This window comes from Acinetobacter sp. ANC_7655, assembly GCF_056784015.1.
The window spans coordinates 1-46,856 of record NZ_JBWYJB010000018.1 but is presented as its reverse complement, the minus strand read 5'-3'; the positions used below and the strand labels follow the sequence as shown (position 1 = coordinate 46,856).

44 protein-coding genes and 1 pseudogene are annotated in these 46,856 nt (G+C 38.0%); 19 read left to right on the top strand and 26 right to left on the bottom strand.

Annotated features, from left to right (window positions below; translation table 11 throughout):
* Window positions 1-159: 159 nt before the first annotated feature.
* Window positions 160-726: a peptidylprolyl isomerase gene (locus tag AC1M9N_RS14080; protein ID WP_481589581.1), complete on the bottom strand. Its 567-nt coding sequence runs from the start codon at window positions 724-726 to the stop codon at window positions 160-162.
* A gap of 165 nt (window positions 727-891) precedes the next feature.
* Window positions 892-1,962 carry an alpha/beta hydrolase gene (locus tag AC1M9N_RS14075; RefSeq protein ID WP_035269477.1) on the bottom strand — a complete coding sequence of 357 codons (1,071 nt, stop codon included), beginning with the start codon at window positions 1,960-1,962 and terminating at the stop codon, window positions 892-894.
* A gap of 199 nt (window positions 1,963-2,161) precedes the next feature.
* On the opposite strand from AC1M9N_RS14075, the gene AC1M9N_RS14070 reads away from it, so the two are divergent.
* On the top strand, window positions 2,162-2,614 hold the full coding sequence (locus AC1M9N_RS14070; protein ID WP_481954941.1) for a hypothetical protein: 453 nt from the start codon (window positions 2,162-2,164) through the stop codon (window positions 2,612-2,614).
* Window positions 2,615-2,808: 194 nt separating this feature from the next.
* On the opposite strand, the gene AC1M9N_RS14065 is transcribed toward AC1M9N_RS14070, so the two are convergent.
* A complete protein-coding gene (locus AC1M9N_RS14065; RefSeq protein WP_481954940.1) occupies window positions 2,809-3,069 on the bottom strand; it encodes a molybdenum ABC transporter substrate-binding protein in 261 nt (86 codons plus the stop codon).
* 707 nt (window positions 3,070-3,776) lie between these two features.
* On the opposite strand from AC1M9N_RS14065, the gene grpE reads away from it, so the two are divergent.
* Window positions 3,777-4,349 carry a nucleotide exchange factor GrpE gene (gene grpE / locus AC1M9N_RS14060; RefSeq protein WP_257219952.1) on the top strand — a complete coding sequence of 191 codons (573 nt, stop codon included), beginning with the start codon at window positions 3,777-3,779 and terminating at the stop codon, window positions 4,347-4,349.
* A gap of 118 nt (window positions 4,350-4,467) precedes the next feature.
* Complete coding sequence (dnaK, locus tag AC1M9N_RS14055; RefSeq protein WP_481954939.1) at window positions 4,468-6,414, top strand: molecular chaperone DnaK; 1,947 nt, start codon at window positions 4,468-4,470, stop codon at window positions 6,412-6,414.
* 41 nt (window positions 6,415-6,455) lie between these two features.
* Here dnaK and AC1M9N_RS14050 read toward each other — a convergent pair whose 3' ends face one another.
* The 3 genes from AC1M9N_RS14050 to tyrS form a co-directional block, all read right to left on the bottom strand.
* Window positions 6,456-7,367 (bottom strand): DUF6236 family protein, encoded by a 912-nt coding sequence (locus AC1M9N_RS14050; RefSeq protein ID WP_481954938.1) that lies wholly within the window; start codon window positions 7,365-7,367, stop codon window positions 6,456-6,458.
* 122 nt (window positions 7,368-7,489) lie between these two features.
* Window positions 7,490-9,427 carry an ATP-binding cassette domain-containing protein gene (locus tag AC1M9N_RS14045; protein WP_035269460.1) on the bottom strand — a complete coding sequence of 646 codons (1,938 nt, stop codon included), beginning with the start codon at window positions 9,425-9,427 and terminating at the stop codon, window positions 7,490-7,492.
* A gap of 151 nt (window positions 9,428-9,578) precedes the next feature.
* Entirely contained in the window at window positions 9,579-10,811 is a 1,233-nt protein-coding gene (gene tyrS / locus AC1M9N_RS14040; RefSeq protein WP_171076798.1) for a tyrosine--tRNA ligase, read from the bottom strand.
* Between the two features lie 63 nt (window positions 10,812-10,874).
* Here tyrS and AC1M9N_RS14035 point away from each other — a divergent pair, with 63 nt between their 5' ends.
* Window positions 10,875-12,002 (top strand): anhydro-N-acetylmuramic acid kinase, encoded by a 1,128-nt coding sequence (locus tag AC1M9N_RS14035; RefSeq protein ID WP_035269457.1) that lies wholly within the window; start codon window positions 10,875-10,877, stop codon window positions 12,000-12,002.
* Window positions 12,003-12,049: 47 nt separating this feature from the next.
* Here the strand turns inward: AC1M9N_RS14035 and AC1M9N_RS14030 are convergent, their stop codons facing one another.
* Both AC1M9N_RS14030 and AC1M9N_RS14025 read right to left on the bottom strand, forming a co-directional pair.
* Entirely contained in the window at window positions 12,050-12,352 is a 303-nt protein-coding gene (locus AC1M9N_RS14030; RefSeq protein ID WP_035269455.1) for a monooxygenase, read from the bottom strand.
* 11 nt (window positions 12,353-12,363) lie between these two features.
* Window positions 12,364-13,098, bottom strand: coding sequence for a DsbA family protein (locus tag AC1M9N_RS14025; RefSeq protein ID WP_481954937.1), 735 nt, complete (start codon window positions 13,096-13,098; stop codon window positions 12,364-12,366).
* Window positions 13,099-13,215: 117 nt separating this feature from the next.
* Here AC1M9N_RS14025 and AC1M9N_RS14020 point away from each other — a divergent pair, with 117 nt between their 5' ends.
* Both AC1M9N_RS14020 and AC1M9N_RS14015 read left to right on the top strand, forming a co-directional pair.
* Complete coding sequence (locus AC1M9N_RS14020; protein ID WP_051586619.1) at window positions 13,216-14,130, top strand: LysR family transcriptional regulator; 915 nt, start codon at window positions 13,216-13,218, stop codon at window positions 14,128-14,130.
* 107 nt (window positions 14,131-14,237) lie between these two features.
* A complete protein-coding gene (locus AC1M9N_RS14015; protein ID WP_481589589.1) occupies window positions 14,238-15,083 on the top strand; it encodes an alpha/beta fold hydrolase in 846 nt (281 codons plus the stop codon).
* Window positions 15,084-15,119: 36 nt separating this feature from the next.
* Here the strand turns inward: AC1M9N_RS14015 and erpA are convergent, their stop codons facing one another.
* The 7 genes from erpA to dnaA form a co-directional block, all read right to left on the bottom strand.
* Entirely contained in the window at window positions 15,120-15,455 is a 336-nt protein-coding gene (gene erpA / locus AC1M9N_RS14010; protein WP_035268624.1) for an iron-sulfur cluster insertion protein ErpA, read from the bottom strand.
* A 143-nt stretch (window positions 15,456-15,598) separates the two neighbouring features.
* Window positions 15,599-16,603 carry a putative solute-binding protein gene (locus tag AC1M9N_RS14005; protein ID WP_035268621.1) on the bottom strand — a complete coding sequence of 335 codons (1,005 nt, stop codon included), beginning with the start codon at window positions 16,601-16,603 and terminating at the stop codon, window positions 15,599-15,601.
* A gap of 287 nt (window positions 16,604-16,890) precedes the next feature.
* Window positions 16,891-17,898: a putative solute-binding protein gene (locus tag AC1M9N_RS14000; protein WP_481589590.1), complete on the bottom strand. Its 1,008-nt coding sequence runs from the start codon at window positions 17,896-17,898 to the stop codon at window positions 16,891-16,893.
* A 307-nt stretch (window positions 17,899-18,205) separates the two neighbouring features.
* Window positions 18,206-20,674, bottom strand: a complete 2,469-nt coding sequence (gene gyrB / locus AC1M9N_RS13995) for a DNA topoisomerase (ATP-hydrolyzing) subunit B (protein WP_481954936.1) — start codon at window positions 20,672-20,674, stop codon at window positions 18,206-18,208.
* Window positions 20,675-20,729: 55 nt separating this feature from the next.
* Window positions 20,730-21,812: a DNA replication/repair protein RecF gene (gene recF / locus AC1M9N_RS13990; protein WP_481954935.1), complete on the bottom strand. Its 1,083-nt coding sequence runs from the start codon at window positions 21,810-21,812 to the stop codon at window positions 20,730-20,732.
* A gap of 29 nt (window positions 21,813-21,841) precedes the next feature.
* The gene (gene dnaN, locus AC1M9N_RS13985) at window positions 21,842-22,990 is read right to left on the bottom strand and encodes a DNA polymerase III subunit beta (protein WP_481954934.1); all 1,149 of its coding nucleotides are present in this window, start codon (window positions 22,988-22,990) and stop codon (window positions 21,842-21,844) included.
* A gap of 106 nt (window positions 22,991-23,096) precedes the next feature.
* Window positions 23,097-24,482 (bottom strand): chromosomal replication initiator protein DnaA, encoded by a 1,386-nt coding sequence (dnaA, locus tag AC1M9N_RS13980; protein ID WP_035268607.1) that lies wholly within the window; start codon window positions 24,480-24,482, stop codon window positions 23,097-23,099.
* Between the two features lie 643 nt (window positions 24,483-25,125).
* On the opposite strand from dnaA, the gene rpmH reads away from it, so the two are divergent.
* The 5 genes and pseudogenes from rpmH (at window position 25,126) to mnmE (ending at window position 29,221) form a co-directional block, all read left to right on the top strand.
* Window positions 25,126-25,260: a 50S ribosomal protein L34 gene (rpmH, locus tag AC1M9N_RS13975; RefSeq protein ID WP_000831329.1), complete on the top strand. Its 135-nt coding sequence runs from the start codon at window positions 25,126-25,128 to the stop codon at window positions 25,258-25,260.
* Between the two features lie 32 nt (window positions 25,261-25,292).
* The gene (gene rnpA, locus AC1M9N_RS13970) at window positions 25,293-25,685 is read left to right on the top strand and encodes a ribonuclease P protein component (RefSeq protein ID WP_035268604.1); all 393 of its coding nucleotides are present in this window, start codon (window positions 25,293-25,295) and stop codon (window positions 25,683-25,685) included.
* A gap of 9 nt (window positions 25,686-25,694) precedes the next feature.
* Window positions 25,695-26,016 (top strand): annotated as a pseudogene (gene yidD / locus AC1M9N_RS13965) (membrane protein insertion efficiency factor YidD).
* A gap of 5 nt (window positions 26,017-26,021) precedes the next feature.
* Entirely contained in the window at window positions 26,022-27,776 is a 1,755-nt protein-coding gene (gene yidC, locus AC1M9N_RS13960; RefSeq protein WP_035268599.1) for a membrane protein insertase YidC, read from the top strand.
* A gap of 80 nt (window positions 27,777-27,856) precedes the next feature.
* Window positions 27,857-29,221, top strand: a complete 1,365-nt coding sequence (mnmE, locus tag AC1M9N_RS13955; RefSeq protein WP_481590912.1) for a tRNA uridine-5-carboxymethylaminomethyl(34) synthesis GTPase MnmE — start codon at window positions 27,857-27,859, stop codon at window positions 29,219-29,221.
* A gap of 47 nt (window positions 29,222-29,268) precedes the next feature.
* Here mnmE and AC1M9N_RS13950 read toward each other — a convergent pair whose 3' ends face one another.
* Entirely contained in the window at window positions 29,269-30,462 is a 1,194-nt protein-coding gene (locus AC1M9N_RS13950; RefSeq protein ID WP_481589596.1) for an MFS transporter, read from the bottom strand.
* Window positions 30,463-30,679: 217 nt separating this feature from the next.
* Between AC1M9N_RS13950 and AC1M9N_RS13945 the strand changes: the two genes are divergently transcribed.
* Window positions 30,680-31,381, top strand: a complete 702-nt coding sequence (locus AC1M9N_RS13945) for a DsbC family protein (RefSeq protein WP_481954933.1) — start codon at window positions 30,680-30,682, stop codon at window positions 31,379-31,381.
* 50 nt (window positions 31,382-31,431) lie between these two features.
* Here the strand turns inward: AC1M9N_RS13945 and AC1M9N_RS13940 are convergent, their stop codons facing one another.
* The 5 genes from AC1M9N_RS13940 to AC1M9N_RS13920 form a co-directional block, all read right to left on the bottom strand.
* Complete coding sequence (locus tag AC1M9N_RS13940; protein ID WP_035268591.1) at window positions 31,432-31,683, bottom strand: GlsB/YeaQ/YmgE family stress response membrane protein; 252 nt, start codon at window positions 31,681-31,683, stop codon at window positions 31,432-31,434.
* A gap of 150 nt (window positions 31,684-31,833) precedes the next feature.
* Window positions 31,834-32,361, bottom strand: a complete 528-nt coding sequence (hpt, locus tag AC1M9N_RS13935) for a hypoxanthine phosphoribosyltransferase (protein ID WP_035268589.1) — start codon at window positions 32,359-32,361, stop codon at window positions 31,834-31,836.
* Between the two features lie 136 nt (window positions 32,362-32,497).
* Window positions 32,498-32,629 (bottom strand): hypothetical protein, encoded by a 132-nt coding sequence (locus tag AC1M9N_RS13930; RefSeq protein ID WP_257219949.1) that lies wholly within the window; start codon window positions 32,627-32,629, stop codon window positions 32,498-32,500.
* A complete protein-coding gene (guaD, locus tag AC1M9N_RS13925) occupies window positions 32,595-33,926 on the bottom strand; it encodes a guanine deaminase (RefSeq protein ID WP_481593978.1) in 1,332 nt (443 codons plus the stop codon). Before guaD ends, AC1M9N_RS13930 begins: the two co-directional genes overlap by 35 nt.
* 52 nt (window positions 33,927-33,978) lie before the next feature.
* Entirely contained in the window at window positions 33,979-35,034 is a 1,056-nt protein-coding gene (locus AC1M9N_RS13920) for a Rieske 2Fe-2S domain-containing protein (RefSeq protein WP_481611132.1), read from the bottom strand.
* Between the two features lie 163 nt (window positions 35,035-35,197).
* On the opposite strand from AC1M9N_RS13920, the gene AC1M9N_RS13915 reads away from it, so the two are divergent.
* Window positions 35,198-35,761: a nucleotidyltransferase family protein gene (locus AC1M9N_RS13915; protein ID WP_180028803.1), complete on the top strand. Its 564-nt coding sequence runs from the start codon at window positions 35,198-35,200 to the stop codon at window positions 35,759-35,761.
* A gap of 68 nt (window positions 35,762-35,829) precedes the next feature.
* Here the strand turns inward: AC1M9N_RS13915 and AC1M9N_RS13910 are convergent, their stop codons facing one another.
* On the bottom strand, window positions 35,830-36,792 hold the full coding sequence (locus AC1M9N_RS13910) for a TerC family protein (protein WP_481588063.1): 963 nt from the start codon (window positions 36,790-36,792) through the stop codon (window positions 35,830-35,832).
* Between the two features lie 636 nt (window positions 36,793-37,428).
* On the opposite strand from AC1M9N_RS13910, the gene AC1M9N_RS13905 reads away from it, so the two are divergent.
* Complete coding sequence (locus tag AC1M9N_RS13905) at window positions 37,429-37,716, top strand: GNAT family N-acetyltransferase (protein ID WP_035268578.1); 288 nt, start codon at window positions 37,429-37,431, stop codon at window positions 37,714-37,716.
* 21 nt (window positions 37,717-37,737) lie between these two features.
* Entirely contained in the window at window positions 37,738-38,025 is a 288-nt protein-coding gene (locus AC1M9N_RS13900; protein ID WP_035268576.1) for a GNAT family N-acetyltransferase, read from the top strand.
* 33 nt (window positions 38,026-38,058) lie between these two features.
* On the opposite strand, the gene mpl is transcribed toward AC1M9N_RS13900, so the two are convergent.
* A complete protein-coding gene (gene mpl, locus AC1M9N_RS13895) occupies window positions 38,059-39,429 on the bottom strand; it encodes a UDP-N-acetylmuramate:L-alanyl-gamma-D-glutamyl-meso-diaminopimelate ligase (RefSeq protein WP_481954932.1) in 1,371 nt (456 codons plus the stop codon).
* A 252-nt stretch (window positions 39,430-39,681) separates the two neighbouring features.
* Between mpl and AC1M9N_RS13890 the strand changes: the two genes are divergently transcribed.
* Complete coding sequence (locus tag AC1M9N_RS13890; RefSeq protein WP_035270328.1) at window positions 39,682-40,026, top strand: DMT family protein; 345 nt, start codon at window positions 39,682-39,684, stop codon at window positions 40,024-40,026.
* Window positions 40,027-40,042: 16 nt separating this feature from the next.
* Here AC1M9N_RS13890 and AC1M9N_RS13885 read toward each other — a convergent pair whose 3' ends face one another.
* A complete protein-coding gene (locus AC1M9N_RS13885; RefSeq protein ID WP_481954931.1) occupies window positions 40,043-41,305 on the bottom strand; it encodes a DUF2254 domain-containing protein in 1,263 nt (420 codons plus the stop codon).
* 286 nt (window positions 41,306-41,591) lie between these two features.
* Between AC1M9N_RS13885 and purE the strand changes: the two genes are divergently transcribed.
* From purE to AC1M9N_RS13870, 3 genes are all read left to right on the top strand, one after another.
* A complete protein-coding gene (gene purE / locus AC1M9N_RS13880; RefSeq protein WP_035270333.1) occupies window positions 41,592-42,104 on the top strand; it encodes a 5-(carboxyamino)imidazole ribonucleotide mutase in 513 nt (170 codons plus the stop codon).
* A gap of 15 nt (window positions 42,105-42,119) precedes the next feature.
* Window positions 42,120-43,241 (top strand): 5-(carboxyamino)imidazole ribonucleotide synthase, encoded by a 1,122-nt coding sequence (locus AC1M9N_RS13875; protein WP_481954930.1) that lies wholly within the window; start codon window positions 42,120-42,122, stop codon window positions 43,239-43,241.
* Window positions 43,242-43,902: 661 nt separating this feature from the next.
* Complete coding sequence (locus AC1M9N_RS13870; RefSeq protein ID WP_481609322.1) at window positions 43,903-45,183, top strand: lytic murein transglycosylase; 1,281 nt, start codon at window positions 43,903-43,905, stop codon at window positions 45,181-45,183.
* 60 nt (window positions 45,184-45,243) lie between these two features.
* Here AC1M9N_RS13870 and AC1M9N_RS13865 read toward each other — a convergent pair whose 3' ends face one another.
* Window positions 45,244-45,618 carry a hypothetical protein gene (locus AC1M9N_RS13865; protein ID WP_035270344.1) on the bottom strand — a complete coding sequence of 125 codons (375 nt, stop codon included), beginning with the start codon at window positions 45,616-45,618 and terminating at the stop codon, window positions 45,244-45,246.
* Between the two features lie 100 nt (window positions 45,619-45,718).
* Entirely contained in the window at window positions 45,719-46,636 is a 918-nt protein-coding gene (locus tag AC1M9N_RS13860; RefSeq protein ID WP_481954929.1) for a matrixin family metalloprotease, read from the bottom strand.
* Window positions 46,637-46,856: the final 220 nt, after the last annotated feature.

The following is a 46,856-nucleotide window of genomic DNA, read 5'->3' as shown; positions in this document are numbered from 1 at the left end:
GAGCATTTCGAAATCATTGCAAGTGCTTTTAACCCCATGTTTTAATGAGTGTTCTATTTTTATGCACCATTATGATTCATTAATAATCACATTTACACTTAACCCTATAATATTTAAGCAAAAATATTAATTTAATATTTCTGCTTCTTTTTTTAATCACTATTTCGCTTTTGAAGGTTTTATATTCACACTTAAAATTTTAATAGGATTTTTTGGCACATCTTGATGCATACCAAATCTACCAGTAGGCACTTTTGCAATTTTATCGACAACATCCATGCCTTTAGTTACCTGACCAAACACAGCATAACCAGGATTCATTGGCGCTTTATTTAGAAAATCATTATCCGCAATATTGATAAAAAATTGGCTTGTTGCTGAATCAGGCTGGTTTGTACGTGCCATGGCTAAAGTGCCACGGTTATTCTTTAAGCCATTATAAGACTCGTTCTTGATTGGAGGTCGATTCGCTTTTTCTTTCATCGATACATCTAATCCTCCACCTTGGATCATGAACCCTGGAATAACCCGATGGAAGATTGTGCCGTTATAAAAATTAGCTTTCGCATAAGTTTCAAAGTTCTTTACTGAAATCGGAGCTTTATCATTAAACAACTCGATTTCGATATCTCCTGCTGATGTTTTGATTTGCATATGCGTATTTGCTGCCAAAGACAAAGTACTCATTGCCGCAACAGAAGCACCTAACATCATTTTTTTTAACATACGCTATCCTCTTATTGATGTTTTATCTTATCTATTATTCACGAATCAATCGCCAGAAAAGATTCAATTTTTTGTTAAGCATCAAAGTATTTTTATTCGATTACTGTATATAAAGAAAAAATCCTGAGTTTCGTTTAAATCTCAGGATTTGAAAGTAAGCATCTATTAACTATTTTTATCCCAAAATCTTCTAAACTCTTTACTCATTTCAATCAACAATTTTTTAGAACGCCCTGAGACTAGCGTTAGATTAATAAATCCGTGTGTTTGGTCTTCAAAATCTTGATACAACACTTTAGTGCCATTTTGACGTAATTTGTGGGCGTAAATTTTGCCTTCATCATGCAATACATCATGTCCCGCTGTAACAACATAGGCTGGTGCCAATTTTTTTAGATTACCGTATGTTGGGGAGATTAGTGGATTATCCAAAGCAACTTTATGTCTTGTCGCGTAGTATTCTGTCACATAGTCAATATCGCTGTTGGTTAATACTAAACCATCTTTATACGCAAAGAATGATGGATGACGACTTTTGAAATCTACCGCAGGATATATTAAAAATTGAGCTTGAGGCGCATAACTGGCATTTAATGCACGTTGAGCAACGACAGCACTAATATTACCGCCAGCACTATCTCCTGCTACAGCAATACGGTTTTTTAAGATTTTAAAGTGACGGCGATTTTGATATACCCATGCCAATGCATCTTCACATGATTGAATCAATGATTGTGGAGAAACTTCTGGTGCTAAAGGATAATCAATACTGATTACTTGTGCTTTTGCATAATTCGCAATGATTCGGCACGCTTCATCATGTGTATTCACACTTCCGACAACAAACCCACCACCATGATAAAATACAATCATTGGTAGTTTTTTATTCGGAGCAGGATGATAATGTCTGGCAAATACAGTACCACTTTGTAAAGGAAGACGAATATCTTCTACATATTGAACATGAGATGATTTATGTGTGATGGATTGGATTTGATTTTCAAATTCTTTTCTTGATTTATCAATATCAGCGCCAATAAAGCCTGATTTTCCTTGTTTCAACTGTGCAGCCATCAAGCATTTTGTAAAGCTATCGAGTTGAGGATAGTCATAGGGATAGCCAAGTAACTTCACTAGAGATTCTTGAACGATCTTTGGGAGTCGATCTAATGCACGTCCTGCAGAACCCTGACCATTTTCAAGTAATTGTTGTATTTTTTGATTCACGATTCCGATCCTTTTAAAAATCCGTATTCTTCATATTTTCTACACGATCAGCCATTTCATGACTATTTTGTTAACTAAGTCTACTGATCAATATACAAACTTCAATCCCATTTACGCTAATCTGACTATAGCAGTCTTGTCATTGACTATTTAATCCAACATCAGGAATTTTTTGGTTGTCCTGATTCAACATATAAAGGTGAAAGCTATGGCAATAAAAGTAATGATAATGTCATTGGCCACAGCAGTTCTTGCAGTCGGTTGTGTGGCCTTCCCTGACGATGGCCCTTATTATAATGGTAATTATGACCATCGTTATGATCGTGATTATGATCGCAACTATGACCGTCAACGTTGGGAGAGAGAACGCGCACAACGTTTACATCAACAGCGCCTTGAACAAGAAAAGCGCAAACGTGAATATGAACGTCAACGCCAACAACGTGAATTAGCAGATCGACGTAATAAAGAACGTGCTGAGCATGATCGTCGTAAACAGATTGAACAACGTCAAAAGGAAATTCTAAAACAACGTCAAGCTGAACGTAATCGTTGGAATCAAGATAATCGTAAAAAAGCGATTGAAGAAAAACGTAAGCGCTTAGAACAGGATCGCAAGAAGCGAGAACAGGAACGTCAACATGATCGCCGAGATCGTTAAGCTTTCTTGGACTCAAGACAATTGATTTAAAGTTACCTCACAAACCTAACATTCACATTTGAATGTTAGGTTTTTTTAAGTGCTGTGATTCTAAAAATAGACAGTAAAGGCATCCTATTTACTCTCTATTCTCTGCTTTTTCATAAAATTTAATCCATTATAAGCAGTTTAAATGAATTAAATTTCATTGCATTTTACTCAACAACTTGAGGGGCTTCTGCACCTTCAGCTGGGACAGCTTGAATCGGTTCAACAGACTCTACACTTGGGTCAGCTTGTACAGCCACACCATTTTGGGTATCCATTTCAGTAGTTGCCGCTTGCGCTATTGAAGCATCTGTTTGTGTGGTCGGTTGAGTCGCTTGAGCAGTTTCAGCAGATTGGTTTGAAGTACAACCTACAGTAGCAAAACCAATAACTGCAAATGCCAGGGAAATGAGACCTAATTTTTTCATTGTTTAATTCCTTACTTGAAACATTCAAAGTCAGAGTTAACTTTGAAGGCTTATCATTCCTGACTTTTTTATTTCATGCGTCAGTTCTTGGTTCAAGTTTCGATGACTTCAGGTTGAACTTATGAAAAAAGTGTAAAGAAAATGCAATTCAACTTTTATAGTTGAATATATGTCCTAAGCCATTTATTTAATTTATTTTTTAGTGAATATGTGGTGCGATATAAACCCTTTTTGAAGGTGACTGAATCACAGTGTGGCTACACGGTATATCGGTTGCTTAACATTGTTACTCAGATCTCGACAAGCAAAAAAAAACTCATCCAAGGAGGTTGGATGAGCTATTAAAAAGCAAAAACAAAATAAATAGAAACTACAGCGTTAGTATCTGGTTAAAGATAATACAGTTTTGATTCTTTAAAAGGAAAGACTTGTTTTATCTGAATCTATATTTTTTATATATAAAATATACACTAAATCATATTTTTATAATCTTTCTTCAGCTCATCTCCTCTTCTTATTCTAGACTTTAGATTTCTCTAAATGGATCGAAAAATTTTCATTCCTTGTTGTAAAGATGAATTTAGTAGAAATAAACATCGTTTAAGCTTGAATTATTTATAGTCGCCCACATTACCTTTGTATTGATGAATTACACACGCATGGCAGTTCAGATTAACGCAGTTAACACTGATGCCAAAGGACTGTACATGTTTAAAAACCCATTTAAGCGGAGATCTTCCATGGCAAATGAGCAAAACGAACAAACTCAGGACGTTCAAACGGAACAAACTGAACAGCAAGTTGAAAATCAACAAGCTGAAGTTGAAGTTTCTGTAGAAGACCTTCAAGCGCAAATCGCAACGCTGACTGAAAACTTAAAATATGAAAAAGCAGTTGCTGCAAATGCGAAGTATGAAGCAGAAAAAACCAAAGAACGTTTAGAGCGTGAAGCGGATACTGCGAAAAAATTTGCTTTAGAGAAATTTGCAAAAGAATTATTGGATTCAGTTGACAACCTTGAACGTGCAATTGCTGCTGCAGGTGATGAAAAAACTCCTTTATCAGAAGGTGTAGAACTCACACTGAAGTCATTATTAGCAACATTAGAAAAATTTGGTGTTGTGGCAGTTGACACTGAAAATGGTTTTAATGCTGATTTGCATCAAGCAGTAGGTATTGCTCCAGATGCAAAAGCGGGTGAGATTGGTACGGTACTTCAAAAAGGTTACACCCTTTCTGGCCGTTTACTTCGTCCTGCAATGGTCATGGTAGGCCAATAAGTCAAGAAATACGGGAGTTTGTAAAAATTTTTTAAGTTTTTAACTTGAAAAATAATGAATGGCTCTCATATCGGATAACAAGTGAAAGATCACAACAAAATTTTCGAGGAACACATCAATGGCTAAAATTATTGGTATTGACTTAGGTACTACAAACTCATGTGTTGCAGTACTTGAAGGCGATAAAGTTAAAGTAATCGACAACGCTGAAGGCGCTCGTACAACTCCGTCTATTATTGCGTATAAAGATGGCGAGATCCTTGTTGGTCAATCAGCTAAACGTCAAGCGGTAACAAACCCGAAAAATACATTATTTGCGATCAAACGTTTGATCGGTCGTCGTTACGAAGATCAAGCAGTTCAAAAAGATATTGGTCTTGTACCTTACAAAATCATCAAAGCTGACAATGGCGATGCTTGGGTTGATGTAAACGACAAGAAACTAGCACCACAACAAATCTCTGCAGAAGTTCTTAAGAAAATGAAGAAAACTGCGGAAGATTACTTAGGTGAAACAGTTACTGAAGCGGTAGTTACTGTTCCTGCATACTTCAACGATGCTCAACGTCAAGCAACGAAAGATGCTGGTAAAATTGCTGGTTTAGATGTTAAACGTATCATCAACGAACCAACAGCTGCAGCGCTTGCGTTCGGTATGGACAAGAAAGAAGGCGACCGTAAAATCGCGGTTTACGACTTAGGTGGTGGTACTTTCGACGTATCAATCATTGAAATCGCTGACCTTGATGGCGACCAACAAATCGAAGTGTTGTCTACTAATGGTGACACATTCCTTGGTGGTGAAGACTTTGATAACGCGTTAATCGACTTCTTGGTTGAAGAGTTCAAGAAAGAACAAAACGTAAACTTGAAGAACGATCCTCTTGCACTTCAACGTTTAAAAGAAGCTGCTGAGAAAGCGAAGATTGAATTGTCTTCTTCTAATGCAACTGAAATTAACCTTCCATATATCACGGCTGATGCGACTGGTCCTAAACACTTAGTGATCAACGTAACACGTGCGAAATTAGAAGGTCTTGTTGCTGACTTAGTTGCTCGTACAATCGAGCCATGTAAGATTGCACTTAAAGATGCAGGTCTATCAACTTCTGATATCTCTGACGTGATCTTGGTTGGTGGTCAGTCTCGTATGCCACTTGTACAACAAAAAGTACAAGAGTTCTTCGGTAAAGAGCCACGTAAAGACGTGAACCCTGACGAAGCTGTAGCAATGGGTGCTGCGATCCAAGGTGCTGTACTTTCAGGTGATAAGAACGACGTTCTATTACTTGACGTAACACCTTTGACACTTGGTATTGAAACAATGGGTGGCGTGTTAACTCCAATCATCGAGAAAAACACAACAATCCCTGCGAAAAAATCACAAGTGTTCTCTACAGCTGCTGATAACCAGCCTGCAGTAGACATTTCGGTTTACCAAGGTGAACGTAAAATGGCTCAACAAAACAAATTGTTGGGTAACTTCCAATTGGGCGATATCCCACCTGCTCCACGTGGTGTGCCGCAAATTGAAGTATCGTTCGACATCAACGCTGATGGTATCTTGAAAGTATCTGCGAAAGACAAGAGTACTGGTAAAGAGCAATCAATTCAAATTAAAGCAAACTCAGGTTTGAGCGATGCTGAAATTGAAGCGATGATCAAAGATGCTGAAGCGAATGCGGAAGAAGACCGTAAGTTTGAAGAATTAGCAAAAGCGCGTAACGAAGCTGATGCATTAGTTTCTTCTGCTCAAAAAGCAGTAAAAGACCTTGGCGAACAAGTAACTGCTGATGAAAAAACTGCGGTTGAAACTGCTGTTTCAGAACTTGAAGCTGCAACAAAAGAAAATGATGTTGATGCGATCAAAGCGAAAACTGAAGCACTTCAAAACATCATCATGCCGATCACTCAACGTGCTTATGAAGCTGCGCAGGGTGCTCAAGGTGGTGCGCAAGGTTTTGATCCAAATGCATTCCAAGGTGATACTGCTGGTCAACAACAAAAAGCGGACGACGGTGTTGTAGATGCTGAGTTCACTGAAGTTAAAGATGACAAAAAATAATTTGTCACTTTAAATAAAAGACCGCGCGAAAGCGCGGTTTTTTAATTTTGGTTATTAAACTTTTGCAGAATTATTCCATTACTTATTGCTGAGGATATGAATTGAAATTCAGGGGAATTCTGCTTTGCTTCATGAATTTTTTGTTTAGAACTAAATAAATTAAAAAATGTTTTTCCAAAATTATATGTTCCTGAAAGATTAAATCCACCAAGAACTAAATCACCTGCAGCTAAACCAACTTCTAAAAGTTCTGACTTATTATGCCGAATATCACTAATTAAAGATTTCATAGAGTAATATCTAAACCTACATGAAAAGGCGTGCTCATAATCTCGAATCGCTCTTTCAAATTCTTCCAGCTCATAACATTTTGCTAAATCTCTACGTGCTAAATTCTCATGAGAACTAATCTTTTCAAATAATTTATATTTAGCAAAATGTAATCTATCTAATTCATCCAAATAATCTTCTCTAAATTTTCTTAATGTATCAATCGGAACATACGTACTTGGATAAGGTAAACATTTTGAAATTTCAACTCGAATAGAATCCTGTTCAATTAAACTTTCAGATTCAATACTATTAAATTCCTCAGCAACATTATTATAAATTATCCAATCTGCATCTTTATTTTGTCTTCTTACACTTTGACATGCTAATAATGATTCTAATGCCATTCTTTGCATTTCTGATGAATGCATTGACTGTGGGGGTGCATTAGAATAAAACTCAATGACACCATTACTTCTAAATTCTTCAATTACATCATTAGTAAAATGAAACATTGGAATTTGTGTGACTATTATATTATCCCAATAAAGCCCATAAAACATTAAATCTGCATGTGTTAAATCTTTAGCAACAAGTCCATTTTCATTCGAAACACCACCCATTCCTGAAATTATTAAACCTTTAGTAATTCTTTTCTTTTTAAATTGAATTATGTCACCCATTATAAAACTCAAAAAATTATTAATATTTTCAATATTTAATCACATAAATAAAATTATATAACTCAATATTTTATAAAAAAAGCCCAATTTTCATTGGGCTTTTTTTATTTAGAAATTATTCATTAATCTTCGAATGAACTTTCTAACTCTTCAAGTTCCATCATCAGTTCAAGCATTTTTTCTTCTGCTTGTGCTAATTTTCCTTTAAGCTCAGTTTGTTCATTCATCAATTTTAAAAGATCATCTTTCCGAGACGCATCATAAAGTGAAGCATCCCCTAAAGCATCCTCAATCTGACCTAGACGTGGTTGGATTTTCGCAATCTCAGCTTCCAGTTTTTCAATATTTTTACGAATTGGGCGGCTCATTTCACGGCGACGCGCAGCTTCTTTACGCTGTGCTTCTTTATCTACTTTAGAAACTACAGGCTTATCGATCACTTGAGATTTTACTGGCTCAGGTGCTTGCTGCCCTTGCTTCATCAACTCTGCACGTGCTTGACGTAACCAGTCTGCATAAGCGACCAGATCACCTTCAAACTCACGACATTTACCGTTATGCACTAGGAGTAACTCATCACAGACACTTGCAATTAATTGGCGTTCATGTGAGACCAACACCACTGCCCCTTCAAAGTCTTGTAGTGCCATAGTTAATGCATGACGCATATCCAAGTCTAAATGGTTGGTCGGTTCATCTAAAATTAAAACATTTGGACGCTGCCAGACAATCAAAGCCAATGCTAAACGTGCACGCTCACCCCCAGAGAAGCTTTCACACGGCGTATCCATACGCTCACCAGAGAAACCAAAACTCCCTAAGAAGGCACGTAAAGTCGCTTCACTAATCTTTTTATCTGCAATACGAGATAACTGCAACATTGGACTCGCATTACCATCTAATGCATCCATTTGATGTTGGGCGAAATAACCAATATTAAGTAATTCGGATGCTTTGCGTTGACCTTGAATTAAAGGTAAATCACCCACCAATGATTTAATTAATGTGGACTTACCTGCACCATTCATTCCCAGTAAACCGATACGGCTGGTTGGCGTGATTTGTAGTTTCACATTGGTCACAATCAGTTTGTTACCATAACCAATATCAGCACTATCCAGTTGTAACAACGGAGAACTCATTTTGGTCGGTTCACGGAAGCTAAAGGTAAAAGGCGTATCGACATGCGCAGCAGAAAGCTCTTGCATTCGTTCAAGCTGTTTAATACGACTTTGTGCCTGTTTCGCTTTGGTTGCCTTAGCTTTAAAACGATCAATATATTTTTGCAGATGTGCACGTAGCTCAAGCTGTTTCTCATACGCCTGTTGTTGCTGAGCTAAACGTTCACTTCGGGTACGTTCAAATGTTGAATAGTTACCGGTATAAAGCGTTAGTTCTTGGTTTTCGATATGCAAAATATGATCGGTAATGGCATCCAAGAAATCACGGTCATGCGAAATCAGTACCAATGTGCCTTCATATGCTTTCAACCAGTCTTCTAACCATAAAATAGCGTCTAAATCTAAATGGTTCGTCGGTTCATCAAGTAAGAGTAAATCTGAACGACTCATCAAAGTACGCGCAAGATTTAAACGCATACGCCATCCACCAGAGAAACTTTTTACGCTAAGTTCTGACTGATGTTCAAAGAAACCTAAACCAGCCATCAGTTGTGATGCTTTAGACGGCGCTGAGTAGCCACTAATTTCATCAAAACGACCATATAAATTTGCTAAATCTTGATCAGACAATCCGTCAGGATGCTCAAGTTTGTGTTGGATATCCCAATACTCTTCATCACCTGATAGAACGAAATCAATCGCTTTCATATCCAGCGCTTTAATCTCTTGCGCCATATGCGCCACTGTCCAAACCGATGGTCGTGTCAATGAGCCACCATCTGATTCCATGCCCCCAAGTAATGCTGAAAACAACGTCGATTTTCCTGCACCATTGACACCTGTTAAACCAATCTTCCAACCAGGGTGAAGTTGCATAGACGCTTTTTCGAATAAAATGCGACCGCCGCGGCGAATGGTAAGTTGGTCTAACTGAATCATAGATATTCAAACAAATAAGTATTGGATGGCGCATTTTAATGGATTTCAACCAGAACAACCAAAAATTAATCCATCTTTCATCTTCATTTCATTCTTGGCATAAAAAAGCCATCACTTAGGATGGCTTTTTAATCATGCAAAACTTAATGATTTAGTCAGTAAAAGTTACTTTAGCAATGGCCTTTTTACCTGCTTGAACAATCACTGTTTTGTTTTCGTTAATTGAGAATGATGCATCCACCACCTCCCAATCAACTTTTACGGCTCCACGTGAAACAGCATCTTTGGCTTGTGCTGCATTTTTAGTTAACCCTGCTGCACGAACAATAGAAGCAATAAACATTTCACCACCGAATTCACCACGTGAAATCGTCACTTCTGGCGTTCCTTCAGGAAGCTCACCCTCTGTGATGATATTCCCTGCACCTTTATGTGCATTCGCAGCAGCTTCGCTTCCATGGAAACGCTCCACTAACTCGAGTGCTAAAATACGTTTAATTTCTTGAGGGTTACGACCTTCAGCCATTTCTTTCAATAAGCCTTCGATCTCTTCCATTGACTTGAAGCTAAGAAGTTCGAAATATCGCTCAATTAAGCTGTCTGGCATTGAAAGTACTTTTTGGTACATCGCACCAGGTGCATCAAATACACCAATGTAGTTACCTAAAGATTTAGACATTTTGTTGACGCCATCTAAACCTTCAAGAATTGGTACAGTGATACACACTTGTGGCTCTTGATTATAACGACCTTGTAAAGTACGCCCCATCAGCAAGTTAAAGGTTTGATCTGTACCACCTAACTCAACATCTGCCTCAAGCGCGATAGAGTCATAGCCTTGCACCAATGGATACAAAAACTCGTGAATCGCAATCGGCTGTTGGTTGTTATAGCGTTTAGTAAAGTCATCACGTTCAAGCATACGTGCAACCGTTTGCTGTGAAGCCAATTGGATCAGATCAGCAGCAGTTTTTTGAGCAAACCATTCTGAGTTAAACACCACCTTAGTTTTATTTGGATCAAGAATTTTGAACACTTGTTCCTGATAGGTTTTCGCGTTTTCTAAGACTTGCTCACGTGACAATGGTGGACGAGTTGCACTTTTACCTGTTGGGTCACCAATCATCGCAGTGTAATCACCAATCAAGAAGAATACTTCATGACCTAAGTCTTGGAACACTTTAAGCTTGTTAATTAATACCGTATGACCTAAGTGTAAGTCTGGTGCTGTAGGATCAAAACCCGCCTTAATTTTCAAAGGACGATTCAATTTTAATTTCTTCAGAAGATCTTCTTCTGAAATAATTTCATGTGTGCCTCGTTGAATGAGGGCAAGTTGTTCTTCAGCAGGCAGGAAATTTGACATCACAAAACCCAAATACATCTGTTGTTCAATTTGTGCGATATACTAACACTTTTTCAGCACAATGCAGGCTTAAGAATAATCATGACCACAATCTACATTGGTGTAATGACTGGCACGAGTATGGACGGCGTCGATTTTGTAGCCGCTTCTTTTGATCCATTACAGATCCATGCAACGCTGACATTAGCCTTTGATCCAGATTTACGTGATGAACTGATGGCACTTACTTTGCCAGACGATAATGAAATTGACCGCATGGGTAAAGCTGATGTCGCTTTAGCACAGATGATCGGTCATGGAATCAATCAACTTATACAAGAAAATAATCTCGATAGAACTCAAATAAAAGCTATTGGATCTCATGGTCAAACGATTCGTCATCGTCCCGAACATGGATTTACCCTGCAAATTGGTGATCCCAATATTATTACTGAAATCACTCAAATTCCTGTGGTATCAGATTTTAGACGCCGTGATATGGCTGCTGGTGGTCAAGGTGCACCTCTAGTGCCAGCATTCCATCAAGCCTTATTTCAGCATCCGACGATACACCGTGTGATCTTAAATCTCGGTGGAATTGCCAATGTCAGTATGTTACCTGCGGGTGATCCTAAAGGCGTATATGGCTTCGATACTGGACCAGCCAATATTTTGATGGATGCTTGGTGTGAACGTTACACAGGGCAGCCTTATGATGAAAATGGCAATTGGGCTGCTTATGGTACGCCTATTCGTGCTTTGCTTGATCGTTTGCAATCACATGACTTTTTCTCGAAAGAGCCGCCAAAAAGTACTGGTCGTGAAGACTTTAATTTGGAATGGTTGGATGAACAAATTGCGGATTGGCGTAGCGATGTTGAATACGATGAACTTGAAGATACGCCTGAAAATGTTCAAGCAACGCTGATGAAACTCACGACACGTGCCATTAAGAAAGCCATTTATCGCTCCCCTATGGACACAGGTGAAGTTTATGTCTGTGGGGGTGGTGCATACAACTCACAATTATTAGAACAATTACGTTGGCGTTTACGTAAACATGAGTGGAGTGTTCAAACCACAGCAGATTTGGGATTAGCACCGACTTGGGTGGAGGCGACCGCTTTTGCGTGGTTGGCTATGCGATTTGTAAACCAACTTGCTGGTAATTTACCTGAAGTGACAGGAGCTCAAGGAGATCGAGTTTTAGGAACGATCACTGCTGTTTAAATGAAGAATCGATGTATCCACTATCCTGAGTTGATACATCGATTTACCTAAACAGGTGCAAAATTCAATTTTGAAAGTGGCGAGTTTACAGCAAAAATTCGATGTCTACATTCAGTAAAGCCATTTTCCCTTAAACGCTGAAGATGCATATTTAGATAATCCTCTGCATCTGATTGGCTTTCAAATAAGTAAATTCCACCTGCTTCTTTGGACGCTTCATTTTCAGTCCAAATTTTCCAAATCAAGCCTTTCTCATTTGCTATTGAATCCGCGAGTGTTTTGAAACTTTCAAACATTTCATGACCCCAAGGTCCATCATAGGGAAAATCAATTTGTAGAATAATTGCCATTCAACTTTTCCTTATATACGCGCATCTTTGATTAAGTCATCAATAGCTTGTGTTAATTTTTCCAATGTCACATAACCAGAGCCTATGATTTTGACATTGTCTCCATGACGTATCACAAAACTTGGGAACCCTTTTATGCCCCAACTTCGGTTAAGCTTGAACTCTTCATAGGTCGCTGTTTGGGTCTCAGGTAATTCAAACAACGTTGAGAATACGTCAAAATCTAGCTCAAATGTTTCACATATACTTCGATAATATTCAAGCTCGTTCGGATCTTCACCATCCACATAAAATTTATATTGGATTGCTGAAAAAAATGCCAAAAGTTTTTCATCATGATGATCATGGTCTTGCCAAAGTTGTCGAGCAACGTAAATAGCACGTGCTGAAGGCTCAGTATCATAATTAAAATGTGCTCTTTCTAACAATTTTTCAGTGAAAGGTTGTTGAGTCAGTCTCTGAATATTTTTCCATTCGGTGCGTAAAAAATTCTTGAAAGTATCAGTCCAAGCATCACCTCCACCAGGTCTTAAACCACCGCTAATCACTTGAAAGCCAACACCATGCTGAATTGCATATTCACGCGCTTGTTTAATGATATTTGAACTTCCCCAACACCATGAGCACATTGGGTCACCCACATAAATCAGGCTGAGGTCAGATGCTACATTGACCACTGCATTTTGGCCTTTTTCCAATTCGGCTACTGAACAAGTACCAGTTTCTAAATCACAATTCATTGTCATTGCTATGTCCTCAATTTGCTAAATCAGATCATTTGCTACATCTGATCAATTGACTTAACTTAGCGGTTCTATAATGATGTGAATAGACAATAAAAATGAAAGGTGGTGTTCGATTTTATGAACAGCTTACCCTACTCAATCGATGACCTATATTGGTTCGTACTGATTGCAGATGCTGGAAGTTTATCCGCGGCAGCAAGACGTTATGATATTGCTAAATCCACGTTATCTAATCGACTTTCAAGACTTGAAGAATCCTTAAATATTAGATTATTAAATCGAAATACCAATTCAAGCTCACTAACTGATGCTGGTAAGATTTTCTTAAAAGAAATCTCCCCCCTATTTCATCAGATTGAATCGCTGACGAACGACCTCACACAATTAGAAATACAACCCAAAGGTCGAATTCGAATAGCTGCTTCGGGAACTTTTGGAAAATTGGTGGTATTGCCTTTAATCTCTCAATTTTTAATTGAATATCCACACATTGATATTGAAATTGATTTGAATGACACTAAAGTTGATTTGATTTCTGGAGGATATGACTTAGCCATCAGACTTGGTGATTTAGCAGACTCTACACTCCATGCTCAAAAGGTTGGACAAGTTCGAAGAATTTTATGCGCCAGTCCAACCTATCAAATGCGTTGTGGCATTCCTGAACACCCAGAGCAACTGTGTGATCATCATTTTATCTCACATAACCGCGAGCTGTCCAAAATCAAACTTTTCAAAAACGGTACGATAAAAAAATTTAAAATTTATACACATCTGATGGTGACACCATCCGAACATGCTCTTGCTGCTGTAGAAGCACATTTAGGTATTGCCGCCGTTGCAGAAATCCAAGTGGCCCATCAATTAGTCAACTCAACGTTGATTCATATTTTACCTGAATGGTCTCTAATCCCTGAAGATGTCCACTTGGTTACTCCGAGCTTAAGCTATCGGACCTTAGCTTTGAGACTTTGCTTAACGTTCTTACAAAAACAAATCCCAATACAAATACACCGTTTAATCAACCCATAATATTGTCAGACAATGAACGACCTTCTTTCACCTAGAACTGACCCGTTCAGCCCTAGTTCTATCATCCAAATTTGATAAAGATATGTAAAGGAAAGAGGATATTGATTATGGAAAAACAACAACGAATCACTGAGTTTCAAAAAGGTAATCTTATTTTTGATGTAATAGATAGCGGTCCAATCGATGGCACTCCAATTGTGCTATTACATGGTTTTCCTGAAACATCAAAAATTTGGCAGCATAGTGCCGAAATACTAAACCAACATGGTTTTCGCACCTATGCGTTAAACCAACGTGGATATAGCTTAAGGGCTCAACCAAAGAAACGTGCAGATTATGCCATTCAACATTTAGCAGATGATGTAAATGTTTTACTCGACTTAATTGGAGAGCCTTCATATATCGTAGGACACGACTGGGGCGCAGTCGTTGCTTGGGAAGTTGCTCTACGTTATCCTAATAAAATTAAACATTTGACCGCGATCTCCGTCCCTCACAAAGCAGCATTTATGCGGGCTTTTTACAGCAGTACACAACTTTTTAAATCCTATTATATGGGACTATTTCAGCTTCCATGGATACCTGAGTTGCTCTTTAATAAAACACCTCAAATTGGCGAGGCTTTATTAAAAAATTCTGGAATGACAGTTGAACAATTAAATGACTTTAAACAAGAAATGATTATAGAAAAACGGCTCAGCCCATCACTCAATTGGTATCGAGGTTTACCTTTTAGCTCTAATAAAACGCTATTCAATAAAGTCAAAGTTCCCACTTTATTTATTTGGGGCAAAGATGACGTTGCAATTGATGCTAAAGGTGTTCAGTTCAATCAAAATTATGTTGAAGGTCCATATACGGAAATTCATTTAGAGGCGAATCATTGGATTCCAGTTCAAAATTATCATGAGCTGACTGATTTAATTCTGAAAGAACAGCAAAAATTATCATAAAAAAAGCCCGCTTAGCGGGCTTTTTTTTGCTGCATATTAAATTGAGAATGAAGATCCACAACCACATGTCGTTGTCGCATTAGGATTTTGCACGATAAAGCGAGATCCTTCCAAGCCTTCGACATAATCAACAACTGAACCAACGAGATATTGATAACTCAGTGAGTCAACAAGCATCTTCACATCACCATTCACAAATTCAGCATCGTCTTCATTTTGAGATTCAGCAAAATTGAATCCGTAAGAAAAACCAGAGCAACCACCACCTGTCACATATACACGTAACATCAAATCTTGATTTCCTTCGCTCTCACGAAGTTGACGAACTTTATTCGCAGCATTGTCAGTCAGCTCAAGTGCTTGGGCAGTCATGATGGATTCCTCAAAAAATTAAATAGGCTTTGAAATTAAAAGACCATATATCAAGTATAACATACTCAATATATGGTCATAACTCGAACTTTAAAGTTTATTCAGAGTAAATTTATCGGATTTAAATGTAACGTCCTATGAACTTATTTGTAGTTCTCATCCTGCAAGCTACATTCAAAGTTTGTCGGTTCATTCTTACAACGGAACTGCCAAAGTAGTTTCATCATTTGTTTGTTGTAAACACCTTGTTTAGTAAGTGCAATACGAGATTCACGCATCAATTTTTGATAACCAGGTTTATCTCCAGCTGGAACATTCATCCAATATTTAGCCGGAATATCCGCTTTCATTTTGCCTAAAATTTGATTCGCACGTGGTAATTGTGTTTTCACCCAATCACGCGATTTCTGTCCGAAACCTTCAGGGAATTTATCATGACGAATGATGATGTTACCGGTCACTTGAAGAATTGGATAATTCACAATTGCACCTTTCGTTCCTAGCCCTTTATGAAGTTCTAAAGGACGGAATACCGCTGCTGGTGCACCAATAATATCAACTTGGCCGTTATTGAATTTACTACCAAAATTAGTGACATCAGAACTCACTGCCTGCGCACCAATTTGCTGTACCATAATTTTTTGTGCCTGATCATAATCAAGTACGGCGATCTTTTTACCCGCAGCTTTAGCAACCGTATTAATACTACGATCACGCACCATTAAATAAGCATCACCAACAGGAATCACACCTGCAACTTCATAGTTGCCATTTTTCATATGCTTTGCAAAAGTTGGACTTGCTAAACCTTGCATAACTTTGACAGCTAAATTGAGATTAGTAATCGCACCAATGGCATCTAAAGAGCCAGTGAAATTATTAAACTGACGACCGCGCATCCCTGTGATACTGACACCGTCACATTTACCTGCTTTGAAATCTTCAGCAATTACGCCTTCATTTTGTCCGACTTTAAGCTCAATATCAGCTCCCCACTGCTTAGCAGCAAGTTGATAGTCTTTCATTAACGCATAGACATCGCCGTTTTTCCCGACGAGATCAAACACGCAGACGACTTGCTTTGCTTGTGAAGCCGTTGCAGCAGTCATTAAACCTGCTGATAGTAATAATGTTTTGGTTAAATTCATTTTATTGTTTCCTATTCCTTCTTTCTTATAGTCTCGAATATCCCATATCGAACACCTTAAACTTCAGTGTCAGTGTGTTGAACTAAAATGAGATTACACGATCCAATTGTGTAGATACTGATCCTGAGATGCTGTATGTATATGGTTTTTAGATACAGATCATTTAAATACTACTTATTGTGATTAAAGCATACTTTTTTCTTATAAATGTGCATTGGCGAAAATGACATAAAATGAATAAAAAAAATCCTAGACCAGGTCTAGGATTTTTTCTTTAGAAATCAGAATTATTCACCACCAAGTGAACATTCGAAGTTGGATTTATCGACAGAGCAACGTGCTTTCTTAAGAACAGACATCATCTCTTTGTCATAAATACCTTGTTTAGTGAGATCCATACGACCATCACGAAGTAGTTTTTGATATTTCAGCTTTTCTTCAGCTGAGAATTGCATTTTGTACTTAGCAGGAATTTCACCCTCTAAACGCTTGATCATTGCGTAGCTTTTCGGCAAGTTTTTCACAAACCAATCACGTGATTTTTGACCAAACCCTTCAGGGAATTTTTCAGGCTTCATCACAAAGTTTGCTGTAATGTGTACCACAGGGAAATCAAACATTGCCCCTGTACTACCTAAACCTTTATAAATTTCAAGAGGCTTATAGGCATATGCTGGTGCACCCACCATATCCACCTGACCATTATTGAACTTCGCAACAAAGTTTGAAACATCAGATCCGACTGCTTGAGCACCGACACGTTGCACCATAATTTTTTGTGCGGGGTCATAGCTTAATACTGCGAATTTCTTACCTGCAGCTTTTTCGATTGAATCAATTTTTTTATCACGCACGAAAATATATGCTGCCCCTAGTGGTGCAATACCAGCCACTTCATATTTTTTCCCACCGAGATTTGTGACCATCTTTGCAGCATTACGTTTGTCTAAAGCAAAAGTAATCGCACGTTGTGCAATTGCATTTGATGGTGCGCCACCTAAAGAGTCAATCGAACCCACAAACTTGTTATATTGACGAGCACGCATCGCTGTTAAGAAAACAGCATCACACTTACCTGCTTTAAAATCATTATCGGCTACAGCCTCATCTTGACGTGGAATCAGATTGATATCTGCACCCCAGCCCTTTGCTGCCAATGCCCATTCTTGAGCCATTTGAAACGATTCACCAGACTTACCGAGTAAATCAAATACACACACATCAACCTTTGCTTGAGCAGTTGAAACCATACCCATGGTTGAAGCCGCCAATAAAGCCAGAGTTGTTTTTTTCATTCTTAGTTCCTTTTAAGCATTTAAATGGATTCTTTTCCATGACAAAAATTTTAATCACTCTCTATTTAAAAAAATAGAGCTATTGCTCTATTTTTTATTATCTAATTATAAATTATTGAATTTTATAGTTTTAATTATTTATTAATTTCGTAAATGCTTATTTAATTATCTTTATATTTCATATAATAAATAAAATATGTGACTTCAAGCACATCATTTTATTGAAATTAATTCCAAAAAAATGACTTAAGATTTTAGATTGATACAAAAAAAGCACTCCTAAGAGTGCTTTTTTTAACTTATAGCATTAAGCATCAATATCTGCATTCAATGCATTCTCTTCAATAAATGCACGACGTGGTTCAACATCATCACCCATGAGACAAGAGAACATGCGATCTGCTTCAATTGCATCATCAATCGTCACTTGAAGCATATTACGATTTTCAGGATCCATCGTGGTCTCCCAAAGCTGCTCTGCATTCATCTCGCCCAAGCCTTTATAGCGTTGGATCATCATGCCACGGCGTGAATCTGCCAATACTTGTTGCCATACTTGATGGAAGTTAGCAACATTGACTTTACGCTCACCTTTTTGCAAATAAGCCCCGTCTTCAAGTAACGTAAACCAACTCTTTGAGTTTTGAAGTAAACGTTTATATTCACCTGAACCTAATAAACCAGCATCTAATAAATAGTGATGAGGAAGGTTGTGTACATACACTGTTAAACGTGGCCAGTAATGTGTTTCACGTGAACCATCTGCGAGTTCTTTTTCGAATGCTTCGAGCGTGAATTCAGGTCTTAAGCTTGGCTGTTGTGTTTCAATTGCTTGACGCAATTGCTCTGCCCAAGACGTCACATAAGCTTCATCCTGATTTTGATCTAATTTAAAAGCATCTAAACCAAGTAAAGCATCTAACAAAGTTGCAGGATAACGAATCGTTAATCGCTGTAAGCTTTTTTGTGATGTCTGATAATCAGCAATGACTTTTGCAAGCGCTTCACCACGAATCGCAGGTGCGTCAGCACTGATATGTAATGCCAACTCATCAATTGCATTCGAAATTAAATATGTTTCAAGCGCATCATTATCTTTAATATACTGCTCTTGCTTACCTTTCTTTAATTTATAAAGTGGTGGCTGAGCAATATAAATATGACCACGTTCCACTAATTCCGGCATTTGACGGAAGAAGAACGTTAATAACAGCGTACGAATATGTGAACCATCCACGTCCGCATCGGTCATAATAATAATTTTGTGGTAACGTAATTTGTCTGGATTATATTCTTCACGACCGATACCACAACCTAATGCTGTAATCAGTGTTCCGACTTCAGCAGAAGAAATCATCTTGTCAAAACGAGCACGTTCCACGTTTAAGATTTTACCTTTGAGCGGTAAAATCGCTTGCATTTTACGGTTACGACCTTGTTTCGCTGAACCACCTGCTGAATCACCCTCGACAAGATATAGTTCAGATAAAGCTGGATCTTTTTCTTGACAGTCCGCCAATTTACCTGGAAGACCTGCTATATCAAGCGCACTCTTACGGCGAGTCATTTCACGTGCTTTACGCGCCGCATCGCGTGCACGTGCGGCATCAATAATTTTACCCGCAATTGATTTAGCTGCAGCTGGATTTTCAAGAAGATACTCTGAAAAAGCTTTATTCATTGCTTGTTCAACAGCAGGTTTTACCTCGCTCGATACCAATTTTTCTTTGGTTTGAGAAGAGAATTTTGGATCAGGAACTTTCACTGAAACAATTGCTGTTAAACCTTCACGTGCATCATCACCAGAAACTGCAACCTTCTCTTTTTTGAGTAAGTTTTCGTTTTCCATGTAGTTATTAAGGCCACGAGTTAAAGCAGCTCGGAAACCAGCTAAGTGAGTACCACCATCTTTTTGAGGAATGTTATTGGTAAAGCAACGTACGTTTTCTTGGTACGTATCATTCCATTGCAATGCAACTTCAACACCAATGCCATTATCAGCTTGCGTGGTAAAGTGAAAAATATCGTTAAGATGCGTTTTTCCTTCGTTAATGTATTTAACGAATTCTGATAAACCACCCTCATAATCAAATACATGTTCTAAACCAACACGTTCGTCACGTAGAACAATTCGGACGCCCGCATTTAAAAATGACAGTTCACGTAAACGACGAGCTAAAATATCGACATTGAAAATGGTCTGACTGAATGTTTCAGCACTTGGATAAAAACGTACACGAGTACCTGAACGATCTGTATCGCCCACCACCTTTAAAGGGTATTGAGGGTCACCATGGCGGTATTCTTGTTCATAAATTTTACCAGCACGATGAATTGTGAGTTCCAGTTTACTAGACAAAGCGTTTACAACTGAAACACCTACACCGTGTAAGCCACCAGAAACCTTATAGCTGTTGTCATCAAACTTACCACCCGCATGAAGAATCGTTAAGATGACTTCAGCAGCAGATACACCTTCTTCAGGGTGAATATCTGTGGGAATACCACGACCGTTATCTGCGACAGAAACAGATTCGTCTTCGTGAATGGTAACCAGAATTTCATCACAGTGACCAGCAAGGGCTTCATCAATCGAGTTGTCCACCACTTCAAACACCATATGGTGTAAACCAGTACCATCATCCGTATCACCAATATACATGCCTGGACGCTTACGTACTGCGTCTAAACCACGTAATACCTTGATGCTAGAGGAATCATAAGCCTTTTCAATGGTTTGTTCTATTTGAGAAGCAGCTTGATCTTCTGAACTCATGGTTACTCCCTAGTGAAAAAAAGGTCTATCCAAAGATGGAGAAAACTTCAAAAAATTATTGCACAACAACTTGAACAGAACCGTTTTCAACATTGAATAATTGATAGGAAATAGACAAATCATGTAAATGTTTTTGTACAGATTCATGATCTAAAGTGGTAATGAAAACTTGACTACCAAGTTGGCTCAATCGCTCAATTAAACGTTGTTGTGCGGTTATATCTAATTCTGCTGTCACATCATCTAATAATACCACAGTTTCCTTATTAGACGCATGCAACATTGCGATCTGTGACAATTTTAAAGCCATGATTAATAATTTTTTTTGCCCCCGTGACAGTACGGCATCTGCATCTCCTGTTGGGGTTTTTAACTTTAAATCTGCACGGTGTGGACCATATTCTGTATAGCGTCTTTCGCAGTCTTTTTGATGATACAAAATCAAGTCTTCAGCCAAGCCATGTTCCACATGAAAGCCTGCTGCATACTCCATATGGATCTCGATATCTGGTAATAGTGTTTTAAGATCTTGCTGAAAAAATATCTGCCACTGTTCAACAATAGCCTGACGTTGTAAATGTAATATTTCACCGTACTCACTAAGCATTTTGTTCCATGCTTCTAAATCTTGCACCGTCAGATTACGTTTTGATTTTAATAAGCTATTTCGTTGTTTTAATGCTCTAGAATAAAATTGCCATGCATAGTAAAAATCTGGTTCCACGTGAAACATTAACCAATCAAGCAATTGTCGTCTTGGTTTAGCTCCGTGATCAATAATATCTGTACTCAGAGGGTCAATAAGCTGTAATGGTAAAATTTTGGCTAGCTGTCCTTGCGTGGCAATACTATCCCCATTCACTTTAATATTTTGCTCACCTGTAATGAGCTTTTGCATACCAATCTTTTCAGTAGCAGACTGTGCAAATACAATCGCATCCTGCATTTGATTTTGAATGTAATGTTTAGGAATATGTGTACGAAAAGATCGACCAGTGGCCAATAAGTGAATTGCTTCTAATATAGACGTTTTTCCTGAACCATTTTGTCCATAAAAAACATTAAACGGTTGCAACTCGTGGAGTGCAACCGCTTTTAAATTTCTCACACGCTGGATATTTAAACGCGTAATGAACATGACCAGATTAAACTAAATCAAAAACAACATTAAACACGCATCGGCATGACGACATAAGTTTGATCTTGATGAGCAGGATCTTGAACCAATACAGATTGGTTTGCCTCAGTCATTGTCATTAATACATCATCACCATCCAACACATTCAATACATCCAAAATGTATTGTGCGTTGAATGACATTTCCATAGGTGCATTATTGTATTGAATCGCAAGATCTTCAACTGCCTCATCTTGCTCAGGGTTATTGGCACGAAGTTGCAGTGAATCTGGATTGAAGTTTAAAAATACACCACGTAATTTTTCGTTACTCAGAATAGCAACTCGCTGTAATGATTGTTTGAAAATATCATGTGCAATCGTAACTGTTTTATCACCGCCACGAGGAATAACACGTCGATAATCAGGGAATTTACCATCAATTAATTTTGTAGTAATACGAACAGTAATATCACCCTGCTCTTTATCACGGCTTGGAATTGTCAAAGTAACATTCAGCAGTTCACGACCAATTAACAACGAGAGTTGATTATCTTCGATACTCAATAGACGCTGTAATTCACCAACCGCTTTACGAGGCACAATTGCTTGCACTAACTGCGAAGCATTCGAACTGGCCAATGTTTCACAAAGAGCAAGACGATGTCCATCTGTCGTCACTGCACGAAGCTGATTTTCATCAATTTCAAGTAAAGTACCTGTAAGATAAAAACGGACATCCTGAACAGCCATCGCAAAAGAGGTTTTTTCAAATAAACGTTTTAGTTCACGTTCAGTGACCTGAACTTGAGTCCCTTGACTATTTTCAGTCGTTAATAAAGGGTAATCCTCAGCAGATAATGTTCCTAATACAAAGCGGCTATTACCAGATTTCAAAATACAACGCTGGTCTTCTGTGATTTGTAAATCAATCAGTGCTGCTGTCGGTAAAGATTTACAGATATCCATCAATTTACGTGCGGGTACTGTGGTTTGACCTGCTTGTAAACATGCTCCCTCTATAAGCGTTGTACTCGCAACAAGTTCAACTTCAAGATCGGAACCTGTAATCGTCAGTGCATCTTGAGTAACCTGAACTTTGACGTTTGAAAGAATATTTAACGTATGGCGACGTTCTACAGCACCTACAACATGAGACAAAACATTGAGTAAGCTTTCTTTCGCGATCTTCAAACGCACGATGGATTTCCTCTAAAAACAGTATATCGACGACAGACTAAAACACTTTTAATCATGTACTATGCGGCAGAATATGCCGCATTGCAAGAATAGAATTTAAACAGGTTTAGCTTTGTAATAAGCGCATTAAATTTTTGTAATCTTCATTAAAGATGGGATCTTCAGCACACAAACTCTGCACTTTTTCACAGGCATGCATGACTGTACTGTGATCACGACCACCAAATGCCATGCCAATTTCAGGAAAACTGTCGCCCGTTAATTCTCTCGCAAGCCCCATTGCTAATTGACGTGGTCGAGCATAAATACGAGTTCGTTTAGGTCCAACCAACTCTTTCAATGGGATACGAAAATATTCACTGACTACACGCTGAATATTTTCGGTGCTAATAGTACGAGCACGAATCGCAAGAACATCTTTCAGTGATTCTCGCACCACATCTAAGTCGATTGGTGTCCCTTTAAAACGAGAAATCGCGACGACTTTATTTAATGCACCCTCAAGTTCACGTACGTTTGCCACAACTTGCTGTGCAATAAAGAGCGCACAGTTACGAGGCAAATCGATACCATTACTTTCAGCTTTTTTAAGTAAAATCTCAATTCGAGTTTCAATATCAGGCGGTTCTACCCCTACCGATAATCCCCATGAAAAGCGAGATACCAAACGAGGATCTAACTCGGTCAACTCTTTAGGATAGCGATCTGAGGTCAAAATAATTTGTTTAGATTCATCTAATAAGGCATTAAACGTGTAAAAAAACTCAACTAAGCTGGCTTCTTTACCTGCAAGTAAATGGATATCATCCACTAAAAGTAAGTCCAATGAACGACAATTTTTTTTAAATTCTTCGACTTTACCTTGTTGAAGTGAACTCACAAAATCCTGAACAAAACTTTCAGCAGTCATGTACATCACACGAGCATTTGGTTTAGCTTGTAATAAAGCATTACCCACTGCTTGCATCAAGTGGGTCTTACCTAAACCAGTCGGACCGTATAAAAATAACGGGTTATGTTGAGGTTCGCCTAACTGAGTTAACACTTTACGGCAGGTTTCTGCCGCCATCTGATTTGAACGCCCTTCGACGAACAATGCAAAATTAAACAGCGGATTTAATAATCGTTTTTTTGATGTTTTTGTATTTTGCTGCTCATTGCTTTCTTTTTTTGCTCTGACTACAGGTGCTGCTGCTGAAGACTCAAGCGCTGCAGTTGTTGTCGCAGGTTGCTCTGAAGCAGATAAAATCGCGCCTGGTCGTGAGTCGACTAAAATTTCAACTTTACAAACACGTCCTTCAGACATTTGTTCTGCAAGAATGCTAATTAATTCTAAATGATGTTCTTGAATATAGCGTGTCCAGTAAGGATTAGGTGCATAAAGCTTTAAAACACCATCTACCTCTTCGGCAACCAATGGACGTATCCACATTGCAAAGACATTATCTGAGAGCTCTTGTCGCAAGCGATTTAAGCAGTCTGTCCACAGCATGTGAAACCCCTCATTCCATTTAAATTTAAAAACAACCCCATGAGATTGGGGAGGCAATCATACCCAAGTTATCCACATATGTCATGAGTAATTTTGAACTTTAAACACAAATAATCAAATTTAAAAGTCTAAATTTAAATTTAAAACAGGGTGTGGATAAGGTTTTCCACAAACTGTGGATAAATAAAAGCAATAACTTATCCACAATCTATAAAAAATATGAAACATAGTTATCAACAACCTAAGTATATGTATTTAAAAAAAAATAATTCCTTATCCATAGAAAATTACAACCCTAATAGTAATAAATTTAAATTTATAAATTTGAATTTATTTAATAAGATTCGGTTTTCTGTGGATAATCATTCCTTGTGTTTAAATTTAAATTCAAATTTAAAAATCAACCATAATTAAATTTCATCTTGTGTATAAGTTTATGGATATTTCTGTGGTTAACTTAAATAATATAATAAAAACATATATTTATTTTGTGTATAAATAGATTATTTAACAAATTTGTATCTTTCTCAGACTCAAGCAACTTTCATCAAAAGTGTTACACAATACTGTTTAATATTGACAGAACAAACAATGCACAATACAATCGCGAACCTTTATAGAACACCAACTTTGGAGTTTCGATATGAAACGTACTTTCCAACCATCTGAATTAAAGCGTAAACGCGTTCATGGTTTCCGTGCTCGTATGGCGACTAAAGCTGGCCGTCAAGTATTAGCTCGTCGTCGTGCAAAAGGTCGTCACAGCTTAACTGTTTAATACCAGTTTAGTTTATCGACGATTTGGGTGTTATGACACTTTATAGTTTCAGTCCAGAGGTGAGAATCCGCTGTGCTGCAGATTACAAAGGTGTATTTGATGGTGCGCTTTTTAAAGTGCATCAACCCCATTTCTTATTTTTAGCTACACCGACTAAACAGCCTAAAAGCCGTTTAGGTATTGTTGTTGCTAAAAAGAAAGTGCGCCGTGCACATGAAAGAAATCGAATAAAACGTATTGCTCGCGAAAGTTTTCGCTTAAATCAGCAAGATATAGATTTATTGGATATTGTGGTCATGCCTAAGGTAGGTATTGAGTCGATTCCGAATGCTGAATTGCATAAGCAATTACAATTTGCATGGCAGAAGCTACAGCGTCTTGTAAAAAAACATCATAAAATATCAGTTCCCTCTCCTCAAAGTTAGAGGTGGCCAATGGTCCGTATATTGCATTGGTTGATTCGTTTCTATCAAATTGCGATTAGTCCGCTCCTTGGACCTCGTTGCCGTTATTTCCCAACTTGTTCTCAATACTCGTTAGAAGCTATTCATATACATGGCCCGATTAAAGGTGTCTGGTATGCAACGCGACGGATTTGTCGTTGCCATCCGTGGGGTGGAAGTGGATATGATCCTGTTCCCAAAAAAGCAATTCGTTTTATTTCATTTCAGCAAATAGATTCTCAAATGACTCACGTTACTGTACCCTTGCGTGAGCGTTTATTGAACCAAAAATCACTCTAACCAATTGGGGTAATCGATATGCAACAATGGGCCAGGTTTGCAATTCTCGGGGCCATGTTTGTCACCGCATATTTGCTTATTCTTGCTTGGCAAAAAGACTATGGTCAAACTGAAACAACTGCTGCGACAGCACCTGCTGCCGTCGTTGCCCAAGATGTTTCTGCTGATCTGCCAACGAGCCAAACGACAGCGGGTTTAACTGATATACCGCAAGCAAATATTGCAGCTGAACAACAAGACACAACTACACCTGCAACAGCAAATCAACAATTAGTTGCTGTTCAAACTGATTTATATCATCTTTGGATTAACCCTAAAGGTGGGGACATTGTCCGTGTTGAACTACTCAATCATGATAAAAGTAAAAATAGTGAACAACCGTTCGTTATGCTTGAAAATGATGAGAAACGTACTTATGTCGCTCAATCAGGTTTAATTGGTTTAAATGGACCTGACAGTAGCCGTAGTGGACGTCCAACATTTGAGTTTGAAAAGTCGACTTATACTTTAGCTGATGCTCAAGCAACCACCAATAAAGATGGTGAAGCTGAGAAAGTGTTAAAAGTACCAATGGTATTAAAAACGGCTGATGGTGTTGAAATCATCAAAACGTTCACTTTCCAAGAAGGTGCATATCCAGTTAACGTAAGTTATCAAGTGATTAACCGTAGTCAGCAAAACTGGCAAGGTCAAATGTTTGGTCAGATCAAACGTGACAACTCTGAAGATCCAGGTAAAACTGATCAAGGAATCTTTACGCTGGGCACTTATTTAGGTGGTGCTTGGGGTACACCTGATGAGCACTATAACAAATTAAAATTTGATAATTTTAATGAAGAAAAGTTAAGTGTTGAGGCTCAAGGTGGTTGGGTTGCAATGGTTCAGCATTACTTTGTAAGTGCTTGGGTGCCTGGTAACTTCGGTAACCAGCCGTATTCTGCAAAAATGGAGTCACGTAAATCTGCTGATGGTATGAATATCATTGGCTTTACTTCGCCTACCATTAATGTACCAGCTGGCAAAACAATGACTGTTGATGCAACATTCTACTCAGGTCCAAAAATTCAATCTGAATTGAAAGACTTGGCAACTGGTTTAAATCAAACGGTTGATTATGGTTGGTTATGGCCAATTGCGAAATTGCTATTCTTAGGTTTGCAATTCTTCCATGGCATTGTTGGAAACTGGGGTTGGTCAATTATTCTATTGACAATTCTTGTGAAACTTATTCTTTGGCCTCTTTCATCTAAGAGCTATCGCTCTATGGCAAAAATGCGTGTGATTGCACCAGAAATGCAACGCATGAAAGAAGAGTTCGGCGAAGACCGTATGCGTTTCTCACAAGAAATGATGGCACTTTATAAGCGTGAACAAGTCAATCCATTATCTGGTTGTTTACCTTTACTTCTTCAAATGCCAATTTTCTTGGCTTTGTATTGGGTGCTCATGGAGTCTGTTGAGTTACGCCACGCTCCTTGGTTAGGTTGGATTCAAGATTTATCTGCAATGGACCCATGGTTTATCCTACCATTGTTGATGGGTGTGACGATGTATGTTCAACAAATGTTGAACCCACAGCCGACAGATCCAATGCAAGCAAAAGTCTTTAAGTTTATGCCGATTATTTTCACGGTATTCTTATTGTTCTTCCCTGCTGGACTTGTGCTTTACTGGATTGTCAACAACTTGATCACGATTCTTCAGCAAGGTCTGATTAATAAGAGTGTTGAGAAAGCTCGCTTAGCAAAAGAAGATACAGCATCTACGAACTAAGTTTTGTTAGTAGCTGAATCGATCCGCTTAAGGTGATATCCTTAGGCGGATTTTTTTTGCCTTGCTTTGAGATCATTTCAATGACGAACCTACAACATCAAACCACTATTGCTGCGATTGCAACACCGCCAGGTCGTGGAGGTGTAGGTGTAATTCGACTGTCTGGTCCTAAGGCATATGCCATAGCAGAGGCTTTAACTGGTAAGGCACTCGGTCCTGCTCGTTATGCTGCATTTCGTCAATTTCTTGATGCGAATGGGCAAGTCATGGATGAGGGTTTGGTCATTTGTTTTCCAAATCCGAATTCTTTTACGGGTGAAGATGTAGTTGAGTTACAAGGTCATGGTGGACCGGTGATTCAAAATACATTATTGGGCCGACTGTTAGAGTTAGGCGCAATTGCAGCAAAAGCGGGTGAGTTTTCAATGCGCGCTTTTGAAAATGGAAAAATGGATTTAGTCCAAGCCGAATCAATTGCTGATTTAATTGATGCTACTTCACAAGCAGCTGCTCGTTCTGCAGTACGTTCATTGCAAGGCGCATTTTCGGCCAAAGTAAATACAGTATTAGAAAAACTCATTCACTTACGATTACATGTTGAGGCGGCGATTGATTTTCCTGAAGAGGAAATTGATTTTCTTGCAGATGGAAAAATTTTAGCGTTATTGGAAGATGTGCAAGCATCAGTGGGTGCAGTACAACAATCAGCACGCCAAGGTCAACTTCTGCGTGAAGGTTTACAAGTGGTGATTGCAGGGAAACCCAATGCAGGTAAATCGAGTTTATTGAATGCATTGGCTGGTGTTGAGCGCGCGATTGTAACGGACATTGCAGGTACAACGCGTGATGTACTACATGAGAAAATAAGCCTAAATGGTTTGCCAATTACCCTGACGGATACAGCAGGGCTGCGTGAAACGGGAGATATTGTTGAGAAGGAAGGTATTCGTCGAGCGATTAAAGAAATAGAAAATGCTGATCTCCTACTCTTGGTTTACGATTTGAGTCAAGGTGAAGATCCGATGCATTTGGCAGATACTTACTTTGCTAATTATATCGATCCTAAACGCTTAATTTTAATCGCTAACAAATGTGATTTAGTAGATAGTGAAGCTAAAGTTGCTGATCTCCAAGGCTTTAGACACATTACGGTCTCAGCCAAGCAAGAAATGGGTGTTCAATCGCTTGTAGATGCGATTACAGCACATGCAGGCTTTCAGCCTGAAGAAGATACCTTTATTGCAAGAACACGCCACCTAGACGCAATGAAGCGCACTCAATCTTATCTTGCGGAAGCTCGTGAACAACTTGTTGTTTACCATGCAGGAGAGCTTGTCGCAGAATCGTTACGTCTCGCACAGAATGCATTAGGTGAAATTACTGGTGATTTTAGTGCGGATGATTTACTCGGAAAAATCTTTGGCTCTTTCTGTATCGGGAAGTAAACGAGTTTTTATCTGTGGTTTAAAAAGCCCAGTAATGGGCTTTTTGGTTAATTGGCTAAAGGTAACTTGCTTGGCTTAACCCTCATCTGCTTTATGAATAAAACAATCAGTAAGATTGAAATTGCAATACAGAACCAAATCACTGCATTTGTAAGCCCAAAATGGTCAGCTAAATATCCTACTGCTAGGATGGGTAGAATCGTTCCGAGATAGCCGATAAAGAGATAAGTAGACATGACGGCGGCTCGATTGTGAGGTGTGGTCATGTGATGAATAAGTCCGAAAGCCCCAAGTAAAGCTAAGCCATGTCCAATCCCAAACAGACCATCGCTTAGGAAAAATAACCAGCTAATTTTAAACTCCATACAGAGGAATAAAGCGATCACGCTCATGAAGCAAGTCATGATACCGAGTAATAGGCTGGATTGCGGTTTGATTGATCTTGAAAAAAATTGTGTCGCAGCTGAAATCAGTAAAATGACAGTAATGGCAGAACCACTAATCAGTGGACCGTGCCAAGGCAAAATGTCTTTAACAAATGAAGGAGATAGTGAGGCGTATAAACTAAATCCTGCAAAAACAGCAAATGCAGTCAAGCTCAGTATAAAAAATTGAGTGCGATCATGTGATTGTGGTGTTAATAATTTGGGAGCAAAATTAAATTTTTGCACATCAAAAGGTATAGGTTTGAGTGTAAATAGACTAAAGAAGCAAAATATTGAACCTATCACAATGGGTACATAAGGTATTACCAAAGGATATGCAAAAAATTCAGCAAAAAATCCCCCAAATAAAGGACCTAAACCAAATCCAACAGCAGTAATGATTGAGCTTAATTGTGGTGCAATTTGTTTATGGGAAGTTGGAACAGTTTGAATAAGCCCAATAAGAGCAGATGTTGTCATCAATCCAGATGCGATACCAATGATAAATCTTCCCCATGAGAGAGACATGACATCGCTCGCAAAGATAGACATTAACAAGCCAATGGTGATAAAAATGAGCCCAAGTTGCATAGTTTTTACATAACCAATGGTATTACTGGTTCTGCCCAAAAACAGTAAGGTGGTCAGGCACCCTAGCATGTAGGAAACGAAAATAAAGGTGATATCGCTCGGGTTTAACCCCCATAATTCTTGGTAAATTGGATAAAGTGGGCTAGCAAGCGCTGTTCCAATGGTGCCGATACAGAGTGCGATACTTACGAGAATAAAATCTCGCCACGATTGGTTTTCATTCATTATTTGTCTTATAGAACAGCAGTGCTGATACGATGATTCATTAGTCTATGTCGGCTGTTAAGCATGAGTCAATTATCTTCAATCAGTTAAAATTCAACTGTCATATTTGGTTTCACGTGAAACAATTTATGAGGTTTAAAATTACATAAAAACTGATCTTTGTAGAAAGTAGAAGATTAGAATAAGCAATAATATCCATCAAACATATGCTCAACTTATGTATAAAAAAATTTTAATCAGTGCTTTACTTGCACTGTCTACAAGTTCTAGCTTTGCGAATATTGAATTGCTTCAGCAGAAAATTAAAACGCAACATCCAAAATTGAATATTCAAAATTTACAAAAAACTGACATGAAAGGTTTCTATAGCGGATCTTTAGACAATCAGATTATTTATATTGATGAAGAAGCTAAGCATTTATTCTTTGGGTCAATGATTCGTATCGAAGATCAAAAAAATCTAACACGTGATTTGGTGCTGAAACATAATTCAGTCGACTTTAAACAACTTCCACTTCAAGATTCCATTAAGACTGTAAGGGGGAATGGTAAGCGTCAGCTCGCGATCTTTTCTGACCCAAATTGCCCATATTGTAAGACGCTTGAAAATAATTTAAGCCAGTTAAAAGATGTGACAATTTATACGTTTATGTATCCAATTAAATCTCAATCGATCCAGCCCTCTAAACAAGTTTGGTGCTCCGCAAACCGTGAGTTTGCATGGAATGCCCTTTTACAAAAGAATCAACAACCAATAGCCCAAGCTGATTGTTCAAACCCTATTGAACGAAATTTGGAACTTGGACGTCGTCTAGGTGTTCAAGGAACGCCAGCAATTATTTTTGAAAATGGATTTAGGGTAACAGGCGCTTATCCAGCTTCAGAAATTGAAAAAATTTGGAAAGAGCTGAACTTGTAAAATCTAGGTCATAGGAATGAAAAAGCACCTTAACAAGGTGCTTTTTTTGATTAAGATTTTTTGGTAACGAGGTTATAAATAAACAGAACGATAATTGCGCCTATGACTGAAGCAATAAAACCTGCCGATGAACCTTCGGGATAAATATTAAGAAGGCGTCCACCATATGTAGCAAGTAATGAACCAGCAATACCTAATAACGTCGTGACAATGAAACCTGCTTTATCGTCACCAGGATGAATTGCGCGAGCAATTAAACCTGCTATAAAACCGATAAGAATAGCTCCAATAAGTGAAAACATACTTGTTCTCCTTTTTATCATGAATTTTTATTGTGTCGCTCAAATATAGTTGATTATGTATTGATGTTTGAAAAGAAGAATCACGCTACATGTTGTTGTTATTTTGTTGTTTATAAAAAAAGTGGCATATGCCACTTTCTTAAAAAAACATTACAGACCGATTTCACCAATGAATGGAATATGACGGTATTTTTGATCGTAATCTAGTCCATAACCTACGATAAATTTATCTTCAACTTCAAATCCTAGAAACTCTACTTCCAAGTCGATCTCTCTTCGAGAAGGCTTACTGATCAGCGTGCAAAGTTTGATAGAGTTTGGCTCACGAGTTTCAAGGATTTCTACCACTTTACTCAGCGTATTGCCTGAATCGATGATGTCCTCTACGACAAGAACATCTTTACCACGAATTTCACCATCAAGGTCTTTTAGAATTTTAACATCACGACTAGAAGTCGTTCCACTGCCGTAACTTGAAACTGTCATAAAGTCGAGTTCGTGTGGTTTTTCAATGGTGCGGCATAGGTCTGCCATGAAAATCACTGAACCGCGAAGTAAGCCTACAAGAACCAATTCTCGATCACTATTTGCATAGTGAGCATTAATTTGATTACCAAGTTCATTAACTTTCGCTTGAATTTCTTCAGCGGAAATCAACACTTTCATGTCAATGGTCATGGGTAGATACCTAAAACAACAATTCTAAAATTAAAAAAGGTGTTGACCTGCAACACCTGAAATATGCTTCAATTTTAAAACATATCCCAGAATGTTGCACCCTTTTTAAAAAAACGAAATGTAACCTAATGGTTTTTTAATGCGCATCACGTTTAAGCACGACAGCACAAACTAAGAATACAGCACCAATCAACACATATTTTTTAATTGGGTGTTGTGGTTGAGTCTGAGCATTAGGATGCTGATTGTTGATATGCTTTTTGTCCATAAATATAAGTCGCCTCAATATTTCGATCATCACCCATGGTAAACAATGCGAAAAGTGCATCTTCAATATTTTTAGCGCGTTGTTGTCTTAATGTTTGTAATGCAGTGGCATTCAAATTTAATACAACAAAATCCGCTTCTTTTCCAATATTAAAGTTACCAAGTTTATCCTCGAGCGCTAATGCTTTTGCTCCACCTAGGGTCGCATGATAAAGCGATTCAAATGCAGATAATTTGTCGCCTTGGAGTTGTTGAACTTTATAGGCTTCATTCAACGTTTGAAGCTGATTAAATGAAGTCCCCGCACCGATGTCTGTGCCAAGACCGACTTTGACTTGTTTATCCCAGGTTTTTTTCAATGGAAACAATCCACTTCCTAGAAAGAGGTTTGAAGTCGGGCAGAAGGCGATTGCAGAGTTTGTTTGATGCATACAATCCCATTCATGCTCTTCTAAATGAACGCAGTGAGCGAAAACAGATTTATTGCCTGTTAATCCATAGTGGTGATACACATCTAAATAGCCATTTTGCTCAGGAAAAAGCTCTTTCACCCAAGCGATTTCATTGGTGTTTTCACTCAAATGAGTATGAATATATACATCAGGATATTCAGTTTTTAACTGCCCTGCTCTTTTTAATTGTTCTGGTGTAGAGGTAGGCGCAAAGCGAGGCGTAATGGCATAAAGGTTTCGACCTTTACCATGCCATTTCTCAATCAATTCTTTGCTATCTGTATAAGCATTTTCAGCGGTGTCTATCAGTGTTTCAGGTGCATGACGATCCATCAATACTTTGCCTGCAATCAAACGCATCTGGTATTGTTCTGCCGCTTCAAATAGTGCATCAACAGATTCTTTATGAACTGTACAAAAAACCAATGCAGTCGTTGTGCCATTTTTCAGCAGCTCATTGACAAAAAAGTGTGCAATTTGGTCTGCATAAGCTTTGTCTTGAAATTGGATTTCTGTAGGAAAGGTATAAGTGTTCAGCCATTCGAGTAATTGTTCGCCATACGCACCTACCATTTCAGTTTGAGGAAAGTGAATATGCGTATCGATAAAACCAGGAACAATCAGTTGATCTGGGTAATGCTCAACTTGGATAGAGGATTCAAGCTGACGGAGCTGTTGTTGCCCATCTTCCCAACGACCAAACCATTGAATTTTACCCGCTTGAGTAATCAATAAACCATCTTCTACGTAACGCACTTGGTCGTGAATTTCACGCGCTTGGGCAACCGTATTCTGAATATCTAGGAAGCGACCGCGAATCGCCGTCGATGCAACTACAGAAGACATTTAAAACCTACACTTTTAATTTTTTCGATTGATTGTAACTGATCTATCTTAATTAAACTGTATATCGTTTGCTGAGCCCCCACTCTGCGAGAATACGACGATAAGTAGTCGAAGATCGATCAGCCTCAAAATGCGCTTCCATCATTAAATCAAGTGGTAATTCTTCAGGTTTTTGCGATTCTACGATATCTTGGTCTTCGGCAAAAATTTGGGCATTAAAATCATAGACTGCTTGTAAATCTCCAGTCTGATCAAAATTACGCGTCAAAGGAACAAATAATCTGGTTTGATTGACCGATACAGGACAACACGCATTCAAGATTTTTAAAATCCCATTGTCTGGAAAATCTACAGTTAATATCGCTGAAAATGGTGGGTAAATATCAAAAGTTCTTTTCCACTCAAAACCTTCTGGCTCTAGGTGTTTCAAAGCATGCGGGTAATTACTGACACCACTAATATAAATTGTTTTTAAACCATAGTCTGTTCTCTCAGTATGGTATTTCGGTACAACTGGGTTGTTTCGATCTGCAAAAGCTTCTTGATGCACCCATGCAAAGTGAGCTACATCAATGAATCCTTCGAGTTGACGACCTGCTGAGCCTGCAATATCAACATATGGAGGTAAAATAGACTGATGATCAGGATGATCCCAAGTGTCAAGTTGGGGAATATTATTGTGTTGAAAATCACGTCCATGCAAGCTAGTCCAGACCAGTCCATATCTCAAAATTACTGGAAATTGGGTTAAACTAAAACGGTCAGATATCTTAGTTAAATCAGGTTGAGCAGGAATTTTTGTACACTTCCCTGCAAGGTCGAATCTTAGACCGTGATATCGGCAAATAATTTCTTCACCCTCTACCCATCCTTTACTTAGAGGTACACCACGATGAGGGCAGATATCACGCACTAATCGAATTTCCCCATTGTCAGTTTGGTAAATCGCCATTTTTACATCAAGTAAAGTGACCTGATGTGGTGTGGTTGAAACATCTTGAATACGAGCCACTGGATACCAATATTGCGCGAGAATTTCCCAATCTTGTAAGTCGAAACTACATTGGCAAGGTGCACTGAGTGGATTTAATGCGGGAATCATATTCATCGTCATTTCCTAAAAAAGAGCTCCGAAGAGCTGCGCTAAATTTACTGAGCTTTTTTCTTTGGAGATGATGCAAGATCTTTGCCAACCGTCTCTTAACATTTAAAATTGGAGAGCTGAGTGGAAATATTAAATTCTAATCAAAATATATAAAGTGAATTCACCCATGGACTTATATGAGAAGTTAAGCCATTTAATACGATCTAATGCAGATATCTATGAACTTTTACAGTGTTTACGGCAGATTGATAGTGCGGCCTATTTTAGTGCGGGCTTGATTCGAAATTGGATCTGGTCTTATTTACATAATCAAAATTATTCCATTTTTGAAACTGAAATTGATGTCATTTATTTTGATCCTTCAGAAAAAATGGATGAGAGACGAAATTATTTAAAGGGTGCACTTCAACATAGATATCCTAATATTCATTGGGACATTACAAATCAAGCTCTGGTACATCATTGGTACAGAACTGATGAAGGTGCTCAAATTGATCCATATACTTCAGTACATCATGCTATGAGTTTTTGGCCAGAAACGGCAACCGCAATCGCTATCAAATTAATGGAGAATAATCATATTGAAATCCTCGCCCCTTTGGGGCTTGAAGATTTATTTACTTTAAAATTAAGGTGGAATAATCGTTTGGTTTCACGTGGAGTCTTTGAACATAGGGTTAAGTCAAAATGTTTTTTGGAACGATGGCCTAAGTTAAGCATTGTGAATTAGATGGCTCATCTAATGATATAAATAAAGCCTTCAGATGAAGGCTTTATTGAATCCAACAAAGTTTGACCTTATAAGGTCGTTTGATGATGTTTTTTACTATAACGAATTGAAAGCCATGCTGTAATTGAAAGGGCAATCACGATAAAACTTAATGAGATCCAAATTGGCATATGGAATACGTCAAGCATAAGCATTTTGAAACCGATAAAAATTAAAATAGCCCCAAGTCCATAAGGCAAATAATGCATTTTTGAAGCGGCTCCAGACAGTAAGAAAAACATAGCCCGTAGACCGAGGATAGCCATCAAGTTAGCTGTAAGGACGATAAAAGGATCAGTGGTGACCGCAAAAATCGCTGGAATAGAATCGACTGCAAAAATAACATCAGATGCCTCGACTAAAATTAGCACTAAAAATAATGGGGTTGCCCATAGAACGCCATTTTGCCTTACGAAAAACTTATTTCCTTCCAACTGTGGAGTAATTCGCATGTGTTTACGTAGCCATTTCAGAATGGCCATATCTTCAATATTTGGATCATCCTCTTGTCCTTTAAGGAATTTAAATCCAGTGTATACAAGGAAAGCACCGAAGATATAGAGGATCCACGAAAATTCCTGAACGAACCACGCACCGATAAAAATAAAAATTGTTCTGAGAATAATAGCGCCCAATACACCATAAAGGAGTAATTGACGTTGAAGTGCAGGAGGTATAGCGAATGCAGCAAAAATCATTAGCCACACAAAGACGTTATCAATTGCGAGTGACTTTTCCAGTAAATAGCCGGCAAAATATTCCATAACTTTCGTATTGGCTACGTTTATACCAGCGGTATTTTCTAGATATAGCCATAGTCCACCACCAAAAAGTGTTGCGACAGTGACCCATGCAATACTCCAATAAGCAGCAGTTTTAACTTTAACTTCTTGACCTTCTTTTTGTTTAAAACCTAGAAAGTCAATTAAGAGCATAATCGTGACGATGCCAAAAAAAATGACATAAAGCCAAATATTGCCTATGGTTTCCATAGTGATCTCCAATACTGGCAATTGATTTTGGCATAAAAAAACCTCGACCAGTTGCCAGATAATAATTCTGAAACAACATGATCAAGGTCTTGCCTACACCATTTTGATTATGCATTTTAGATAATCGAAATGATGCTCAGATACCGACTTCTTTCAAAGTGTAATGACGATATTCTGACACAGTATTTAAGTACTGTTGGAGGAGGCTACTCCCCTTGTTCAAATTTGATAATAAATTACGTTGAAATCGTTTCATTTGATTTCGAGTGCACAAAGGATGACACACTTATAAGTTGTGTGCAAATTATTTAAATGGGTTATTAAATTTGTCTTTAAAAATTGAAATTAATAAGATTATTGCAATGATGATCAATACTACAATTGATATTAAATAGATATCCATTTCATTTACTCATTAATGTTTTAACAATAATAATACATTTATGTATTAAAAAAATAACATTTAATGATTATGACTGACAATATATATTTTTGTTTTTTATAATATTTCTTTTTTTAAAATAAATTAAAGTTTTGAATTTGTAATTGATAGACAAGTTTGTCCCATTTTTTCATAGTGTTATGTAAATATGTCGTTCTAATCTATATTTAATAACGAATGATAGGATAATGATAATGTTAGAAATTAAACATCAAGAAAATGGATCAAAAGGTGAGTTTTTTATTGGTGAAGATGGCCATCATTTAGCTGAAATGACTTATTCATGGGCAGGTGAAGATAAATTTATTATTGATCATACTTGGGTTGATGATTCATTAAGAGGGCAAAACGTGGGACGTCAACTTGTTGACCGTGCGGTGGAATTAGCTCGTCAAAAGAATGTTAAAATCCTACCGCTTTGTCCATTTGCTAAATCTGTTTTCAACAAAGATGAAGCAATCCATGATGTTCTGTTTAAATAAAATCATACAGTGAGCGGTCATATGCAGTTTGAACATATCGATAGTGTGAAAGGCGGTGAGTTTTATCTCACGGACGCAGATCAATCAAGAATTGCAGAAATCAGCTATCGTTACCAAACTCCACAGATCATTATAGCGGATCATACTTGGGTCGATGATCGTTTACGTGGACAAGGAACTGCAAAGTTATTGTTAGATCGACTTGTAGAATTTGCTCGTACAGAAAAATTAAAAATTGTTCCAACTTGCTCTTATGTGGTTGTCATGTTTAAGCGTTTTCATAATGAATATCATGACGTTATCGCTTAAATATAAAAAAGCCCGCTGAGCGGGCTTTTTTATTTATTCTTTTGCTTTGAGTGCTTGAATGAGTTTTTGATGCAAACCACCAAATCCACCGTTTGACATGATCACAACGGCATCCCCCTCGCCTGCTTCATTCACGACATTTCGGATGATCTCTTCTAAAGTACGCGCTACCACAGCTTTATTCGGAGCAGCTTCAACAACAGGTTGTAGATCCCAATCTAAACCCTCAGGTTGATACCAAATCACTTCATCTGCCAATCGAGCAGAATATGCTAAACCATCTTTGTGGCTTCCCATTCGCATCGTATTTGAGCGCGGCTCAATAATCGCCCATAGTTTACGTTCGCCTAGTCGTTTACGAGCACCATCCAGTGTTGTGTCAATTGCTGTTGGGTGATGAGCAAAATCATCGAAAACTTCAATACCTCGAATGGTATCGAGGAGCTCCATACGGCGTTTTACACCACCAAAATTCGATAATGCTTCGCATGCAGTTTCAATGGAAACACCTACATGCTCTGCAGCTGCAATGGTTGCTAAAGCATTTGCAACGGAGTGTTGACCTGTCATCGACCATTGGACTGTACCTTTTACTTCGCTGTCTTTTAAGACTTGGAAATGAGTACCATCTGCAGAAAGTTGGTTTGCAGAGATAGTTGCTTGATCATGAGATTCAAGCGATGTACGGACGATCGGTGTCCAACAGCCTTGTGACAAAACTTCATCAATATTTGATTCAGTGATTGGTGCGATGATACGGCCTTCACTTGGAATAGTACGAACCAAATGATGAAATTGTTTTTGAATGGCAGCGAGATCATCAAAGATATCTGCATGATCAAATTCAAGATTATTCAGAATAGCTGTCTTTGGATGGTAATGAACAAATTTAGATCGTTTATCAAAGAAGGCAGAGTCGTATTCATCTGCTTCTACACAGAAATATTGACCTCCGCCTAGACGAGCACTTTCTTTAAATCCAAGTGGTACACCACCAATTAAAAAGCCCGGTTCCAAGCCCGCTTGATCTAATACCCAAGCTAACATCGTGGTAGTGGTTGTTTTTCCGTGTGTACCAGCAACCCCTAATACATGTTTACCTTGTAGCACATGGTCGGCAAGGAACTGTGGTCCAGAGATATAGGGTAAACCCTGATTTAGCATGTATTCAACGGCGTCAATTCCACGTTTCATGGCATTACCAACGATCACTAAATCTGGGTGTGGTTGCAAATGACTACGGTCATAACCTTGCATTAAGGTAATACCCGCATTTTCAAGTTGTGTCGACATAGGTGGATACACATTTTGGTCCGAGCCTGTCACTGTGTGCCCTAGGTCTCGAGCTAACAGTGCTAACGATCCCATAAAGGTGCCACAGATTCCCAAAATATGCAGATGCATGATGATTTACTCCACTACTCTTTTCGACACAAACATCTTTTTGGTGCTGTTGTCATGTGTTATTTGATTTGATGTCAACGATAACAAGGGTCTTGGTGAAAAGATAGTGATTATTAGAAGGCATTCCGTAAAATTTTGCAGAAATAAATTTTTAAACTTATGAGCTAAAATATATGAATATTTTTAATCTAGTATGATGAAACGAAATGATTTAATCGTAGAATAACGCGGACGATTTAACTTGAGATTTAAATGATTTATTTACCTTTATTGCTTCTGATTTTAGCAAATTGCTTTATGACTTTGGCGTGGTATGGTCATTTAAAATTTTTGCCGCATGATGCCCCTTTATGGCAAGCCATTCTATTTAGTTGGATCATTGCATTATTCGAATACAGCTTGATGATTCCTGCAACCAAGATGCTGGCTCAAAATGGCTGGGCTGTGGGACAAATGAAAATCACTCAGGAGGTCGTTACGCTATTGGTGTTTGTTCCTTTCATGATTTTCATGTTTAAACAGCCTTTCAAATTGGATTATGTATGGGCTGCACTTTGCTTATGTGGTTGTGTCTATTTTGTATTTAGAACACCATGATTCAAAAGGATAAAGATTAACTAAAGTTATTTTCATATTCCCGAACTAATCTTTGACGATCAGGTTCAAAATCAAAATGTTTTAAGCAGCGTGCCAAGATTTCATGTGCCATTTCATGAGCAGCTTCCCGTAGTTCCGGTTCAGATACATTTTTTTCAATCATGGATAAGCATTTAATCATTCTTTGATTTAATTCGATATTACTTATACAGTCCCGTGCCATCGGTGCAAAGCTACTGCTAATAAACTCACGAATATCAAACATATCGACACTGATATTCGAGAAATTAAAAGTTTTCTGTTCTGGATCTGGTTGACTATCAATAATAATCCGCGTTAAGGCATTGATCGCACTAATTGCTGAACCCACATCATTAATTGCAGCTGACATCGCTTTTTGTCCAACCTCGCTCATGACCAACAAACCAAATCTTGGGTCTTGTAAAAAGCTTCGGTTCGTTTCGATAATCACGTATTCATGAATTTGATGTTCTAAATTTTTTAATTCTTCGTCATCTATTGGATTTTCCGTAAAGACTTCAATCAGAACCAGTGATGGGTCTACGAATTTCCCAGGAAGAAAAGCAAGATGAATATGTGCATTGTGAGTTTGAGCAAGAAGATTTAAGGACTCAATATCAAAATGAGTAAAATAACCTGTCTGTTTTGGGTGTATTTTGAGTTGGCTTTCGCCCAATGGTTTTTGTCCTGAAGCGCCAAAGTTGGGGTGTGTACGGAATGTACTTAAAGCTTGAGATGCTGCTGTTTCAATTTTAGAAATAGCATTGGTTAGTGTGCCAAGCTGAGACAATGTTTGTACCCAGCGAATTAATGTCACAATCAAATAAATAAGAACCAAAATGGTACTTACGAATAAGACAAATCGACCCGAAACTCCATAATATTGTAAACCTAAAGCGATTTTTGCGATGACGGCATAGATAAATGCGGAAATAAAACTGGTAATTGCGAGACGAGTATTATCATCATTCATCATCAGCTTATAAGCACGTGGCGTACCACTCGATGAAGCTGAAGCAAATGCGGCGACCATAATCGAAAGTGAAAATGTAGTGACCGCCAGCATACTCGAAGCAATGATATCCAGTAGGCTACTTAGTGTTTCAATACTGATATTTGGAACCGCGTGTGATGGAATAAAATAACGACTTGCAGTTGCAAATAAAGAGAAAAAAATCGCTAATAAAGCTCCAAGTGCTGGTGTAAACCATAAATTTTCTGCAGGGTTATTCCACCATAATTTCAGTTTAAACCACATTCTATATTCTCCTTTTTATTTTTTAATTTGAATGGCTTAGTTCAGTTTAATCCAAATTCAATTTCAATTTATCTTGAATGAGCCAGATGTTTAAGGTGGATGAGGCAGAACAATGACCAATCATAAAATTCATTTTTATGTCTATTAACAAGTATATATTTTTAATCCTTATTTTATCAGCTTAACTTTAGACCTATTCATTTTCAGTCTATAATAGTGAGTTCTTATTAAAGCTTGGCTCTCGTCGAGATTTATCTCTCTTACTTTAATCTCTGGAAACATTGCAATGAATGCGGCCGCTTCACAAGACACTCCTCTCGTTGGAATTATCATGGGCTCTCAGTCAGACTGGGCGACACTCGAACACACTGCCAATATGTTGAATCAGCTTGGTGTACCCTTTGAAGCGGAAGTTGTTTCAGCACACCGTACGCCAGATCGTTTGTTTGAATATGCTGAGCAAGCTCGTGATCGTGGTATCCAAGTGATTATTGCGGGTGCTGGTGGTGCAGCGCATTTACCGGGTATGTGCGCAGCGAAGACTGATCTTCCTGTTCTAGGTGTACCGGTTAAATCTTCGATCTTGAATGGTGTTGATTCATTGCTTTCAATTGTACAAATGCCAGCAGGTATTGCTGTCGGTACATTGGCAATTGGTCCTGCAGGTGCGACCAATGCTGCGATTATGGCGGCACAAATTTTAGGTTTAACTCGCCCTGATATTGCAAAGAATGTAGCCGATTTTCGTTTAGCGCAAACTGAGAAAGTTGCGAGTAAAAATATTCCTGGTCAAGCTTAATTCGAGAGAAATCTTATGGATAAAACCATCGGTATTTTTGGTGGCGGTCAATTGGGTCGAATGATGGCGCAGGCGGCACTTCCATTAAATATTCAATGTACTTTTTTTGAAGCAAGTACAGACTGCCCTTCTGCTGCTTTGGGTCCAGTGATCTCAACTCAAGCTAAAAATGGCTTACAGGATTTCATTAATAGTGCAGAAGTCTTTTCTTTAGAATTTGAAAATACGCCATTGTCAGTTGTAGATGTATTAACTGAAACTAAGCAACTGCATCCCCCGCGTCAGGCTTTAGCGATTGCTCAGCATCGCTTGTCTGAAAAAGCGTTATTTGATGAGTTAGATATTCCAGTAGCACCTTACAAAGCGGTGACATCACTAGAAAGTTTACAAAACGCGGTCGCTGAACTTGGTCTTCCAATCGTACTAAAAACTTCACGTGGTGGTTATGATGGTAAAGGTCAGTTTGTCTTACGCACTGCGGATCAAATTGATCAAGCATGGGCGGAACTTGGTCCTGCGGGTGAATTGATTGCTGAAAGTTTTGTGACTTTCTCGCGTGAAGTGTCAATCATTGCAGTACGTGGTCAGAATGGTGATGTGAAAACATGGCCATTGGCTGAGAACCACCATCACAATGGTATCTTATCGCACTCGATTGTCCCTGCACCGAACAGTGTAGATCTACAACCTGTAGCACAAGATTACGTCACTCGCTTGCTTAACCATTTGAACTATGTCGGTGTGCTGACGCTTGAGCTATTTGTGACGGACAAAGGCTTATATGCCAATGAGATGGCGCCACGTGTACACAACTCAGGTCATTGGTCGATTGAAGGTGCTGTGTGCTCTCAGTTTGAAAACCATATCCGTGCTGTTGCAGGCTTACCTTTGGGTTCAACTGAGATAATTCGTCCAACGGTATTGGTGAACATTATTGGTGAGCATCCAAAGACTGAAGATGTATTGGCTTTAGAGGGTGCACATTTGCACCTTTATAACAAGTCAGAACGTGAAGGTCGTAAAATTGGTCATATTACCTTAATGCCAATCAATAGCTCAGAATTGACTACACTCTGTCGTCAGTTGTCGAAAATTTTACCAAACCCATTAGCATTAAGTGAAGATATGACCATCTAAACTTTAAGTTGCTGATAAAAAAAGCGATCACACGAGTGGTCGCTTTTTTATTTATCTTGTTTAAGGCATGATTGCGCCTCTTTAAAAATCACTGGCCATTGGTCGGATGAAATTTTAAAAAATTGCATAATAATTATACTATTAGTTCTGATTAGAACACATATTTTGAACTGTGTATAAGTTTGATTATGGCTTATGTGAGCCATCTTAACTTTGAATTCAAAGCGGTTTTAAATTCAAATAAAATGCATACGCAGTTTTTAAATTTAAAATAATAGGCTTGCAGGATATTTTGAATTCAAAGTTACTATTGAGGTTTGAATTCAAAAATGTATTTAAAGATTTATATTTAAATTCTTATCTATTGAGTAAATTAAATTATTTTAATATTTATAATTTTCAATGATTTATGTTAATTTTTGGTATTGGATGACTGTGGATAAGTTTTTTTGAATTTAAATATTGTGTGGCGGTTTAAATTTAAATTCAATAACAAATGAATTTAAAACCAGGTTGTGGATAAGTTTTTAAATTTAAATTTTCAAAATAAATTTAAAAAAGTAGAAAGTATGAATTTAAATTTACGATTCGATGCTTTAATTTTTAGAGTGAGCTGTTAAGGTAAAGACATAATTCCAACATTTTAGAATTACAGGGTCTTATGCAACGGCTTGCACTCACGATAGGTTCATTTTTTTTAGCGATATCTCAAACTCATGCTGAGTTGATTATTAATGGTCAGTCTGTGACAGCCTCGCCATCCATGACGCCAACTGTGTCATCCGCTCCTAATTTTCAGCAATGCATCTCAAATTTAAAATCACAAGCGATCACTAGAGGGGTTAGTTCGGCGACGTATGATCGTTACACGCAGAATTTAACTCCTGACTATTCTGTGATTGAACGTTTAAATTATCAGCCTGAATTTTCGACGCCAATTTGGGATTATTTGTCAGGTTTAGTTGATGATGAACGTGTTCAATTGGGGCAACAGAAACTTCGACAGCATCGAGAAACACTTGACCGTGTAAGTGTGGCTTATGGCATTCCAGCTGAAATGGTGGTTGCAGTTTGGGGAGTTGAGAGTAACTATGGTGATATTTCTGGACGCTATCCATTACTTCAAGCTTTGGGAACTTTAAGCTGTGAGGGGCGCCGTCAATCGTATTTTAGAGGTGAATTTTTTACCACCATGAAACTTTTACAGCGTGGTGATGTTCGGGAAGAACAATTGAGAGGATCGTGGGCAGGGGCTTTTGGTCATACTCAGTTTATGCCTTCAACCTATGATGAGCTTGCTGTAGATTTTGATGGTGATGGACGACGTGATCTAGTCTCGAGTATTCCAGATGCTTTGGCTTCAACAGCAAATTTTTTGAAGAAAAGAGGATGGCAAACTGGTCAACCTTGGGGATTTGAAGTGCAGATTCCTGCAGGAATGTCAGTTGTAGGTGAGGGGCGACGTAATAAGAAAGCATTGTCTTATTGGGTCAATCAAGGATTGAATAGAGTGGATGGCTCCCCTTTAATTCAGGGTAATCTTTCTGCATCTTCTCAAGCTGGGTTGCTTGCGCCTGCTGGCAGTGCTGGGCCGGTCTTTCTAGTATTTAAAAATTTTGATGCTATATATAGTTATAACGCAGCAGAAAGTTATGCGTTGGCAATCGCACATTTATCAGATCGATTGCAAGGAAAAGCTAAAATTGCAAAAGCTTGGCCGACTGATGATCCTGGTACATCAAGAGCAGAACGCCGAGAAATTCAACGCTATTTAATCCGGCGCGGTTACGATATTGGTGCGATTGATGGTTTAATTGGGGATAAAACTCGACAGGCAATTCGTCAAGAGCAAACCCGATTGGGCTTAAATCCTACAGGTCGAGCGGGACAGCAGATATTGAGTGCATTTAGAAATGAGCAGGCTCAGCTGATGATGCAATAAATAGGTTCTCGGATTAAAAAAGGTCAACATAGGTTGACCTTTTTTTTTGTGATGATGTTTCTAAATAATAGAGCGATCGATTTTAACAGCATCGAGTAAGTCAAAAATGACTAAGGTTACATCTTGACTTAATTCTCGATCGTTAAAAATTTCATAAGCTGTAATGGTGACATCTGTATCGCTTGGAAGCTGGCGTTGTTCCTCTTCAATTAAATCTTGAATAGGTAATAATGTTTGCTTAATTTGAATATGTAAGACGTCTTCGAATTTAATGTTCTCATCATCGAGTTCGATGAGTTGTTTATTGAAATATGGCAGTAAAATTGAGTAGAGATAAGGTTGAAGTTCGACAATATCAAATATTTCAATATCACGAGTTTCCTCGATCGTGCTGATATGATCATTTACCTCAAGAATAATATGATAATAACTCACGTCTCTCTCCTCTGATTAATTTTAAAATACCTTAACACGAATTCAAAACTATTCAATTAAATCCGTAATTTAATTATGGGATTGAGCTGTGGCGCTGATTTTATCGACTTTTTAGCAGTTCGAGGTCGGCAGTAGTCAATTTAAAATTGGAGAAATTCTGCTTTTCTAGAATTGGATACATTAAGGCATTGGGGTCATTAGTATGCTGAAGACCTAATGCATGGCCAAATTCGTGAGCTAATGTGATTCGAAGCTCATCTATAGATTGAAATTCATAAATATTGATTTCACGACCATTAAACTCGCCTTTGTGGAACATTTTGGCTTGAAAAACTTGGTTAAACTCATTAATAGCTTTACGTTGTTGGTGTTGGGATTGGTTGAATTTTTCAACTTTATCGTTGAGTTCTGTTCGTAAGATGTTAAATCGTTCAATATTGCTTTCAATCCCAAGCTTCTGCTGTGTGAGCCGTGTCTTAGAGTTATTGATCTGCTGAAGTTGTGAATCTGTAATAGATGTGTTTAAGCCATTAATGTGGTGGACGAAATTATTATGTTGATCTAGATCATTACTATAGTTGTGTTGCTGCTGTTCAATTTGCTGTTTTAAAAATTCAAGTTGTTGTGATTCTTGCTCTAGCTGTAATCTCATTTGGTCGGCTAATGATTTGCTATTTTCAAATTGCTTTAGCGTATGCTTTCTATAATTGGATTCATTTTGACGTTCATCAAAAATGAGATTAATTGTAAGACGAGCATTGGGGTCGTAAACGAAATACTTTTGTTGAGTTTGATTTTCCCAGATATTCGCTGCCTCTTGAAGTATTTGGCGTAATGCCTCTGTATCAAGTTGAAATCTTGGGTCAATAAACCCAATACGATATCTTAGGCGTTGATCAATGGGGTGTTGAAGCCGATCTAAAGTTGAATTGTGATTTAATTGAGGATGAATAAAACGTTGTACAGCAAAATATGCAACGCATAAAAAGGAAAAGATGAGAATAATGGAGCGCATCATGCGAGCAATTCAACTTAATTTTTATTCAATGTAGCCTAAAAAAACATTTTGGAAAATAAAACATCAAAATATATGAGCTCCAGTGTGTATAAAAATGAAAATTATTCGTAAAATTTAAATGAATGATGAAAATAAATATGAATAATGATTAAAAAACGAGTGAAAATTCATGTTTTTCATCTTTTTAGTCGAAAAAAGCAACACCCGTTGAAAATAAGTG

What these genes read in the sequence shown, in the direction of transcription:
- AC1M9N_RS14070 (WP_481954941.1), top strand. Translation starts at nt 2,162, where the DNA reads ATGGCAATAAAAGTAATGATAATGTCATTGGCCACAGCAGTTCTTGCA.
- AC1M9N_RS14005 (WP_035268621.1), bottom strand. Translation starts at nt 16,603, where the DNA reads ATGAATTTAACCAAAACATTATTACTATCAGCAGGTTTAATGACTGCT.
- AC1M9N_RS14050 (WP_481954938.1), bottom strand. Translation starts at nt 7,367, where the DNA reads ATGGGTGACATAATTCAATTTAAAAAGAAAAGAATTACTAAAGGTTTA.
- AC1M9N_RS13910 (WP_481588063.1), bottom strand. Translation starts at nt 36,792, where the DNA reads ATGGAAACCATAGGCAATATTTGGCTTTATGTCATTTTTTTTGGCATC.
- grpE (WP_257219952.1), top strand. Translation starts at nt 3,777, where the DNA reads ATGTTTAAAAACCCATTTAAGCGGAGATCTTCCATGGCAAATGAGCAA.
- AC1M9N_RS14035 (WP_035269457.1), top strand. Translation starts at nt 10,875, where the DNA reads ATGACCACAATCTACATTGGTGTAATGACTGGCACGAGTATGGACGGC.
- AC1M9N_RS14000 (WP_481589590.1), bottom strand. Translation starts at nt 17,898, where the DNA reads ATGAAAAAAACAACTCTGGCTTTATTGGCGGCTTCAACCATGGGTATG.
- erpA (WP_035268624.1), bottom strand. Translation starts at nt 15,455, where the DNA reads ATGACTGCCCAAGCACTTGAGCTGACTGACAATGCTGCGAATAAAGTT.
- AC1M9N_RS13915 (WP_180028803.1), top strand. Translation starts at nt 35,198, where the DNA reads ATGGACTTATATGAGAAGTTAAGCCATTTAATACGATCTAATGCAGAT.
- dnaK (WP_481954939.1), top strand. Translation starts at nt 4,468, where the DNA reads ATGGCTAAAATTATTGGTATTGACTTAGGTACTACAAACTCATGTGTT.
- gyrB (WP_481954936.1), bottom strand. Translation starts at nt 20,674, where the DNA reads ATGAGTTCAGAAGATCAAGCTGCTTCTCAAATAGAACAAACCATTGAA.
- recF (WP_481954935.1), bottom strand. Translation starts at nt 21,812, where the DNA reads ATGTTCATTACGCGTTTAAATATCCAGCGTGTGAGAAATTTAAAAGCG.
- AC1M9N_RS14080 (WP_481589581.1), bottom strand. Translation starts at nt 726, where the DNA reads ATGTTAAAAAAAATGATGTTAGGTGCTTCTGTTGCGGCAATGAGTACT.
- AC1M9N_RS14045 (WP_035269460.1), bottom strand. Translation starts at nt 9,427, where the DNA reads ATGATTCAGTTAGACCAACTTACCATTCGCCGCGGCGGTCGCATTTTA.
- AC1M9N_RS14030 (WP_035269455.1), bottom strand. Translation starts at nt 12,352, where the DNA reads ATGGCAATTATTCTACAAATTGATTTTCCCTATGATGGACCTTGGGGT.
- AC1M9N_RS13900 (WP_035268576.1), top strand. Translation starts at nt 37,738, where the DNA reads ATGCAGTTTGAACATATCGATAGTGTGAAAGGCGGTGAGTTTTATCTC.
- AC1M9N_RS13950 (WP_481589596.1), bottom strand. Translation starts at nt 30,462, where the DNA reads ATGAATGAAAACCAATCGTGGCGAGATTTTATTCTCGTAAGTATCGCA.
- AC1M9N_RS13930 (WP_257219949.1), bottom strand. Translation starts at nt 32,629, where the DNA reads ATGGACAAAAAGCATATCAACAATCAGCATCCTAATGCTCAGACTCAA.
- AC1M9N_RS13875 (WP_481954930.1), top strand. Translation starts at nt 42,120, where the DNA reads ATGGATAAAACCATCGGTATTTTTGGTGGCGGTCAATTGGGTCGAATG.
- AC1M9N_RS13905 (WP_035268578.1), top strand. Translation starts at nt 37,429, where the DNA reads ATGTTAGAAATTAAACATCAAGAAAATGGATCAAAAGGTGAGTTTTTT.
- rnpA (WP_035268604.1), top strand. Translation starts at nt 25,293, where the DNA reads ATGACACTTTATAGTTTCAGTCCAGAGGTGAGAATCCGCTGTGCTGCA.
- hpt (WP_035268589.1), bottom strand. Translation starts at nt 32,361, where the DNA reads ATGACCATTGACATGAAAGTGTTGATTTCCGCTGAAGAAATTCAAGCG.
- AC1M9N_RS13885 (WP_481954931.1), bottom strand. Translation starts at nt 41,305, where the DNA reads ATGTGGTTTAAACTGAAATTATGGTGGAATAACCCTGCAGAAAATTTA.
- AC1M9N_RS14020 (WP_051586619.1), top strand. Translation starts at nt 13,216, where the DNA reads ATGAACAGCTTACCCTACTCAATCGATGACCTATATTGGTTCGTACTG.
- AC1M9N_RS13890 (WP_035270328.1), top strand. Translation starts at nt 39,682, where the DNA reads ATGATTTATTTACCTTTATTGCTTCTGATTTTAGCAAATTGCTTTATG.
- rpmH (WP_000831329.1), top strand. Translation starts at nt 25,126, where the DNA reads ATGAAACGTACTTTCCAACCATCTGAATTAAAGCGTAAACGCGTTCAT.
- AC1M9N_RS14065 (WP_481954940.1), bottom strand. Translation starts at nt 3,069, where the DNA reads ATGAAAAAATTAGGTCTCATTTCCCTGGCATTTGCAGTTATTGGTTTT.
- mpl (WP_481954932.1), bottom strand. Translation starts at nt 39,429, where the DNA reads ATGCATCTGCATATTTTGGGAATCTGTGGCACCTTTATGGGATCGTTA.
- tyrS (WP_171076798.1), bottom strand. Translation starts at nt 10,811, where the DNA reads ATGTATTTGGGTTTTGTGATGTCAAATTTCCTGCCTGCTGAAGAACAA.
- AC1M9N_RS14025 (WP_481954937.1), bottom strand. Translation starts at nt 13,098, where the DNA reads ATGACAATGAATTGTGATTTAGAAACTGGTACTTGTTCAGTAGCCGAA.
- AC1M9N_RS13945 (WP_481954933.1), top strand. Translation starts at nt 30,680, where the DNA reads ATGTATAAAAAAATTTTAATCAGTGCTTTACTTGCACTGTCTACAAGT.
- AC1M9N_RS13870 (WP_481609322.1), top strand. Translation starts at nt 43,903, where the DNA reads ATGCAACGGCTTGCACTCACGATAGGTTCATTTTTTTTAGCGATATCT.
- dnaA (WP_035268607.1), bottom strand. Translation starts at nt 24,482, where the DNA reads ATGCTGTGGACAGACTGCTTAAATCGCTTGCGACAAGAGCTCTCAGAT.
- AC1M9N_RS13920 (WP_481611132.1), bottom strand. Translation starts at nt 35,034, where the DNA reads ATGAATATGATTCCCGCATTAAATCCACTCAGTGCACCTTGCCAATGT.
- yidC (WP_035268599.1), top strand. Translation starts at nt 26,022, where the DNA reads ATGCAACAATGGGCCAGGTTTGCAATTCTCGGGGCCATGTTTGTCACC.
- purE (WP_035270333.1), top strand. Translation starts at nt 41,592, where the DNA reads ATGAATGCGGCCGCTTCACAAGACACTCCTCTCGTTGGAATTATCATG.
- mnmE (WP_481590912.1), top strand. Translation starts at nt 27,857, where the DNA reads ATGACGAACCTACAACATCAAACCACTATTGCTGCGATTGCAACACCG.
- AC1M9N_RS13860 (WP_481954929.1), bottom strand. Translation starts at nt 46,636, where the DNA reads ATGATGCGCTCCATTATTCTCATCTTTTCCTTTTTATGCGTTGCATAT.
- AC1M9N_RS13940 (WP_035268591.1), bottom strand. Translation starts at nt 31,683, where the DNA reads ATGTTTTCACTTATTGGAGCTATTCTTATCGGTTTTATAGCAGGTTTA.
- guaD (WP_481593978.1), bottom strand. Translation starts at nt 33,926, where the DNA reads ATGTCTTCTGTAGTTGCATCGACGGCGATTCGCGGTCGCTTCCTAGAT.
- AC1M9N_RS14015 (WP_481589589.1), top strand. Translation starts at nt 14,238, where the DNA reads ATGGAAAAACAACAACGAATCACTGAGTTTCAAAAAGGTAATCTTATT.